Origin of the sequence: Chitinophaga polysaccharea, assembly GCF_007829335.1 — a bacterium.
Taxonomy (GTDB): domain Bacteria; phylum Bacteroidota; class Bacteroidia; order Chitinophagales; family Chitinophagaceae; genus Chitinophaga; species Chitinophaga polysaccharea_B.
This window is the reverse complement of the sequence record NZ_VIWO01000001.1, coordinates 1,845,488-1,903,158: the sequence shown is the minus strand read 5'-3', so window position 1 is coordinate 1,903,158 and position 57,671 is coordinate 1,845,488. Positions and strand designations below refer to the sequence as shown.

40 protein-coding genes (1 of these 40 cut by a window edge) are annotated in these 57,671 nt (G+C 47.1%); 8 read left to right on the top strand and 32 right to left on the bottom strand.

From position 1 onward, the window contains the following. The 8 genes from FHW36_RS07915 to FHW36_RS07880 all read right to left on the bottom strand — a co-directional run. Positions 1-515, bottom strand: the 5' end (the start) of a protein-coding gene (locus FHW36_RS07915) for a PQQ-dependent sugar dehydrogenase (RefSeq protein ID WP_145665063.1). Its footprint begins 769 nt before the window's first position; only the first 515 of its 1,284 coding nucleotides appear in the window; it begins with the start codon at positions 513-515; the stop codon falls past the left edge of the window. Positions 516-615: 100 nt separating this feature from the next. Beyond that, a complete protein-coding gene (locus tag FHW36_RS07910; protein ID WP_145665061.1) occupies positions 616-3,723 on the bottom strand; it encodes a lantibiotic dehydratase in 3,108 nt (1,035 codons plus the stop codon). A 62-nt stretch (positions 3,724-3,785) separates the two neighbouring features. Next, positions 3,786-4,160 carry a response regulator gene (locus FHW36_RS07905; RefSeq protein ID WP_145665059.1) on the bottom strand — a complete coding sequence of 125 codons (375 nt, stop codon included), beginning with the start codon at positions 4,158-4,160 and terminating at the stop codon, positions 3,786-3,788. 41 nt (positions 4,161-4,201) lie between these two features. Beyond that, on the bottom strand, positions 4,202-4,384 hold the full coding sequence (locus FHW36_RS07900; protein WP_145665057.1) for a hypothetical protein: 183 nt from the start codon (positions 4,382-4,384) through the stop codon (positions 4,202-4,204). A gap of 116 nt (positions 4,385-4,500) precedes the next feature. Next, positions 4,501-5,253 (bottom strand): LytR/AlgR family response regulator transcription factor, encoded by a 753-nt coding sequence (locus tag FHW36_RS07895; RefSeq protein ID WP_145665055.1) that lies wholly within the window; start codon positions 5,251-5,253, stop codon positions 4,501-4,503. Between the two features lie 5 nt (positions 5,254-5,258). Then, positions 5,259-6,422, bottom strand: a complete 1,164-nt coding sequence (locus FHW36_RS07890; protein WP_145665053.1) for a sensor histidine kinase — start codon at positions 6,420-6,422, stop codon at positions 5,259-5,261. A gap of 561 nt (positions 6,423-6,983) precedes the next feature. Then, the gene (locus tag FHW36_RS07885; RefSeq protein ID WP_145665051.1) at positions 6,984-7,361 is read right to left on the bottom strand and encodes a hypothetical protein; all 378 of its coding nucleotides are present in this window, start codon (positions 7,359-7,361) and stop codon (positions 6,984-6,986) included. Positions 7,362-7,378: 17 nt separating this feature from the next. Further along, on the bottom strand, positions 7,379-8,119 hold the full coding sequence (locus FHW36_RS07880) for a glycine-rich domain-containing protein (protein WP_145665048.1): 741 nt from the start codon (positions 8,117-8,119) through the stop codon (positions 7,379-7,381). A 103-nt stretch (positions 8,120-8,222) separates the two neighbouring features. Here FHW36_RS07880 and FHW36_RS07875 point away from each other — a divergent pair, with 103 nt between their 5' ends. Then, positions 8,223-9,119: a hypothetical protein gene (locus FHW36_RS07875; RefSeq protein WP_145665045.1), complete on the top strand. Its 897-nt coding sequence runs from the start codon at positions 8,223-8,225 to the stop codon at positions 9,117-9,119. 3 nt (positions 9,120-9,122) lie between these two features. Here the strand turns inward: FHW36_RS07875 and FHW36_RS07870 are convergent, their stop codons facing one another. Beyond that, on the bottom strand, positions 9,123-10,025 hold the full coding sequence (locus FHW36_RS07870) for a DUF1266 domain-containing protein (protein ID WP_145665042.1): 903 nt from the start codon (positions 10,023-10,025) through the stop codon (positions 9,123-9,125). 288 nt (positions 10,026-10,313) lie between these two features. On the opposite strand from FHW36_RS07870, the gene FHW36_RS07865 reads away from it, so the two are divergent. Continuing rightward, on the top strand, positions 10,314-11,660 hold the full coding sequence (locus FHW36_RS07865; protein WP_145665039.1) for a DUF2252 domain-containing protein: 1,347 nt from the start codon (positions 10,314-10,316) through the stop codon (positions 11,658-11,660). An 86-nt stretch (positions 11,661-11,746) separates the two neighbouring features. Here the strand turns inward: FHW36_RS07865 and FHW36_RS07860 are convergent, their stop codons facing one another. The 6 genes from FHW36_RS07860 to FHW36_RS07835 all read right to left on the bottom strand — a co-directional run bounded on the left by FHW36_RS07860 (position 11,747) and on the right by FHW36_RS07835 (position 21,292). Continuing rightward, on the bottom strand, positions 11,747-12,991 hold the full coding sequence (locus tag FHW36_RS07860; RefSeq protein WP_145665036.1) for a DEAD/DEAH box helicase: 1,245 nt from the start codon (positions 12,989-12,991) through the stop codon (positions 11,747-11,749). Positions 12,992-13,264: 273 nt separating this feature from the next. Continuing rightward, positions 13,265-13,672 carry a c-type cytochrome gene (locus FHW36_RS07855; RefSeq protein WP_145665034.1) on the bottom strand — a complete coding sequence of 136 codons (408 nt, stop codon included), beginning with the start codon at positions 13,670-13,672 and terminating at the stop codon, positions 13,265-13,267. 163 nt (positions 13,673-13,835) lie between these two features. Then, positions 13,836-15,596, bottom strand: a complete 1,761-nt coding sequence (locus FHW36_RS07850; RefSeq protein WP_186452334.1) for a RagB/SusD family nutrient uptake outer membrane protein — start codon at positions 15,594-15,596, stop codon at positions 13,836-13,838. Positions 15,597-15,615: 19 nt separating this feature from the next. Beyond that, positions 15,616-19,017: a TonB-dependent receptor gene (locus FHW36_RS07845; RefSeq protein ID WP_186452333.1), complete on the bottom strand. Its 3,402-nt coding sequence runs from the start codon at positions 19,015-19,017 to the stop codon at positions 15,616-15,618. A 490-nt stretch (positions 19,018-19,507) separates the two neighbouring features. Beyond that, a complete protein-coding gene (locus FHW36_RS07840; protein ID WP_145665025.1) occupies positions 19,508-20,632 on the bottom strand; it encodes a FecR family protein in 1,125 nt (374 codons plus the stop codon). An 84-nt stretch (positions 20,633-20,716) separates the two neighbouring features. After that, positions 20,717-21,292, bottom strand: coding sequence for an RNA polymerase sigma-70 factor (locus tag FHW36_RS07835; RefSeq protein ID WP_145665022.1), 576 nt, complete (start codon positions 21,290-21,292; stop codon positions 20,717-20,719). Positions 21,293-21,515: 223 nt separating this feature from the next. Here FHW36_RS07835 and FHW36_RS07830 point away from each other — a divergent pair, with 223 nt between their 5' ends. From FHW36_RS07830 to FHW36_RS07815, 4 genes are all read left to right on the top strand, one after another. Continuing rightward, positions 21,516-22,352 carry a methylated-DNA--[protein]-cysteine S-methyltransferase gene (locus tag FHW36_RS07830; RefSeq protein WP_246121101.1) on the top strand — a complete coding sequence of 279 codons (837 nt, stop codon included), beginning with the start codon at positions 21,516-21,518 and terminating at the stop codon, positions 22,350-22,352. Positions 22,353-22,781: 429 nt separating this feature from the next. Further along, a complete protein-coding gene (locus FHW36_RS07825) occupies positions 22,782-23,201 on the top strand; it encodes an SRPBCC family protein (RefSeq protein WP_145665016.1) in 420 nt (139 codons plus the stop codon). 237 nt (positions 23,202-23,438) lie between these two features. After that, on the top strand, positions 23,439-27,395 hold the full coding sequence (locus FHW36_RS07820) for a Pls/PosA family non-ribosomal peptide synthetase (protein ID WP_222429003.1): 3,957 nt from the start codon (positions 23,439-23,441) through the stop codon (positions 27,393-27,395). Between the two features lie 30 nt (positions 27,396-27,425). Further along, positions 27,426-27,950, top strand: a complete 525-nt coding sequence (locus FHW36_RS07815; RefSeq protein WP_145665013.1) for a GNAT family N-acetyltransferase — start codon at positions 27,426-27,428, stop codon at positions 27,948-27,950. Positions 27,951-28,034: 84 nt separating this feature from the next. Here FHW36_RS07815 and FHW36_RS07810 read toward each other — a convergent pair whose 3' ends face one another. The 9 genes from FHW36_RS07810 to FHW36_RS07770 all read right to left on the bottom strand — a co-directional run bounded on the left by FHW36_RS07810 (position 28,035) and on the right by FHW36_RS07770 (position 42,293). Beyond that, a complete protein-coding gene (locus FHW36_RS07810; protein WP_145665010.1) occupies positions 28,035-29,231 on the bottom strand; it encodes a glycoside hydrolase family 88 protein in 1,197 nt (398 codons plus the stop codon). Between the two features lie 21 nt (positions 29,232-29,252). Then, positions 29,253-30,308, bottom strand: a complete 1,056-nt coding sequence (locus FHW36_RS07805) for a LacI family DNA-binding transcriptional regulator (RefSeq protein ID WP_145665007.1) — start codon at positions 30,306-30,308, stop codon at positions 29,253-29,255. 17 nt (positions 30,309-30,325) lie between these two features. After that, a complete protein-coding gene (locus FHW36_RS07800) occupies positions 30,326-31,087 on the bottom strand; it encodes an SDR family oxidoreductase (RefSeq protein WP_145665004.1) in 762 nt (253 codons plus the stop codon). Positions 31,088-31,136: 49 nt separating this feature from the next. After that, complete coding sequence (locus FHW36_RS07795) at positions 31,137-33,353, bottom strand: glycoside hydrolase family 88 protein (protein WP_222429002.1); 2,217 nt, start codon at positions 33,351-33,353, stop codon at positions 31,137-31,139. An 18-nt stretch (positions 33,354-33,371) separates the two neighbouring features. Continuing rightward, on the bottom strand, positions 33,372-34,214 hold the full coding sequence (gene kduI / locus FHW36_RS07790; protein WP_145665001.1) for a 5-dehydro-4-deoxy-D-glucuronate isomerase: 843 nt from the start codon (positions 34,212-34,214) through the stop codon (positions 33,372-33,374). 30 nt (positions 34,215-34,244) lie between these two features. Continuing rightward, positions 34,245-35,510 carry a DUF2264 domain-containing protein gene (locus FHW36_RS07785; RefSeq protein ID WP_145664998.1) on the bottom strand — a complete coding sequence of 422 codons (1,266 nt, stop codon included), beginning with the start codon at positions 35,508-35,510 and terminating at the stop codon, positions 34,245-34,247. A gap of 118 nt (positions 35,511-35,628) precedes the next feature. Continuing rightward, positions 35,629-37,584, bottom strand: coding sequence for a heparinase II/III domain-containing protein (locus FHW36_RS07780; protein WP_145664996.1), 1,956 nt, complete (start codon positions 37,582-37,584; stop codon positions 35,629-35,631). Positions 37,585-37,670: 86 nt separating this feature from the next. Then, positions 37,671-39,215 carry a RagB/SusD family nutrient uptake outer membrane protein gene (locus tag FHW36_RS07775; protein ID WP_145664993.1) on the bottom strand — a complete coding sequence of 515 codons (1,545 nt, stop codon included), beginning with the start codon at positions 39,213-39,215 and terminating at the stop codon, positions 37,671-37,673. 18 nt (positions 39,216-39,233) lie between these two features. Then, positions 39,234-42,293 (bottom strand): SusC/RagA family TonB-linked outer membrane protein, encoded by a 3,060-nt coding sequence (locus FHW36_RS07770; protein WP_145664990.1) that lies wholly within the window; start codon positions 42,291-42,293, stop codon positions 39,234-39,236. Between the two features lie 448 nt (positions 42,294-42,741). On the opposite strand from FHW36_RS07770, the gene FHW36_RS07765 reads away from it, so the two are divergent. Further along, positions 42,742-44,388 (top strand): UxaA family hydrolase, encoded by a 1,647-nt coding sequence (locus FHW36_RS07765; RefSeq protein ID WP_145664987.1) that lies wholly within the window; start codon positions 42,742-42,744, stop codon positions 44,386-44,388. 86 nt (positions 44,389-44,474) lie between these two features. Here FHW36_RS07765 and FHW36_RS07760 read toward each other — a convergent pair whose 3' ends face one another. Genes FHW36_RS07760 through FHW36_RS07740 form a run of 5 tightly spaced genes read right to left on the bottom strand, consistent with a single transcriptional unit; the run spans position 44,475 to position 50,348 of the window. Then, the gene (locus tag FHW36_RS07760) at positions 44,475-45,764 is read right to left on the bottom strand and encodes an MFS transporter (RefSeq protein WP_145664985.1); all 1,290 of its coding nucleotides are present in this window, start codon (positions 45,762-45,764) and stop codon (positions 44,475-44,477) included. A 28-nt stretch (positions 45,765-45,792) separates the two neighbouring features. Further along, the gene (locus FHW36_RS07755; protein WP_145664982.1) at positions 45,793-46,455 is read right to left on the bottom strand and encodes a beta/alpha barrel domain-containing protein; all 663 of its coding nucleotides are present in this window, start codon (positions 46,453-46,455) and stop codon (positions 45,793-45,795) included. A 3-nt stretch (positions 46,456-46,458) separates the two neighbouring features. Next, positions 46,459-47,457: a sugar kinase gene (locus tag FHW36_RS07750; protein WP_145664978.1), complete on the bottom strand. Its 999-nt coding sequence runs from the start codon at positions 47,455-47,457 to the stop codon at positions 46,459-46,461. Further along, on the bottom strand, positions 47,457-48,851 hold the full coding sequence (uxaC, locus tag FHW36_RS07745; RefSeq protein WP_145664975.1) for a glucuronate isomerase: 1,395 nt from the start codon (positions 48,849-48,851) through the stop codon (positions 47,457-47,459). The genes FHW36_RS07750 and uxaC overlap by 1 nt, the downstream gene beginning before the upstream one ends. 21 nt (positions 48,852-48,872) lie before the next feature. Continuing rightward, positions 48,873-50,348 (bottom strand): tagaturonate reductase, encoded by a 1,476-nt coding sequence (locus FHW36_RS07740; RefSeq protein ID WP_145664973.1) that lies wholly within the window; start codon positions 50,346-50,348, stop codon positions 48,873-48,875. 199 nt (positions 50,349-50,547) lie between these two features. On the opposite strand from FHW36_RS07740, the gene mnmA reads away from it, so the two are divergent. Continuing rightward, positions 50,548-51,657 carry a tRNA 2-thiouridine(34) synthase MnmA gene (mnmA, locus tag FHW36_RS07735; RefSeq protein WP_145664962.1) on the top strand — a complete coding sequence of 370 codons (1,110 nt, stop codon included), beginning with the start codon at positions 50,548-50,550 and terminating at the stop codon, positions 51,655-51,657. A gap of 160 nt (positions 51,658-51,817) precedes the next feature. On the opposite strand, the gene FHW36_RS07730 is transcribed toward mnmA, so the two are convergent. The 3 genes from FHW36_RS07730 to FHW36_RS07720 form a co-directional block, all read right to left on the bottom strand. Beyond that, entirely contained in the window at positions 51,818-52,975 is a 1,158-nt protein-coding gene (locus FHW36_RS07730; protein ID WP_145664959.1) for an RsmB/NOP family class I SAM-dependent RNA methyltransferase, read from the bottom strand. Between the two features lie 143 nt (positions 52,976-53,118). Further along, positions 53,119-54,684 carry a 2-oxoglutarate dehydrogenase complex dihydrolipoyllysine-residue succinyltransferase gene (odhB, locus tag FHW36_RS07725; protein ID WP_145664956.1) on the bottom strand — a complete coding sequence of 522 codons (1,566 nt, stop codon included), beginning with the start codon at positions 54,682-54,684 and terminating at the stop codon, positions 53,119-53,121. A gap of 93 nt (positions 54,685-54,777) precedes the next feature. Further along, entirely contained in the window at positions 54,778-57,537 is a 2,760-nt protein-coding gene (locus FHW36_RS07720; protein ID WP_145664955.1) for a 2-oxoglutarate dehydrogenase E1 component, read from the bottom strand. Positions 57,538-57,671 lie beyond the last annotated feature (134 nt).

Genomic DNA, 57,671 nt, shown 5'->3' with positions numbered 1-57,671 from the left:
GCGCCAATATTCACATAGATGTTACCCGCATTATCCAGGGCAATAGACTTCGACTCATGCTGGTGGCGGTTAATTAAACCAGTCACTATCTTTTCCGGCTGATCCGGATGCATCACCTCAAATTTATCATTCAGTTGATAACGATAAACGTCTTCATCGGAAGAAGTGTACAGGTAATGATCTTTGATCACCATACCCGTACCCCGGTAAGTACCAAAAGTTTTTACGGCGTCAGGCTTCCCGCTGCCAGTGGGATGTAAAACGGCAATGGCTTTGCCGGGCTTGGAACTTTGTATTTTTACATAGATGTCGCCCAGCGGAGTCACCGCTATATGACGGGCAGCACCCAGGTTTTCCGCTACTACCTGTGCTTTAAAACCAGCGGGCAGCTTCAGCCCTGCATTTGCCTGATCTGCTCCCGCAGAACGATGAATAGCACTGCTGTCGCCATTATCTGCCAAACAGGATGCAGACAACAGTGATAAGCATCCCAGCAAAACTACATTTGTTTTCATGCTACTAAGTTTTTCAATGATTTTATACGGATTTTTCACGCTCAATGTTGTAAAAATAATAAGGTTTTAATGGAATCTGTAATTAATAAGATGAACGGTATCATCCCCCCCTGGCCACCTCTGAAGTATAATATTTCATGAGATAATGGTAAATCACCAGCTCATGCAACCGGGCGTTGGCAGCAAACATCCGGTTCAGGAACATATGCAGGTAGTGCGGAGGCAACGCCATCACCGCATCGGCCTGCTGCGCCTTTAACTCCTCCACCAGCTTGCGGGTGGCAACAGAACGACGGCTAAAAACATCCCGGCTCTTTTCCACCAGCGTAGGTACATGTCCGTTATCCCGTAATATGGCTGTTATTAAAGGGGTATCCTGCCGGTATTTATTATTCAGCTGTTGTAGCAGATCAGCATCCCCCTTATGCTCTGCGAAAAACTGTTGCTGCAAATGGCGTAGCAGCTGTAATTTCATCGCAGGCGTATAGCCGAAATCATCGAGCAGCGCATCGGCCCCCTTCAGTGCCAGTAACCACCGCTCGGTAGCGGCAGGACCGGTATCGATAGCCAGCAAACGGGTAACCGCCTGGCTGTCGTGGAAAAATATCTTTTCGGTGATCATTATTTGCTGGGGCCCATATCGCTCGAGCTCCCGTATATAAGTGTCAAACTGCACTTTCTGTACTACATCGTTGTCCAGGTAAGGCGTCAGGACTTTACCCAATAACCCGATTACCTCGCTGGTATGCTGCGCGGGCTGTGGCAGGTGAAACCGGATCCGGATATGATGATCGGGGTCCTGGAAACGGATAAAAAACCAGCGATCCACCATTCCCACCTCTTCTAATTGTGTGGTGAGGGGCATCAGCTCTCTTAGCAACAGCCGGTCCATCCATTTGGGACCGCAATAGATCTTTGCATACAACCACTCGCTGCCAGGCGAAAAGCTACGTTGCACAAACGTGGCTGCGGGCGCTCCAGGCCGGGCGGCAACGGGCTGGTAAGCGGTGTTATGCAACGGAATAATCACCTCGTTACAAAATGCGCCGCTATCGCTGGCCAGCAGGCGGGTATCCGCATTAAACAAATGCTCGTATAACACAATGTCCCCCCTCTTCAGTTTTTCGGCGAGTATGCCTATTGCAAAAACGCTGGAAAAATCTATCAGCAGCTCATTATCTCCCTCCGATAATAATACAGTATCCGGGATCTCATACTGGTCTTTCAACAACTGCAGTGCCACCACTGCCGTATGCAACGGCTGCAGCGCCTGGAAAGCAGCCTGGGTAATCTTCCACCGGGCCCGCTCTATAATAATCTGCTTGTATACCACCCGGGGCAAAAAAGGCTGATCCAACAGCAAACCCCAATTCCATTGTATCGATACCGCCTCCTGTTGCTGCAGATCACATAAAAATTTATAGACCGATAACCCACGGGTATAGTTATGTGCACTGGTAAGCCGGGGCACCACTTCTTTCCCCAGCCGCGCAGAACATAATATTACCCGGTTATCACGTACGGTAACATACAGGTCATTGACCGGCAGCTGGTAAACTTCCGGCTTGCCGCTTTTTCCCAGGAAGGGTATCTCATATTCGTACAGGTCAGGGCGTAGTAGGACATTACCCGTACGTCCTTCCGGCAAATGCACGATTTCAGCAAACACCTTATCGGGTTCCAATAGCTGTTCCCGCTGTACCATCGCTTTCAACTTCACTTTCAGGGTATCATCTCCTGCCGCAAAACGCCCCAGCAGCGCAATAGCATTGGGGCCATAACAGGATTTAAACAAAAAGCGAAAGTCGCCCTTATCGAAGGCATCAGCATCTGCCGCCAACAACGCCCCCATCAGGCAAAGGTTAGCCGGCAGCGAGGGTACCTCTGTGGCGGCCGACAACTCATCCAGGTCAGCATCGGTAAGCGTTATTTCCTTATGACGGCCACTTTGGGTGAGCAGGAAATGCTTCAATACAAATTTCGTATGCTCGTTCCAGTTAGCGGTACCTTTTTTCTCTCCTGCCGGCATCACCAGGTCGTCAATCAACGGGGTATAGCTGGCATTATCGCCGGATACAATACCATAACCAATACCCGATTCACTGTCCAGTGCCGTCATTAGCGGGATTTCCCTTTGTTCATACATTTGCAGGAACCGCTCTTTAAATGTTTGCAGGTCGGCCGGCGTACTGCGGCTACCCAGCACCTGTAAACGCTCCAGTTGCGGGAGCAGCAGCTCCACGGCCTTAGCCGACAGGTGATGCTGCAACGACGGAAAAAAGAGATCCACCTGCACCGGGTCTTTGACGGCAACGTTGGGAAACTGCACTTGCAACAAGGACTGTATCTCAAGATATCGTTGCGCCCCATCTGTTTGCGTCTGCAAAAGCTGCCGAACCCGCTGCAAGGTGGCCACCGCGGCATGGCCTTCCGGCAACTGCCCGATCAGGTGAGCCAGGTTATCTTCCCCGCTCACTACCGGGGCCAGATGTGCCACCAGGATCTGGTTATGTATCAGGTTTTCAATGAAAGCGGCAGCTTCCTTCTCCGAAATGTCGTATCTATGCAACACTTCCACCAGGTAGGCTATACGCGCTCCCTGCCGGGCGGCGGCCAATATCTCCCGGATATAATCCCGCTGTAAAAATTCACTGAGAAAATAATGCCTTTTATCATTCCGCAGCTGGTATTCGTAGTAGCGGCTGGACGGCCCCGCGTTGTAGAGGCTGTTGTTAGGGAAAAAATCCAGCTGTGACCGGATATCCGGCCACGTTACCAGCTCGTCCATAAGTGCCGAGAGATATTCCATATCCAGGCGGGCCACCTTGTAACGGTGATGGGCATCGGGAGATGTTAAATGGGTATCTCCCGGGCCAATAGTACCGGTAGTGCAGCCGGCAAACAGCCCATAGGGCGTGCAGCGCGCGCTCATTCTCAACAAATAACGGTAAAGTGCCAACGGCAATTTCAGGGAGCTGTCGGGTTCCTTCAGCCATTTCAGCATTTCAGTATAGAGGGCAGGACTAGCCAGGAAAACAGCTTCCTGTAGCAACGGGAGCGTGAAGTGCTGCCGGATGGCCGCAACAAAAGACACCGGGTCATTAAAGGTACTGCGATGTAAGCGGAGTACTTCTTCACATGACAACAGTGGCATTCTGAGGAGGTAGAAATCGTGAGCTTTTAGCGGGCGTATGAGTGAAGAACCCATTATCACGTACGGTGTTAAGCCGCTAAGATACTATATAATTTGAAAGCAAACCCAACCTGCTTTCAGGTCATGGCCAATTTAACACCTGGAATCACTCTTTCCATTTCATCCACAAATTTTTTATAACTCGCAGGTTTACCGAGGTATCCTTGTTTCTCTTTCCAGTAGAGATGTTGTACCTCCCGGCTGGAGTAGGCGGTAACAAGAATAAAAACGCAGTCCTGCTGAAGGAACTGCGCTATAATGTCCCTGGTGTTACCTCTAAGGTTTACATCGAGGAAAACAAGGTCCACTTTTCTTTCAGCAATCAGTTTTTTTACTGTTGTCAGTTCTGATGCTTTCTTTACGAGTTTCAAATAGGAAGTTCGTTGGATATAGTTTTCCAGTATGTCTAATGCCAAGGGTTCGTCATCTACTATTGCACATCTGTATTGCATTGCTGACGGGGTTAATCATGAAGAATAGTAAACAAATTGGGTTAAACTTCGGCACCTAAGATGCCCCACGTAGTGGGAATAGTGGGTACGCTGGAGTGCAGTTTTCCTTTTCCGGACCTGTCAGATGTACGCATATTTTCAATCGCATAAACATCTGCTTTGGAAATAATCTCCTTTTCCAATAATAGTCTCGGACGGCTGTTCATAGATTTTTTGTCTACCATAAAACAGTAATTTAGATGAACAGATAAGTATATCTGCTATCTAAGCTCGCCCATTCATAGTATATGGCATATTTTATTAGACATAATCACCTTAATTTTCGACCAACGACAACATTTCACTCATCATCTTCTCCATAGTTGGCAATCCCAAGTAACCGCTTCAGCTCCTGGCGGGACGACTTTGAGATAATGACCGTCTGCCCGTTTACTACCTCCACCGTATTGCCCATAAGGGATTTGACAGCCTGAAGGCGGATAATATAGGATTTGTGAATCCGCATAAATTGATCGGCCGGCAACACATCTTCCATCACTTTCATACGCATGTAGGTGATCACAGTTTTATCCCCACATACGATTTTTATATAATCTTTCATCCCTTCCACGTAGTAAATATCATCGAAAAGGATCTTGGTTAACTTATTATTATCTTTTACAAAAAGGTGATTGGTATTACTGATTTTGGGCTTGGCTGCTTCCACAGGCACGACTGGCTGCTGCCGCTGCCCGATATGGTTCCTGGCCTTGTTCACCGCTTTCAGGAATCGCTCAAAGGAAATCGGCTTCACGAGGTAATCCACGGCATCCAGCTCAAAACCTGCTATGGCATGTTCCCTGGAGGCGGTCGTAAAAATCACGAATGGCGGGTTGCTCAGGGAACGAATCATTTCAATACCGTTGATATTGGGCATTTGTATATCTGAAAAAAGCAAGTCTACCGGTTGACGCTGTAACTCGTTAATGGCGTCAAATGCGCTTTCACAGAAGGCCACAGGTTGCAGGTAAGGCACCCGTCCAATGTAATTTTCCATCAGATCTCGTGCAAAAGGCTCATCATCCACTACCAGGCAGGTAATTACTTGATCCATAATTTTTAATTCAACGTTAGTGTCAAGACAACTTTGTAATATTCGGGATTATTTTCAATTTGTAAGGTATGCTGGTCGGGATATAGCAAAATAAGCCGTTTACGGGTATTGCTCAATCCTATTCCCCCGGCCACTTTTTTGCCTGCCGGCTGTTCTCCCTTGCTGTTGGCAATTTCAAACCGCAACTGTCGCTCCACCACTTCCATAGACGCATGTATCCAGCACCTATCGTTGGTGGTGCTATGGGAATACTTAAAGGCATTTTCCACAAAAGGGAACATCAGCAGTGGCGCTACCAGGTGATCGCCTATCTTGTCGGTATCGCAGTTAAACTGGATACTGGCGTTTTTTCCATACCGCACGCTCTCCAGCTCCACATAATTCTTCAGAAACTCTGCCTCCATATCCAATGGCACCTTGTCGGTATTGGAATCATAAAGGGTATACCGCATCATTTCTGATAGGTGCATAATCAAATCCGAGGCCAATGCGTCATTTCTGATCGATAAAGAGTAAATATTATTCAGGGTATTAAATAAAAAATGTGGATTCAGCTGAGATCGCAGAAAGCTTACTTCAAGGTTAAGGTTATCTCTTTCCAGCCGCAGCGTCCGGGTGGAAGAGCGGATAATATCCAATACCAGCTTCAGGGATACCGGCGGTGCAATGACCATTAACACCGGCAGGAAGATTTTTATCATATGATGCAGCCCAAAAGTGTCCGACCAGCCGGCATCTACCACCCGCTTCATGAATTCCCGCAGCGAAGTGTCATTGATTTCCAGGAAAGCCACTGCATAGAGGGAACATAAATAATTAATCACCGACCAAAAGAAAAAGGGAACACAAAAACATAACAGGGCCAGGAAAAAATACCCCTTCTGCAATACTTTGGGGATAATAAAATAAAACGCGGTATAAAAGAAAAACATAGCCCCGAGTATGTTCCGCAGCATAAATAACACGCTCACCCCAATGGATATAGTGAAGTTAGACGCCATCATCAGCCCGTACAGAACCGACAGAATCGACCACATGAGTACGTGCGCCCATACCCTGATATTGGTCTTATAATATTTATCAGATAAAAAGAAAGAAATCCACTCCATCAGCTTCCGGCTAACATCAAGTGGCTTTCCGTTGGTCTTGTCCCTGAAAAAAGCTAGCATCGTACCTTATATATAAAATGACAGTAAGCAAAAGGCAAGTAAGATAAAAATACTTTATCAATCCGAAATTTCTTTTATCTTATAATAAATTAAAATTATATAAATATACCTTTCTGACTGCAACTTACACATTATGAATGAATTCCAGCTTCATTAATGATATACAATGTTGGAAACAACCGCATTTTCATCGCGTTTATGGGTCAATTCATCTAATAAGTTTAAAAGGCTCCCGCTTTTTGTAGACTTTTGATATAGATCAGTGAATCAGACCACAGATACCAAGTTCTTTGTTACTAACATATTGAAAACAAGGATGAAGTCGCGCAAAGCTCCAGAAAGCAGCCTTTCATCCATTGTTGTTACCATTGTCATACTATTACAGTTGATAATTTCGTCATCGAATAATATTTATACCAATCTGGTCAGAAAACCTAGCACATTTTATCCAGCGGTTACTCCAAAAAAGAATATATAGCTGAGCGTAAGAACATCTACCTGCTAACACTATTCTATTCTATGTAAACACTATGAAACCCAAAGCTCCTCAAGAGATAGACATCAGTCTGTCTCTTTTTTTGTAAAGAAACCCTTCCCCAGCCTCCAACATAAAAATTGCCCCACCAATATCAGCATCAGGTACCCTACAGGCCTTGCATGATACATACCCTGCCCCAATCTTGCCAGCCCCAATATACATATGCCCGTTAGCCACCACTTTATAAAACCCGGAAAAACAACAGGGGGGTGCATACAACCGGCCACCAACAGGCTAAGATAACTTCCACCGGCACAGAGCAGGTAAAACCGGGTAAAATGCCGGCCGTTCATGGCAAAAGGATTCCATTGAGCGGTTACCTGGTTCACATATAATAAAGGAAGCAGCCCTCCGAGAAAAAATAAAATCAACAGCCAGTAATATGGAATTTTATTGTGCATAAAGTGCGTTTTTATTGTCAGGAACCACTGCAACCACCGCAACCGCTACCACAACCTCCCCCACAGCCACTGCTGCAGCCGCTGCTATCACCGCCGCAAGCACTGGAACAGCTGCTACCACTAGTGTCATTAGAGGACTTACCTGGTTTGCTGGTGGCTGTTTTCACCGCCCAAAATACCAGGAGGCCAAACAGCACGAGGTTCGTAGGGCTGGCGCCGTTACACGCGGGAAATAGTAAAAGGAGAAAAAAGAAGAGGAGGAAGGTTAATCCAGGCCGGAACAACCGGGTTAAAGTAGCTAATACAGAAGAGGGGAAACTAACTTTTTCATCCAGCCAGAAGGCCGCGGGAGGATCTTCACCAAAACATCGCCGGTATTGCTCCCAGGTACCGGCCTGCCATGCCTCATGCCGTTTTCTTTCTGCCAGCCCTCCCGACGAAGGGTGGTGGTGAATGTACCGGCCCAGTGTTTGCTCACAGAATGCAACCCAATAATTTTCGGTATAAAGCAAATGCTGATGCCATACCTTGTCTACAATGGCCGAGGGCGATGCACCGCCGGGAGAAATACAACAGAGGTAAATGAACCGCTTATATTCCTGTATGGCCCGCTGGGTAAAGGCCTGATCCCATCGTTGTTCCCTGGCCAGCTTCCGGGAAAAGGGTAACACTGCTTTCGGATCATCCAGCCGGAAAGCACTGATTTGCTGCCATAGCAGCGGAGCCGACAGGGCCGCGAATGATGTCTGCGTCTTCATATATCGATCTTTTATTCATATACGAAAGATGGAAAAAAAAGACAAGACTCGCGTATTCTTTGTATCTTATACCGACCTATAATCGTATTATAATCGTATTATTATGAGTAAAGAAGAGTTGCTTAACCTGGAACGATTAATGAACTACATTGCACATCAATATCTCAAAAAATCAAGCTGGGAAGATGTTTCAAAGGCAGAGTGGACCTATGTAGCACAGGAGTTTAACATACAGATAGAAAAACAGCACCACCGCAAAAAGATCACTACACCACCCGTATTATTTGGAGATAACTATTTATACGAACATCTCATCATAAAAAAATTAAAGGCGGCCTGCGTCAAATCGAAGCAAACAACTATCAGCAGTCCTAACTTCTCTAAATTAAACATCATCGCCACCACCCTGGGATTCAGCAGTTACATCGATTTTATTAACAATGCCACCACGCAGTTCCCTTTTCACGAACTTAAAATCAATATTCCTATTGCCGGCAGTAACCGCTTATTACTCGACAACCTGGTAGGATACTGGTATTGCTATAACCGGAACCTCCCCTTTAAGCCCGGTAAGAAAGCCCATGAACGTATCTGGCGCTCGGCCCTGGAAATATATAAGTCAGGAGATGAATACCTGGTAGAACGCTCCGGAAGAGACAATCATATGTACTATGGTAAAGTAACCGCGTTTGCCAACTATATCTTTATTATTATGAACAGTACTACGTTTATCCGTCAACGTCATTTTATCGGGCGACTCCCCGATATAGAAGATAATATCAATAAAGCGGGATACCAGATCAGAGAAATGAGCTTTGTAAGTACCTGTGTGGGTTTCAATGAAGAACCTATTGCACTCTACGAAATATTTCATCGCGTACCCAGGGCAAAAGACTTCCAGAAGAAATCGGTCGACCTGGCATTCGATAGTCCCCTCCTGCCCAAGCATATCCTGCTGCACCTGAAAGACAGTGAGCAAAACAGGATCCGGCAACATTAAGGCTTACCTGAAAGATAGTCGCTTCCAGGGACTTTCCGGCGCCAGCAGCAGGTATTCCATGTTGGCATGTAGTGTTTCAAAACTTCCCATTTCCACGCCATTCCATACACAGCGGGCAAACTGGTAGGAAAGAGAAAGATGCCGCCAGGAAGTATAACTCCGCTTAATCAGCGGCACGCACTGCATCATATAATCCAACGCCGCTTCATAGGTAAGATAACCCGCATCGTAGCCTGCCCGGCTAAGATTAATAATTCTGGCAAAATCCCAGATCAGCATATCCGGTTGCAATGATTTATCAATCAGCTTCCATTCTTTAAACAGTTCCAGGGCATCGCGGGTGTTGCGCAAACGCTCCATTACCACGGCCTCTTCCAGCTCATTGCTGGCAATATATTCTCTTAAAAAGGCCTTGCTTTCTTTCATGGATACCATGTTGATAGCCTGCCAGATAATATCATATTCAATCCTATGACCGCTTTCCCGGAGCCAGGTCAACATGTCTACCAATTCGGCGGTACTGTCAATATCCCACCATTCCGACAACTGCTCCCGGCAGTCAGCCTTGCTCACCCCGGTAGTAATATCATTCAGGTATTGTTGATTTACGAATGCAATATCAGCCCCGCAAGCAACGGCCCATTGCTGCTCCGGCATTAAACGACTGCCGGTATGCAGGCGAATAACCTGTGGCCGATCATCCATGTCGCATACATCTGCATCATCGCCGCCAAACATCTGGTTGAACTGCTTAATATTTTCCGTAAATACGCTCATTTGTGCATTCCAGCTGTCAGCCTGATTCATCGACTGCTCTACCTGCTGCTTGTAGAGGTTAATCATATCTTCGCTAAATCCCATGTTACGCAATTGCTCCCAGTACTTGTCCATGTATTGCTGGTCCATAGTATATGGTTAAGGTTAAGGATATATGGTTTATATTGGTGGTTATGGCCCGGTTAAAATGACTGGTACACTGTTACTTACGTATAAAATTAGCAAAAAGTTTTCTAAAAATAATTTTACATATCAAATATAATTAATGTTTATAGAAATTTATAATATTAATACTTAATGAGATGATCGCTACTACCTTACTAAAAATCAGCGTTCACCTACAAGCGAAAGACGTAACTTCCAGCATAAATAAAACAAGTCGTGTAGTCCTAACGTTTAGTTATTAACAAGATCCCAATGAGCACGAATACCACTACCACCCTATCTAATCCGGGTAAACAAATCAGGGACAGCATTCCCCGCACTTCCCAGGGAATATTTAAACTACCGAAACAACGCCCTACTATTTTACAGGCCATACAGGCATCCAATGCAGGCCGGGTGGAAGAACTGATTCCTATTCGTTGCGGCAGAATGAGCACTTCCCCATTTGCCTTTTACAGGGGCAACGCCGATATTATGGCACGCGACCTGGCCGGACTTCCGCATACACAACTACAGGTGCAGGCGATGGGCGATTGCCACTTGATGAACTTCGGCGGTTTTGCTACACCCGAACGAAACCTCATCTTCGATGCCAACGATTTCGATGAAACACTGCCGGCTCCCTGGGAATGGGATATCAAACGGCTGGCCACCAGCTTTGTGTTGGCTGCCCGGCATAACAGCATGCGGGAAGCCGATGCCCGGCAAATGGCCATAGATGTAGCCAGCGCTTATCGAAATGCCATCGCCGAATATGCCCAAATGAACACACTCGATCTATGGTATATGAAATTTGATATACCCGGCCTGTTAAACAACAGCAAAAGCGAAAAGGTGAAAACCATGCTGAAAACCGCCATAGATAAAGCAGAGAAAAGCACGCCTGAAAAGGTGTTATATAAAATAACAACAGGCGTCTTAGGCAACTTCGAAATAGCGGATCAACATCCGCTGGTATATCATACCATCGACCTGGTTAAACAAAAGGAAATGGTACACCACTTCCTGGAGTCGTATCTCAATACCCTCCAGGACGACCGGCGCTACCTGATGAGTCAATACCGGATAGTAGACCTGGCCCTGAAAGTAGTAGGAGTAGGTAGCGTAGGCACCCGCTGTTATGTAGCCCTGATGATGAACGATAAAAATGAGCCGCTCTTTATGCAGGTGAAAGAGGCCCGCAACAGTGTACTGGAAGCCTATACAGGCAAGTGCAAATACAAACACAATGGAGAGCGCGTAGTACAGGGGCAACGCCTCGTGCAGGCAGCCAGCGATATTTTCCTTGGATGGAGCACCGGACTGGAAAACCGCCACTACTACCTGCGGCAGCTGAGAGACCGCAAAATAGCCCCGGATGTAGAACATTTCGATAAAGAAGTTCTGGGCGCCTATGCAGGCCTCTGCGGAAAGGTGCTGGCCAGGGCCCACGCCAAAACAGGAAGAGGAGATATGATCAGCGGCTACATGGGAAAAGCCGATATCATGGATGAAGCCATTGGCAAATTTGCGGTAGCCTATGCCGATCAAACGGAAAAAGACTATGCCGACTTCCTGAAAGCCATCAAAGCTGGTAAACTACCAGCAAAGAAGGAATAAAGCATCACAAAGTATTATAAGTAGCAAAGGCGCAAAGAGATGATCAACACTCTTTGCGCCTTTGCTACTTATAATACTTTAAGTGACTAGAAGGTTCTGTCACGCTTATCTATCTTACCTCTTCTGTTCTTCGGCTTAGGCCTCCGGGGCTCTGCCTTGGGCAAATCCGGGTTGGTATTGTGGGCCTCTATGAGCGCCGCCTCTTCAAAAGGGTGCGAAACAGAAGGAATCGTTTGCCGGGTCAGTTTATTAATGCTGTGGAGATAGGGTCTTTCTTCGGTATCACAAAAAGAAAGCGCATAGCCTACGGCGCCTGCTCTACCAGTTCTGCCTATACGATGTACATAAGTTTCAGAAACATTCGGCAGGTCATAGTTGATCACATGTTCCAATGCATCCACATCTATTCCCCGGGCAGCAATATCCGTAGCCACCAATACACGCAAACGCCCATTCTTAAAGTTGCTGAGCGTATTTTGACGGGAGGTCTGCGATTTATCGCCATGTAAGGCATCAGCATTGATATTGCGCTTCTTCAGGTTCTTGGCAATCCTGTCGGCGCCATGCTTGGTTTGTGTAAATACAATGGTGCGTTCTATCCGTTTATCTTTCAGCAGGTGATCCAGCAACTGCTGTTTATCTTTCTTCTTCACAAAATATACGGATTGTTCAATTCTTTCCGCGGTAGTAGATACCGGCGTAATAGTTACCTTTTCCGGCTTATACAACAGGGAATTAGCCAACTGCGCAATGCTCGGCGGCATGGTAGCAGAAAAGAACAGCGTTTGACGCTGCTGCGGCAACTCCCGGATAACCTTCTTGATATCATTGATAAAGCCCATGTCCAGCATACGGTCTGCCTCATCCAGCACAAAAATCTCGAGATGGTTCAGGTAAACATAGCCCTGGTTCATCAGGTCGAGCAGGCGGCCGGGGGTAGCAATCAGTACATCGGTGCCATTACGCAGAGCAATGGTTTGCCGGTGCTGTGGTACACCTCCAAAAATGACATCATGTTTAAGCCCTGTATATTTACCGTAGGCGGCAAAACTTTCGTCGATCTGTACCGCCAGTTCCCTGGTAGGGGTCAATATCAGGGTACGTATATGCTTATATCCCTGTGTAGCCGGGGTGCTGTTGTACAATAGCTGTAAAATTGGAATAGCAAACGCAGCCGTTTTACCGGTACCGGTTTGTGCGCAGCCCAGCAGGTCTTTACCTTCCAGTACAATAGGGATAGATTGTTGTTGTATAGGGGTAGGTGTGGTATAACCTTCGTTTTTAACAGCTTTTAAAATGGGCGCAATAAGCCCTAATTGCTCAAATAACATATTGATATATCTGATGTAATAAATATTAAATAACGCCTCTTCGTCTTTAGCGTTATCACAATTGAGAGAGAGCAGTAAAGAAAAGATTTCCGGACTGGAGAGAGTGAATAACTATGCTTTATGCTTTTAACTCAACAGACGGATGCAAAGATACTGATTTTCCCACCAGGATAGCCATAAATTAATAAAATAACATATGAATCCCAAAAACGGGGCGGCAAAATGGGCTAAATGCTATAAAAAAAGCCGCTTACAGCGGCTCCTTTTAAAAATCTACTTGGCAGCTTCGGGAGCTGCGTCTGGCTTGGTTTTCGGTTCTTCATTACCATGGTGACAGGTATAGCAGCTTACTGCCATTACCTCCGAACCCTTGAAGAACTTCTTGTTAATCCTTTTGGTCATCTTCATCATATCCCGTGCAGTGCCCTTGTGAGGATTGGCATCACTGGCAAAATCCAGTTTTTTGGGATCATCTTTACTCGGCTCGTGACAGAAATTACATTTTACACCCAGGGCGGCATTGAAACCGCGCATGGTTGCAATCAGCTCTTCGTGGCTGATATCCTTAGGCAATACCTTCAGATTCTTTGCCTTCTCAGGCTGCTGAGGCAATGCGAGAGAACATAGGGTGCCGACTGCCACCAGTGCCGCCACCACTACAAAACTTTTCCTGATTTTCATGACCATGGGTTTAAATAGTATTAAAAGCTTCCTTCTGAACGGGAATCTACAAAAAAGAATTATATGTTGTAATGATCCCCGCCTGATTTTTCGCTACCACTAACGAAAAATGACAGGCATCGCGCCTGTCATTTTTCGTATAAACGTTGATGTTATTAACCACTTACCAGTTGGGATTCTGTTCCATCACGCTGTTCGGCACCTGTAACTCCGACAGCGGAAGCGGGGAAAGATAATCCCGGTTTACATTAAACTTATAACCGGAAGCCATCGCCGGAGAATTCTTATACAGCTGGATATAACCCGCTGCATTGGTAGGATAGCCAGACAGCTGAGAAGCCGGAACTACCGTAACCCATTGATTCAATTTGGCGCCTAATGGCTGCCATCCCACAAATAATCTGCCTGCAGCACCCCATCTCAACACATCATCATGCCGGAAACCTTCGCAGGCCAGTTCCACCCGTCGTTCCCGGCGCACCTCGTTAATAACCGGGCTGAGATTAGGAAATATCCAGTTAGGATCTGTAGGCAACGTCCCAATATTCATATCGGGCATACCTACCCGTTGCCGGAGTTTATTAATCGACATGTCTACATCGCCCTGTGTCAGGGTGCCCAATTCTGCTTTAGCCTCTGCATAGTTAAGCAGTACTTCTGCATAACGGAATAGGATTAAACCGGTAGTGCCAATTTCGGCAGCATACTGTTGATAGTAATCCGGGTTGTTGCCTTTGTATACCTGGTAACCAGTAGCCGGTTTATTTTCATTGGCCGAACCAAAAGTTGGCAAAGTGAAAATCAGGTTGGGTACACCTCCAGGCTGGTTGTTAGTAACAATGTGATTACCATCGTTTACATACATGGTTTGCGCCAGTCGGGGATCCCGGCCACGTACAACAGTAGTCAGTGAGTCGTCGCCCTGGTAAAGTGGACTGACAGCAATAGGATTGCCATCCATACACAGGTAATCATCCACCAGGCTCTTGGTCAATCCGCGCCCTGCCCCGGAATTCGTATATCTGTGCCAGTTATGAGCCGGGCCGGTGGTGGCATTATACTGGCGCCAGAACATCACCTCCTTGCTGCCAGAGTAGTCTGTTTGATTAAACAGCGACCAGTAACCATAATTTTTCCCCACATTATCCAATGAAAAGATACCAGTACTCATTACCTTATTGGCTGCATCTGCTGCTTTCTGCAAGTATTTACCGCCATTGCTACCGGTTACACCAAAGGGAGTGCCGGCCAGGTATTTTTCCCAGGTACCTTCAAACAAGGCTACCCGCGACTGAAATGCCATCACGTATTCTTTATATACCCTGCCTGCGGGAGAAGCCGTTTTGGAAGGCAGATAGCTGATAGCGCTATCCAGGTCTGCCAGGATGGAGTCGGCAATAATATTACGGGCCAGCCTTTTACTATATAACTCCGGCGATGTGGATGTTAATGGCTTAGTTACCCATGGCAGCGCGCCGAAACGCTTCATCATACCAAAATAAAAATAAGCCCTGAAAAACAATGCCTCTCCTACATAGGGCTTCATATTACTCCAGGAATCTTTCACTTTCCCGTAATTCGCCAGCAGGTAGTTGATATTACGCAGGGTGCCCCATGACGACCATCCACCACCGGTGGAGGGCACAATTGTTTCCCCGTTCATCCAGGTGTTGTAATTGATATAAATCATATTATCACTTCCCTGATCGGCATCATCACCATATATACCAATGGTACCAAAACCAGTATAGGAAGGAAACGCAGTATAGAAACCGTTGGCGTATAATTTCAGATCATTGGCACTTTGCCAGTATTGAGCATCACTGATCACACTTTCCGGCGATCTCTCCAGGAAATCTTTCTTACAGGAAAACAACGTACAGCCAATAATCACGCAGGCCAGCAATATTTTAAACGAACGCATATCTCTGATATTAATTGAATTAAAGAATAACATTGATGCCACAAGAGAAAGTCCTCTGCAAAGGATAAATTTTAGCATCGCTGATAGATAGTTCCGGATCTATAGTTTTAATCAGCTTCGTAAACGTAGCCAGGTTTTCCACATTGAAGTATACCCTTACCTTTTGTATACGCACATGAGACAGCATACTGGCTGGTAAGGTATATCCCAACTGTACGCTTTTAATACGGAGATAGGCCGCATTCTGCAGGTATCTTGACTGTACTTGTGTGTTCTTGTTATTTTCGCTGCTCATATAGTATTTAGGGAAGTAGCCATTAGGCGTACTGGCAGTATAACGGTTATTGGCCTGTACAGTAAATGGAGAGCTTTGCCATTCATCGCCGGTAATTCCCCAGAAGTAGTTAGACCCCACCCAGGCATCGCGTTTGGCAATTCCCTGCAGGAAAATACCCAGGTCAAATCCTTTATAATCGAAATTCAGATTCAGGCTGTATTGGTAGCGGGGCGTGTTGTTACCAATCACACGTAAGTCGCCGCTACTATCTGCTGTATTCTTTCCGTTGTTAATCTGTCCGTCTCCATTAAGGTCGGCGTAGCTTACATCCCCTGCACGCCATCCGTTTTTCCAAAAGCTGGCTACCGGCGCTTTGGCAGCATCGGCATCGGACTGGTACAATCCATTGGTCGTATATCCCCAGATTTCTCCCATCTGCTGACCTACATACCAGGTGCTGAGTGAGCGGGGAGGATTATTGTAAGCGACTACTTTTCCACGGTAATCAGACAATGAAGCGCGGGCACTGTAATGCAGCTTACCGATCATGTCAGACCATTGGGCCGTTACTTCAAAGCCTTTTGTCTGAATAGCGGCATTGTTTACACTGGGAAGGCCCGTTCCCAATAATACAGGTACAACCGCGGCCGGGCCGGCAAAATCACTGGCCTTACGGATATAGTAGTCGTAAGAAACGGTTAAACGGTTATTCAACAAAGCCATATCGGTACCAATTCCATAAGATGTAGTGGTAACCCAGGTAAGGTCGGGATTTACCAGCGGTGGCTGGCTTACAGATGCCTGCTTGTTACCCCCAAACAGCCAGGAAGTATTATTAGGACTGGTAGTTCCCAGCAACGGATAAAACGGATAGTAACTGTAAATACCTGGATCACCCAGGAACATCTGGTCAGGAGAAGATCCATAGGAAGCCCTCAGCTTAAAGGCATTGATGACAGGACTAATGGATTTCCAGAAATTTTCGCGGTCCAGGTTCCACCCGGCAGAAACACCAGGGGATAACTTCCAGCGACGACCTGCCAGGAACCGGGATGTACCATCATAACGGCCATTGATTTCTAGGAGGTATTTACCGGCAAAGTTGTAGTTGAACCGGCCAAAATAACCTTCTACTGCTAATCTGCGTACCTGATCGCCCACAGAAGGAGTAGGATTATATGTAAGGTTTAAAGCAGGAATATCGTTAGAATACAACTGGGTGTTGGAAGCTGAATACGAGGTATAATTGGTCAGCTCACTCGTAAAACCGCCCATAATCCTGAAGTGATGGCGATTGAAATCCTTTTCGTAAGAAGTAAAAGCATTTACAATATGATGTTCATTACGGTAATTATTCCGGGTAAAAGAGTTGGGCGAAGTACCGGAAGAAGGCGCAGTAGTACCATCCGGTAGAAACACATATACGGTTTTAAGTTGATTTTGCCGGTCGTACATATCACCATCAAAAGTATAGTTCATGGTAATATCCCACCCTTTCAGCGGCTTGATCTGGAATTCACCGGTCAACATAGGCTGATCTTCCGTACTCTTATCTCTTCCACCCTGCAGGTGCAACAGCACATTGCTTTCATCTGAATAATGACCATCCGGATTAATCAAAGCCACCGTGGGATATTTTCTGGCAATCTGGTGCATGTAGTTGCCACCGGTCTGTCCAGAATACACGTTGGGCGTATTATATAGCGAACGCGACATCGTGCTTCTGAAGTTGAACGTAAGCCAGTTGGTAACATTAGACGTCAGGTTGGCACGGATATTAAAACGTTTAAAGTCGTCTTTACCGAAGTTGTACATACCTGACCGGTCATTGTAACCTACGCTGATATAATAATTGCTTTTCTCGGAAGCGCCACTAACACTGATATTATGTTGCTGACTGAAAGCAAAATTCTTAAAGTATATTTTAAACCAGTCGTTATTCGCATTGCTGCTGGCCCAGCTGTTCCAGCCGTTGGGCGCATTGGGATTCTTGATCGTTTGCGTGGCCAGGGTGCCATCCTGGTAGGCTTTGATACGCGCAATGGTTTCATCGTTAAAGTCGGGAGCTTTACCTGCATTCACGAAGGCTTCATTATACAGGTTAGCAAAGTCGAGGGAATTGAGCATCTTAGGCAAATTAATAGCCTGTGCCCAGGAAAGATTGTTATTATAGGCAATCTTGGTGGGCTGGCCCAGCTTACCTTTTTTAGTGGTAATTAAGATAACGCCATAAGGGGCACTGGAACCATAGATGGCCGTAGAGGCAGCATCTTTCAGTACAGAAATACTTTCTACATCATTGGGATTAATGGCATTGATATCACCTCCCTGTATACCATCAATTACAACCAGCGGTCCGCCGGTTGTGCCTAAACCGGTATACCCGCGGATATTGATATTTTGTGTGGCATTGGGCGCACCGCCTCCGGTGTTGGTAACGATATTCAATCCTGCTACCATACCTTGTAATCCCTGGCTGATACGGGTTATCGGGCGGTTGTCCAGCACCTCACCGGACACCTGGGTTACAGCCCCGGTGAGATTTACTTTCTTCTGCGTACCATATCCCACTACTACCACGTTTTCCAGCATTGATACTTCAGGCACAATTTTAATATCCAGGTGACTTCTACCAGCGGTAGCTATTTCCTGGCGTTGAAAACCAATACTGGAAACAATAATGATAGCATCCCCGGAAATACCTGGCAGCCGGTAGTAACCATCTGTATTCGAGATAGCAGCTACTTTGGAACCCTTCAACTGGATAGTGGCGCCGGGTACAGGATTTCCGGTGTTATCCACTATACGTCCACGTAAGGTATCGGCCAGTGGCGCGGCAGGCGCCGGCGTAATAACACGATTCAATACAATCGTTTCCTTAATAATTTTCCAGGAAAGTCCCTGGCCTTTAAAACATATATCCAGTACCTGCGACAACGGCAGGTTACGGGCTTCAATGTTTATAGCATGTGTATCATCCAGATCGCCGGAATGATACCAAAACTTGTAGCCGCTTTGTTGCTCTATTTTGTGCAATACTTCGCCAATAGGCTTATCCCGCTCTACCAGGGTAATTTTTTGTGCTAATCCTTTTGCACTGATTTGAAGGAATGAAATCAGGAGAATAAAAGCCGTGAGTTTCATGATTTTCCAGATTTTGGTCAATAGGCGTACACGCCTGCCATTGTTGATTAAACAAGCAGTTAGATACATAGATAGATAATTAAGGATGCTTAACAGATAGTCATGAGAATAGCCTGGCGATATCGGGCATATTAGCGTATGCCGGAAGTGCTATGCTCACGTGTTGATCATAACATAAGTAGTAATTACATGTGTGCTTTTAGCCGTTAAATGTTCACTGTTGATGGTTCACTGTCGAATGCCGTCATTATTATGCCATAGCATATCTGCCGGTAATAAAATAATGATCTGGAGATGGATGAACGGAAAATACTCCCCCGTGGCAGGCTTGGAAACGAGAATTTAATAACATAAATTTGATTTAGGTAATGAAAAATGCTTAACAGATGTATGTTTTATTGCCTTTTACAACCGGGAAATGTTAGCGCATTCCCGGTTTTTTTTAGCGATTTTGGTGTCGATCATTTGTCCTGGATAATTTCAATAACGCTTAAGCCGGCAAAACAATAATTTTTCTGCCTTCTATTTTAAAATGAATTCCACTTTCTTCTAATATAGCCAGTACATCGGCCAGTTCATAACTTCTCTTAATACTGCCTTCAAATTTCAGATCTGGTATCTTACCTGCATATACTATTTCCGCATTATACCACCTGGCCAGCTGCCGCATCACTACTTCAGTACCTTCCCCATTTAATGAAAAGAATCCATTTTTCCACGCAATAATTTTTTCGGTATCAGCATGCAGTACCAGCTGTATGCGCCGGGTGTCCACCAGCTTCGCTTGTTGGCCCGGCTTCAGCAAAGCCGTATCTGTCCTGTGTATCACCTTTACTGCACCTTCCAGCAATGTTACATCTGTACTCGGTTCCTCCTGGTAGGCCATCAGGTTAAAATGAGTACCCAATACCTGCACTTGCTTGTCGCCCGACTGTACAACGAATGGCATCTTAGTATCCTGGGCCACTTCAAAATAGGCTTCGCCGCTGAGTTCCACCCTTCTTTCTTTTCCATCAAATCCTGCCGGAAAACGTAAAGAAGAAGCGGCATTGAGCCATACTTTAGTACCATCCGGTAATACCAGCTGGTATTGTCCTCCCGCCGGTGTGGTTAATACGTTAAATGCCTGCTGTTGTGCAGCCGTATTATTATACACCACCTCTCCATTACGCAGATGGATGGTAGCGCTTCCCTGCTGCATTACCCGGTTACCCGCGCTATCCAGTACTACGGTTTCCCCATTAGCCAACGTCAATACAGCTTTGTTACTTCCAGGTACCATTGCTTTTCCGGCCATCAACTTATCCCCGTCTTTTTGCTGGCTACCCGCTTTCCATAATTTCATACCGGTAAACACCATCAGCGCCGCTATTGCAGCAGCTACCGATGTTTTCACCACCATGCTCCACAGCATGTTCCTGCGGATACCGGCATGTTGATAAATACGCCGACGCAATAGTTTTTCTGTTGCCGTTCTGTCACCCAGTTCCGCTTCATCCCAGTCCTCCCCTGCGTCCACTTTGCTCAACAATTCATTGTACAGCGAAATATCCGCTGTTGTTGCTGTCCCATCCGCAATGCGTTGGGCTAATTGTACCAGTTGATCATGATTCACGTGAAATGGACGTTTATATACCAAGGCACCTGAAAAAAGGTTTCCCCCCAAAAGTCCCGGTATTTTTTTTTAAAATAAGAAAGCCTATAAATGAGAAAGCAGGCAGGAGATAATAATCATGGAATGCCCAATGAATAAGCGTATCCGCTTCAGGGCAATAGTGATCTGGTTTTCCACCGTTTTAACGGTAATATTCATTCGGGAGGCTATTTCGGCATGCGACAATTGCTCGTTCCTGCTCAAACTATATACTTTGCGGCACTTATCAGGCAAAGCATCTACCGCCTGTGCAATAACGGAAGTCAGTTCGCGCACTGCCAGCTCATCTGGCGTGGTACTGTTGTCGCTGGTATATTGCAGATCGTGAATAAATATTTGCCACGTCTTGCTGGCCCGTAGCTGATTAGCCATTTTAAAACGTGTGGCCGCTTTGAGGTAATGTTTTAAAGAGGTGATGGCCACCGTTTCCCGGTGCAGCCATAGCCACGTGAATACTTCCTGTACTATATCCATGGCCAGGTCGCGGCTCTTCAGCGTATAATAAGCATGTTTAAATAAATCAGACCAGTAGCGGTCATAAATAGTATCAAATGCACGTACTTCCCCCTTCCTAAGGTGGCTCAAAAGTTCACTGTCTTCCATAATGGCCCAACCAGACATTATATGCTATTTAATCAGCAGTTGCCGCTGCCAGGATAAAGGATGATAAAACGTGTTGTTTGCGCAAGCTAATGTTTATTCATTTAAATTCATCCTATTTTTTAATCAAAAAACAGTTGTATTTTAACCTGCCTTTCTCCCACCCGCGCTTTTACTGATTCCGCAATAACCGGGTTTTTTGCCGACATTCATGGAACTAACTTTGTCTTCAAATGATAAAGCCATGAACAATTACGATAAAATAGCCACTGCAATAGATTACATAAAAAGTAATTTCAAAACACAACCCGACTTACAGGAAGTAGCGGCCGCCGTACATATGAGCCCGTTTCATTTTCAACGGGTGTTTTCGGAATGGGCAGGTGTAACACCTAAGAAGTTCCTGCAATACCTCACGCTGGACTACGCCAAAGGCATTCTACGGGAAGAGAAAACCACCGTATTTGACGCTGCCTTTGAAGCAGGTCTTTCCGGTACCGGTCGTTTACACGATCTGTTTATTAACATTGAGAGTATGACACCCGGAGAATATAAAAATGGTGGCAAAGCCCTGCATATCAACTATAGCTTCGCGGAAAGTCCCTTCGGCAATATCCTGGTGGCTTCTACGGCCAAAGGTATCTGCCATATGGCTTTCGCCGATCAGCCGGAAGCAGCCCTGCAGGCGCTGAAAGAACAATTCCCCCACGCGGAGTTTATGCAAATGGTGGATGTTATACAACAAAATACCCTGTATATATTTACCCAGGACTGGAGCCGGCTGTCTGAGATAAAACTGCATCTCAGGGGCACCGACTTTCAGCTGAAAGTGTGGGAAGCCCTGCTGAAAATCCCGATGGGTAACCTCACTACCTATTCCCGGTTGGCAGAAGAAATAAACCATCCCCGTGCCTCCCGTGCGGTAGGTACGGCTGTAGCCCAAAACCCGGTAGCTTTCCTCATCCCTTGTCATCGCGTAATTAAAGCGTCGGGAGAAGCCGGTCAATACCATTGGGGAATCTCCCGCAAAAACGCCATGATAGGCTGGGAAGCGGCTCGTACACAATCCTCTGGATCATAAACAAAAGGGCTGCCCGCTTGTGAAGGACAGCCCCGTTTTTGCTTATGAAAAAAAAGACTGGCACTGAAAAATGCCTGCCGGTTAGACGAGGAAAAAAAGAAGTTATTATGGGCACAGGGAAATAAAAGATAATAACGACATGCCGCACGGCATGAGTAGTGATTTTCTCATGGAATCAGATTTTGGTCTTTCGTACTAATTAATCAACTCAATTAATGCGCTGGAAATATTGTTCAGAATTTTGGTCGTTTCGTTTTATCCCGCTGAAGTTGAACTTTAGCGTTACTTAAAAGTAAAAAAATATTTTACATTTTCAAGTATTAATATGCTTGTTTTATTTCTTTCTAGCTATCCTGGCAGCATACCACACATTATCAATAGTTTATACATCTCAATATCTCCTGCTTTTCGTAACTTCCTGTAAAAAAAATGACAACAACGAAAAACCCGGTAGGCCGCACGACCTCCCAGGGCTGGGAAATAGGGATCAGGCGTACTTTTCCCATTGGGCCCCACCAGGCGTGGGAGCTGCTGTTTACACACCCCCTGCTCAGCTCCTGGCTGGATGACAAAGCAGACCTTCCATTTGAAAAAGGAAATACCTATACTACCAAAACTGGTATCACCATCACCGTATCTTCCGTAACCACGGGGAAAGTAATCCGTATGAAATGGCAACAACCCGGGGACCCACAAACGTCTACCCTGCAAATACGTATTATCCCCGCCAAAGAAAAAACGACTATCAGTTTCCATCATGAATGGTTGAAAAACGGGCAGGAAAGGGAGGCGATGAAAAATTACTGGGGCCATGTGCTTGATGAGATAAGCCGGCGGCTTAAAATATAAACTTCAATTGCGTTTATAACGGGAACACCTATACGACACATAAACTGATAGCAGCTGGAAAATAAAAACCAGGTAGTTAGCTCTTCCGCCGGGGTAAAAATAGCTATCTAACCGGGAAAGAGCCGCATAACAGGGCACCTATTATAAGAAAATTTTAGCAAATAATTTATTATTTTTAAGGATATTATAAGACTATACACCGATTCTTACCAGTAACTTTGCGCATACGTAATACCAATGAACCTACGGGAACGCGAATTTATGAATGTTTATAGTATAGTTAAGGGGCCCCAGTTGCCAGATTTGCTCCACGATGAAACCCTGGCAGATATATTCTCTGGTACTGTGCAAGCTCACGCCCATCATACAGCGTTGATCTTCCAACAACAAACGCTCACCTACAAAGAACTCGATCACTGGAGTGATGCGATAGCCACCTTTCTGCAATCAAACGGGATAGGGCCGGGTAGCGTAGTAGGAGTGTGGTGGCCCCGGGGACTGGAATTACATGCCGCTATATTGGGTATTATCAAGGCCGGCGCCGCCTATGTGCCGCTGGACCGGGAGATGCCGGCAGAACGTGTAGAAGGTGTACTCACAGAAGTAAAGGCAGCTGCCTGCTTCAGTGAAGAACCCCTTCAGCTGGAAGCAGCCGTACTGAAAGTGCCCCCTGTTCCTGATAGTACAGAAATGTTTACCCTCAGCCAGGGCCCTTCTCCCGATAACTTCGCCTACGTATTATACACTTCCGGCAGTACCGGTAAACCCAAAGGCATCCCGATCAGCCACCGGCAGATATGCCACCTGATCCGGGCGGAACAAACGATATTGAACATCCGTAGCAACGATAAAGTATACCAGGGCTTCTCCGTATCATTCGACATGTGGTGCGAGGAAACCTGGCTCAGTTACTTTGTAGGCGCTACCCTCTGGGTAGCCGATGCCACTACCGCCAAAGCCATTGATGAGCTGGGCGATGTACTGCGCCGCGAGAAAATTACGGTACTCCATGCTGTGCCCAGTTTACTGGCCATCATGGATGATAACATCCCCTCCCTGCGCCTGATCAATGCCGGCGGAGAAGCCTGTACCCCACAGGTACTGGCCAGATGGGCCGCTCCCCCACGCCATTTCTTCAATAGCTATGGCCCCACGGAAACAACGGTAAGCGCCACTTTCGCCGCGCTTAAACCCGGCGATTATATCACCATCGGCCAGCCATTACCTAACTATAACATGGCCGTTGTCAATGAAAAACTGGATATCCTGCCCGTTGGAGAACGGGGAGAACTGGTAATTTCAGGACCAGGCGTAGGCGCCGGTTATATCGACAGGCCCGAACTTACCCGGGAGAAATTTGTGGATAAGCCAAGCTCCATGACCGAACTACCCGGCGATCGCCTGTACCGCACCGGCGATGCCGCTATCATACTGCCCGACGGCAGCATCGATTTCCAGGGCAGGCTCGACGACCAGATCAAACTACGCGGCTACCGCATAGAACTGGGAGAAATTGAAAACCAGCTGCATGCTGTAGATGGCATTGCCGCCGCGGCCGTTGCTGTTAAAAAAGACGGTAACGACCAGGATCAGCTGGTGGGATATATCGTACGAGAAGATAGTCAGCCGGTAGATGAATCCATGCTGAGAAGCCACCTGGCCAAAGTATTACCCACCTACATGGTACCCGGTATCATTATGGTGCTCGACGACATGCCCCGGCTCCCAAGCGGTAAAATAAACCGGAAGGCGCTACCGGTACCACCCGCCTTTACCCAGGTAACCAGTCATGAAGCCATCGACCCCAATGCTCCATTGCAGGACCGGGTTATGATGATCCTGGCTAAGGTATTTCCTGATCGCAATATTGATCTGCAACAGGACTTCTTTACCGACCTGGGAGGCCACTCACTGCTGGCCGCCGCCTTTGTATCCCGCCTACGCAAGGAAGCCAATATACCACAGGCATCGCTGAAAGATATTTATATTCACCGGCCTTTACAGGAGCTGGTAAATGTATGGTCTGCCCAACCACAAGCTAGTCAACGCAAAGAAAAAGTATTCAATAAAGTACCCTGGTGGCGCCACCTTACCTGCTGGTTCTTCCAAACGATTGCCATCCTGGTGATATTCGGTTTATTTGCCATGCAGATATTCCTGCCCTACCTGGGCTACTACTACGTAGAACAAGCCACCAGCCACCTGGGATATGCCATCCTTACTGCTCTGGCAATGTTCTGCCTGTTGCCGCCTGTATTCTCCGCGCTTATCATCACCACCAAATGGCTGGCCATTGGTAAAATGAAAGCAGGCGATTATCCCGTATGGGGCAGCTACTATTTCCGCTGGTGGCTGGTAAAAACAAGTCAACGCCTGATGCCTTCACAGTTCCTGAACGGAACACCCTTATATCCTGCTTACCTGCGTATGCTCGGGGTAAAAATAGCCCCCGATGCACAACTCGGCGCAGTTACCATCGGCGCAGAAGACCTGGTCACCATTGGCAGCGATGTAAGCATCAGCTCCCAGGCGGTGATCAACAATGCCTTTATTGAAGACGGACTCCTGAAACTCCGTACGGTATACCTGGGCGACCACGCCTATGTTGGCAGCAGTGCCATTATTGGAGGCGACACCGTTATGGAAGCCTGGAGCGAACTGCAGGACCTTAGCTACCTGTCTCCCGGTACTACCGCTAAAAGCGGGGAAGTATGGCAGGGAAGTCCCGCTACCCTGAAAACTACCAAAAGCATCAGCGAGTTACCGCAACCACTTCCGGTATCCGATGCTACCCGCTTCAAATACAGCATCATTTTCTCTTTGTTCCTGCTGGTGTTTCCCTTCACCGTGTTATTACCGTTATTACCCACCATCATTACCCTCAACCAGATGGATAATGCGGCGCCGGATTATAACTTCAACTACATGGTGATCACCCCCGCGCTTGCACTGAGCTATATCATACTGTTTACCGGTCAAACGGTATTGCTTACCCGCCTGTTGCAATGGGGTATCAAACCTGGCACCTATCCCGTGTACAGCATCTTTTATGTGCGCAAATGGTTTGCAGATCAGCTGATGTCCCTCACGCTGATTGTAATACATCCCATTTTTGCTACAGTATACATCTCCTCACTATTCCGCGCATTGGGTGCTAAAATTGGAAAAAATACTGAAGTATCCACTGCCAGCAGCGTTACCCATCCGCTCCTGGAAATAGGCGACGGCGCTTTTATTGCAGATGCCGTTACACTCGGCGAATCAGATGTACGTGGTCAGCAACTCATCCTGGAAAAAACAGTTATTCACAATACCAGCTTTGTGGGCAATAGCGCCCTCATTCCACAGGGATATGTGCTGCCGGAAAACATGCTGATTGGTGTGTTGTCGACTCCACCTTCTAAAGAACAAATGGCGGCCGACAAGGCCCGCGACTGGTTTGGTTCACCTGCCATCGCGCTGCCCCGCAGGCAGGAAAGCCATTTCTTTCCACCGGAACTCACTACCACGCCTTCACCACAACGCCGGCTGGCCAGGGCTTTCGTGGAGTTTGTACGTATACTCATTCCTGAAACAGTAGTGATCTGCTGCAGTATCCTGTTCATCGCCTATGCGCATGACCTGGTAACAGATAAGCCCTGGTGGATGATCTTACTGCAGTTCCCCTTCTATTACCTGTTCTTCCTCGGGCTCCCTGCCTTCCTCTTCACGGTGATACTGAAGTGGGTATTAACAGGGGTATATAAACCATTGCAAAGCCCGATGTGGACATCCAAAGTATGGCGCAGTGAAGCGATCACTTCTACCTACGAAGCGCTCTCTATTCCCTTCCTGCTGGAATACCTGAAAGGTACCCCCTGGCTGCCGGTTTTACTGCGGCTGCTGGGCGTAAAAACAGGCTACCGCGTTGTACTCAATACCGCCGATATCACCGAATTTGATATGGTGGAAATCGGATCAGACAGCGTATTGAATGAAGATAGCGGCCCGCAAACCCACCTGTTTGAAGACCGGGTCATGAAAATAGGCGCTATCAAAATAGGCCGCAGAAGCAGCATAGGCGCCAGGTCTATCATTTTATACGATAGCGAAATCGGGGACGATGTCAACATTACCCCACTGTCGCTCGTGATGAAAGGTGAAAAATTACAACCTGGTACCAACTGGACAGGCAGCCCTGTAAAGCCGGAATAAATTTGATATAACGATGACGGGTAAACGAAAATGATCACCATCCAACCCATACAAATCCGCGAACATTATGCGCTTATCAACAGCATGATGGAACAGCTGCATATCTCGGAAAAGGAATTTTTCCTGAAAACAGCCGCCTGGGAAAATATTGCGGCCGACTACATGCAACACGTAATAGACACCCAGGAAACCTGCGATGGTACCTGTCTGCTGGCATACGCAGATAATATACCGGCAGGCTTCATCTTTGCCTACTTAGAAGAAACAGACGAAAGTCGTATTGAGGATTATATCAATGATACCCTGTACGTATCTGACGGTTATGTAGACAAAGCATTTCGTCGCCAGGGTATCTACCGCCTGATGAATGAGGAGCTGGAGAAAATCTATATTGCGAAAGGCATACGCCGGGTCGTCAGGTATACCCTTACCAATAATCACCGCATGCAGCAATTCCTGGCCACTCAACAGTATACCCCGGTAAGACTGGTATACGAGAAATGGTTAACCGATGATGGGAAAAACACGCTACCACTGTTTCCGGAGCAACTTTAAATCTTTAGGCCTCATCCCAAAAAATACAGCGGGAGAAGATATATTTACTATATCTTCTCCCGCTATAGACTATTACGACAATAGTTACTTAGCCCATTGCTTATACCGCAGCAACGCCTCTACAAAGTAGTAATCCGCATACGTAAGTGGCACATCCACCTCCGATTTATGCGGCAGGGAACCTACGCTATGCATTAATATAAAATCGTTGTTCTCTCCTTCCTTAGCCAGGTAAGCCGGGCTGCAAAGACTGTTCAGCATTTTTTCTGCTGCATTCCAGTAACGTTTACCATCGGCTTTATTGGTGTAGCCACTCAGCTCCAGTAAGGCAGACGCGGCAACCGCTGCTGCAGATACGTCGCGGGGCGCATTCGGAATACCGGGCGCATCGTAATCCCAATAAGGCACCCCGTCTGCCGGCATCTCCGGATTATTAAGGATATAATTTGCTATATGGCGGGCTTGTTCCAGGTAAGTCTTGTCTTTAGTGTCCCGGTACATCATGGTATAACCATAAAGTCCCCAGGCTTGTCCACGTGACCAGGCGGAGCTATCGGCCGCTCCCTGGTGGGTTTTACGCTCATGTACAGCACCGGTAGCCGGATCGTAATCCACTACGTGATACGAGCTGTAATCCGGGCGAAAATGATTTTTGATGGTGGTGTTGGCATGTGTGCGGGCAATCTTCGCAAACTGCGGATCGCCGCTTTCACGCGTAGCCCAGTTCAGCAACTCCAGGTTCATCATATTATCGATGATTACCGGGAACTTCCAGGTACCATGGTCCCATGATTTGATACAGCCCACGGTTGGGTTAAAGCGGGACGACAAAGACCTGGCGCTGGTGAGCAATATGCTTTTATAGGCGGTATCTTTCGTGATTCTTAAGGCGTTGCCAAAAGGACAATACATCATAAATCCCAGGTCATGTGTATGGGTATTGAACTGTTCTTTTTTTACCAGCTCCATGCGCTTCAAGGCTTCGGCTTTGAATGCCGGGTCTTTCGTGTATTCATACAGGTACCAGGTAGTACCGGGATAAAAGCCGGAGGTCCACCAACCAGAATTGGAAGTCATTAAGCTGCCATCTTTGGTGTCGGTAGTGCGGGGCAACACGCCATCCGGTACATGGGTCATCATCAGTTTATATTGCCGTGCGGCAAATTGCAAGGTGGCATCGGCTTTTGCCAACAGAGCCTTGTCTGCTTTACCGGATTGTGCATACGTTTGCACCATCAGTACTGGCAATAGCAATACCGTAAAGAACAGGTTCTTTTTCATAAACGTTTGATTGTAAAATGATCATTTCTTTTTTCCGCCAGTCTTTACCGTTCCGGCAGTAGACTCGCGGGCTATCAGTTGAATAGGTATTATTTCCTGTGAATAACGGGGCGCTGTAGCAGAGGCCTGGTTGGTGATCAGCTCCATTAAAGCAGCTACCACCCGCTCGCCCATCATCGCCGGATACTGGTCTACGCTGGTAACGGGAGGCGTTACTATTTCTGTACGCGGATCGTTGGAATACCCTACAATTTTCAGGTCTTCCGGCACCCGCACATTTATTTTACGGCAATACTCCATAATAGTAATCGCAGTGGTATCATTGGAGGCAAAAATACCATCGGGATAAGGCGTTTGCGCGAATATCTTTTCACAGGCCTGCCAGGCATTATCACGGGTCAGTTCCTGGTAAAAAACACGTGTCTTTTTAAACGGCAGTTTATTCTCCTGCAAAGCGTGCTTATAACCTGATACCCGCTCTACATACAGGTTGCAGGTAAGCGGCCCGGAAATATGCACAATATCTTTACAGCCCCTTTCAATCAGGTGGGTAGTAGCGGTATATCCTCCTACATAATCATCTCCCTTAATTACTTTCACATTGTAATCTTTGGGTACCCGGTCGAAAAATATCAGGGGAATATTGTTATCCTTAAAAACATCAAAATGTGAGAAGTCGGTGGTATATAAAGTAGTAGACACCACCAAACCATCCACCCTGGCGGAGTACAGGGTATTTACCAGTGCCACTTCCTGGTCGTACGAATCGTTCGACTGGCAAATGATCAGGTTATACCCATACTCCTGCAGTTTATTCTGAATAATGGTACTGATCGTCGCCGGGAAGAACATGGAAATACGGGGTACAATAAGACCGATGGTCTTACTTTTGTTATTGCGCAACCCTGCTGCCAGCGCATTGGGACGATACCCCAGTTTGCGGGCCATTTTCTTCACCTTATCCTTCGTACGTGCGCTGATGTTAGGATTATCATTCAGGGCACGTGACACCGTAGATACAGAAAGCTTTAACTCTTCTGCGATATCTACTATCGTTTTTTCAGTACGTTTGCTCATGTGTGGAATATAAATTTTTATCTTCCCATCCAGCCGCCATCAACGGTGAGAATGGTACCATGTACATAGTCTGCCGCCCTGGAAGCCAGGAAAATAACTGGTCCTGCAAAATCTTCCGGCTCTCCCCAGCGCCCTGCCGGAATACGCTCCAGGATGGAGGTGCTCCGCTGTTGGTCAGCCCGCAATGCCGCAGTGTTATCCGTAGCAATATATCCCGGGGCAATGGCGTTCACGTTCACTCCCTTTGAAGCCCACTCATTGGCAAATGCCTTTACCAGCGATCCTACAGCACCCTTACTGGCTGCATAACCCGGTACGTTAATACCTCCCTGGAAAGTGAGCAAAGAGGCTGTAAAGATAACTTTTCCGCTTCCACGTGCAATCATTCCTTTTCCAATTTCACGGGTCAGGATAAATTGGGCGTTCAGGTTAATGTTAATCACCTCGTCCCAGTATTCATCCGGGTGCTCTGCTGCCGGCCTCCGGAGAATAGTACCCGCATTATTCACCAGGATATCAATTACAGGCGCTTCCTGCCCCAGCTGCCCGATAAAGGCATAAAGCGCTTCCCGGCTGGAGAAATCGCATTGGTACGCCTTAAAATTACGCCCCAGGGCCTTTACTTCGTTTTCCACCTCACTACCGCTCAGCTCCAGGGAAGCGGAAACCCCAATAATATCAGCACCTGCCGATGCCAGCGCCACCGCCATCGCTTTACCGATGCCTCGTTTACATCCCGTTACCAGCGCCGTTTTTCCTTTTAACTGAAATAAATCCATAAAAATAGGTTAAGCTCTTCCTCCCACCTGTAACGGATGGAAGAGAATATTATTGAATATTCACCTGCAAAGGTTGTCTGATCTTCTGTGAAAATGCCTCCAGGTAGCTGAACCAGGCAGCAGCAGAGGTAATCCGGCCGCCCTTACTCCAGGCTGCTCCGAAGTAATATACATATGGCTGCTCACTGCCGGCAGTACCTGGACTCAACAGATGTACATTATCTGCCTTCATACCAGGTACTTCGCGGGCAAATACACAACCCGTACCAATGGTACCATCTTCACCATGTACAGGCTCCCAATAACCCATCACCCCATTTTTTTCGTCCAGTAGCATAGCACCCGGATCTTTACGCTTCACTAATCCAGTTACCACCGGGAGCTCATTACCCTTGAAATGATACTGCACTGACATTTTATTGAGTTGCGAACCTGCATCCAGCGAAATTGTTTTGGTAACGGTAACGGGTATACTACCCGCCTGCCAACTATCGTAAGTCAGTGCAAACGTAGTACGCAACGGACCATTGTCAAGCGATTTCCACTGACGGTAATTCTTTGGGTAATAGATGGTATCCTTGCCGGCAGGGGCGGTGTCACCAGCACCCAACGTCAGGCCCACGCTGAAGTAATCCAATCCCTGGCCATTGTCGTGATGATAATTATCCAGTTTATACCAGGTATCTATCACCATATCGGTAGTCCGCTTTGCCCATACATCAATACCATAGGCCATTTCCTTTGGGACCTGCTCCAATGCTTTTCCATACATACGATAAGCCATCCGGTCATTTTCCCACGCATAGTCATCTTTACGCTCCGGTACATAACGGCCATAGGTGGCTGTTTTCACGGGCACGGGGCTACCTTTTTCCAAACGTGCATATACATGTGATGCCGCCGGTACAGTTACCTGCAACAGCAGCTGCCTAGCCGTTTTGCCACCTTCATAAATCAGCTGGTAAGGAATTTCCTGTCCGCTCAACGCATCCACTACCTTAAAAGGCGATGGTAAAGACTTTCCCATCTTAGCTGTCAACGAGGCATAAGGAATCTCCACAAGATCCCCTTCCCGGTTAATACCGGTATTATTGGAGATGGTAACCGCCGCAGGATTTTTCTTTAAATCATACTTAATCAACTCTGATCCTGCTAACAGGAACGCACCTACGCCATATACCTCTGTATCATCTGCGGTGGCCTTTCCCGGGGCAGCGCCTATTTCCTGTACAAAACCCAGTTTACCATTGGGATGTACGCAACCTACTAATCCCTGCCATCCTTTCTGTATCACCGGCATAAATTCTTTCTCCGGCAGCAATCCATTATTCACACCCCACATCAACGCATATACGTAAAAGCCGGTGCCGCTTGTTTCCTTGGCAGGGTAGTTAGCCGGATCCAGGAGACTCGCATGCCAGGTGCCATCTGCGGTTTGTAACGCTGCAATACGGTAGGCCATCTGCCTGTACAGTTCCTGGAAACGTGCTTTGCCAGCATATCCGGCGGGCATATTATCCAGCATACGTACCAGTCCGCCCATTACCCATCCGTTGCCGCGGCTCCAATACACATTGGTGCCATTCTTTTCTTTCTTACCAATATAACTGCCATCGCGGTAATACAAACTATCCTGCTTGTTGTATAAAAAATCGGTCGTCTTCCACCATAGTTTATCGGCGGTTTCCAGGTAACGGGGATCGCCGGTGGCGGTTGACAAATAAGCCAGTGCGGGCGGGCCCATAAACAAGGCATCGCACCAGGCCCATTCGCGGTGATGAATTCCATTCTTCCATTCGAGCGATTCTGTATGCGGCTGTGCCACAATGCTGTCGGCCAGCTTACGGAAGCGGTCTATCATCACCGGGTCTTTATATGCGCTATACAGCTGCGCATACAACTGCCCAACGCAATATTCGTCTGCAAAAAAGCGATCAGGCCCGGTATTCCATTCATTATCCCTTCCTACCTGTAACAGCCGGTCTACAAAAAATGAGCGGCCGGTTACCTGTGCCAGCGACATCATACCGGCATACATAGCGCCATTGGTCCAGTCGGTGGGCGCATGATTCCAGCCCTGTTCCGTAAGGTGACGCCATTGCCAGGAAGCTACTTTCTCCATCTGTGCCCTTACAGCAGGTGCTGTAAACACTTCTTCGAATACCGTGGCATGCTTTGCTGTAGCCGGACCCGCAGCATATACCGGTAGGCCGGCCTGCAGGAAAGACAAGCCCAGCAAGCCCCCTGCGATAATTGTTTTTATCATGATAACAACTATTATCAGTTAACGTAAATCCGTGATCTTGCAATGGTCCATATCGCCGTAATCCAGGTTTTCACCCGCCATTCCCCAGATAAAGGTATAGTTGCTGGTGCCTGCACCGGAATGTACCGACCAGGGAGGTGAAATCACGGCCTGCTCATTCTGCATCCAGATATGGCGGGTTTCCTGTGGTTGTCCCATAAAGTGACATACCGATTGCCCTTCCGGTATTTCAAAATAAAAATACACTTCCATCCTCCGGTCGTGCGTATGTGCTGGCATCGTATTCCATACGCTGCCGGGTTGCAGTTCTGTCATACCCATCTGCAGCTGGCAGGTTTCCAGTACACTGTTTACCAGCAGCTTGTTGATAGTACGGTGATTGGATGTTTCCAATGTACCCAGTGTTACCACTTCTCCTTCCTTTTTAGATACTTTACGGGTAGGATATGTATGATGAGCCGGGGTAGAGTTCAGGTAAAATTTAGCCGGGTTTTGTGCGTCCTTACTCCGGAAAACGATGTCTTTACTTCCTTTTCCGATATACAGCGCTTCTTTAAACGCCAATTCATATTTTACGCCATCTGCTTCTACAATGCCGTCGCCACCTACATTGATCATACCCAACTCCCTTCTTTCCAGGAAATAGCTGGCTTTCTGCAGGTCGATAGTTTCCAGCGTTACCGGTCCTTTTACCGGCATAGCGCCGCCAAACAGGTAGCGGTCATAATGTGTATGTGTCCAGTAAATATGATCTGCTTCAAAAAGTTTCTCCATTAGAAAAGCCTGTCTCAGCTGTGCGGTATCCATGTGCTTCACTTCTGTGGGGCTGCTGGCGTACCTGGATGCTAACGTGGTGCTCATATAGTGTTCAATATTTTATAATGCCTGATACTAATAGTTGACGTGATAATCTTTCTTTATTTTCTTTCCTGACCATACCTTTTGCGCGGTCCATTCTGCCGCAGGATCGGTCCAGAAAGGATCTGTAGCAGGCAGTCCCAATGCCAGGAAGCCATTGGTACAGATATATAAACTACCGGTAGAAGTATATACATCCGCTACTTCCGGCTGATGCCCGCAAATGCCCAGCTGTAGCCATCCCTGCTTATCGAAAGTCCCTTCCATTTCGAAAATGTTTTTCATAATGGCGGTCATGGCGCAACGCACCTGTGCTGGCACAATAGCTTCGGGCAACTGGTGCTGAAGCGCCAGCTGTACCAACGGCTGAAATGCAGCCGTACGGTAGGTCATGGATCTTCCCAATGCAGGGTAAGTACCATCCGGCGCAATCATGCGCTCCTGCAGTTCAGCGTACCGCTGCATACGCTTGATACCTTGTTCTAAATCGGCCTTGGCCCATTGTCCTTTATCTACCAATACTTTCAGCATATCGGTAAACATAGGATGCATCACATACCCGTTATAGTAGTCTAATGAAAACTGCGCACCATCGCTGTAAAAGCCGTCCCCCGCATACCATTCCTGTATTTTTTTGGTGGCTACCATGGTACGCATGGGCTCCCATTCTTCGTTGATCGACAACAGGAAAGCCTCTACTATACCGGCAAACAACAACCAGTTATTATAAGCAGGACGGATGCGTCTCAACTCTTTCAGCTCTTTCACCACATTGGCTTTGGTGGTATTATCGAGCGGTTGCCACAACGCTTCCGGCGCCCGCATAAATGTTTGACACAGGTAAGCGGCATCCACCAGTGGCTGGCTTTCTGAGCGGAAGTTAAGATAGTCGGGAGAAGAAGGATTCACGGCGTTCGCAATGCCCTGTAATACCTGTCCACGCACTTCCTGCCGCAGCTTGCCTTCCGCCGTAGTATCGTCGGGTAATGCCAGCCAGGGCGCCAGACCGGATATACAACGGGCAAATGCTTCAAGGTAAGTTACCTTCTCCACTGCCAGCCCATATCCCGGGCCTTTCTCTAAAGGCATATTTTTCTTTAACGTGCCTTTACTCATATTTTCTACCACCGGCCGGGCAATGCGATGTAATAAATTCACCTGGTACTGCCGGTCAGGTATAGCTGCTCCTATCGGGGAAGCGCTACGCTCATTCATGGCGGAGGCCAGTACGCCGGCCGGCGCGATGGCCCCGGCTAAACCAGCCAGTGGCGCTATTTTGATAAAGTTTCTGCGTTCCAATGTAGAATTACTTTGACGTGGTTAATGTGACTCTTTCGAGGATATACGGCTGTAATAGCACTAATGTAATGCAAACGTTTGCAAAAATCAAGCTTTTTTACAAAAAAACGGAAATCCATTAAATCCGGCGCATCACAAAATTAACGCTGTGCTGCCCGGATAAAGCCTGTTTACGCGCTTTTAAACTGATGCGGGTAACATGATCACCCCATACCGGCGACAACCGACCATCAGTAACTTCCTGACGTTCTGTGATCACTTCAAATAATACCGGATCATAAGTCATCTCCAGGTTAGCCGTACTACCCTGCAGGACCACCTTGCCGGGAGTATGGGTATCCGCCGGTAAGCAAGTCATAAAATGCAGCAAGAATGGTTCTTTCCAGGCGGTCAGCTGGTAAGCCTCTTCCAGCAACAACGATTGCTTCGCGGGGGTAAAAGTGAAAGTGCGCTTCCACGACTGTATCATAGCCGTTTCGGGATACGCCGCACCAATGTCCATGCTCAGTTTATTATTGCTGTAATGTACATCCCTGGCCTGGAACCGGCGCCCATCGTGCTGCTGCACGCCGTTTATGGTAGGACAGTTATGCCACTGCGACTGCATAAACCATAACTGATAACGGTCAGCACTAAACGTTTGCTTGGTATAAGTACCCACACCCACATCTATCAACGCCGGTGCGCCATCCATATACAACACAAAATTGCCTACATCATTATGGTTATGACTTTCTGCATTATGGCCACCCTGCGCTGCAAAGAACAGGCCTTTGGCTGTACCCTGTTTTGAACGGAGCGATAATACCTGTAAATCTGGCAACCAGTTTTCGGTGGTATAAGGCGCTGCTGGTTGTACTCCCCTCAGCTGATCCCGTAATGCCATGTTATAAAGAAAGAAAGCCAGTGACGGCGCTTTTATCTTTGTTGTATCCGGATTATCCAACGCTGCCAGGTAAGCGGCAAAACTTTTCAGGGAAAGATCACCAAAAGCTTTTCCATACAGATACACGGTATGTGGCGGAGGAATAGTGCTGGCAGAAGCATCTGCAAAATTTACAAACCGGCTGCTGTCAACATGCATCTTATAAATATAGGCGCCTATCCGGTGAATCAGTTCATTGCTTTTCCAGTTTAACATGCCGCCGGAAGCATCTGTGAGCCAGGTAGTAAACTCTGCCAGCTTACCGCCTGCATGTCCCCAGTAGGTAGGCCCTTCATCGCATCCCCCATCTTCCGGATAACCATTGAGAAAATTATCGGCGCTATGAATCGCTTTTTCAATTACTTTATTACGTATATCCGTTTCATTTATACTCAGCAAAGCGGTTTGCAAAACGTTCGTATTAATCCAGATATTCCAGTTATTCACCGTCTGTCCTTTGAAGCCCATCCACCAGAAATCGTTGCGTTGCAGGTAAGGCTCTACAATACGATGTTGCAGCTCATACGTGATCCGCTTGTTCACAATGGGGGAGAATTTGTCCAGCTGGTCATGCAGTAAGAACTGCGCCCAACTAAGGGTGGCGGATGTTTCACCGGCAAACAAATCTACCACTGGCTCCGTGGGGTCTGGCAAATCGGTACCCGCCTTTTGGGCGCCCACATGCGCCGGCAATACCCAGGTACTCTCTTCCAGGATAACCCATAAGCCATTTACAATCTGTGGAATATACTTGCCATTACCACCTGCCAGCTCCCCCGCTACCAGGGCCGCTAATACTTTACGTCGCTCAAATTGCGCATTCTCAAAGTTGACCCGGTTGCCATTATCCCGGTACTGCAGGTATAACGTAGCCGGCAAGGCAGGCCAGTTAAAAGACATAGCTTTGTCGGCCTCCTTTAACAGGTTTGCCTTTACAGACGCCGGTAAATTGTTCATTTTCCCGACTATGCCCTGCAAACATTGCGCTCTCCATGCGGCGATATTCTTGAAAGCAGCTACCCCGCCTTCCTGCTGATATTCGTTGTAGAGATAGTTTCGTTCTTTCGCGTGTTCCTGTGCTATAGCAGCAGTAAACATCCCGGAACTCACCGTAAGCAATAATGCACCAACAATATTTTTAATGTACATAGGACATTTATTTTCAGAAAGATAAAAAATACATGCCACCGCCAATAGCGGTGGCACGATATATTTATTGTTCCCTGCTATTTTCTTTACTTAACATAGTTCGGGTTTTGCACCAGGTTGTTGTTCAGATCTATTTCCACCTGCGGAATAGGCCATAAATTAAAGGCGTCTACAAAATTAATCTTGTCAATCTGCTGACCGGCAATATTAGTCACCACCAGGCCATTCATCAGCTGTGTGGCAATACCCCAGCGGCGAATGTCTGAATAGTAGGTTCCTTCCATGGCAAATTCTATCATCCTCTCATGACGGATAATGTCCCGCATCTCTTCTTTCGATTTACCGGCAGGAATAGGTGGCATCTCCACCCCTTTACGGGCTCTTACCCGGTTAATAGCAGTATATACAGTAGCGTCCGGGCCTGCCACTTCGTTTTCTGCTTCTGCCAGCATCAGTAATACATCCGCATAACGGTAAATGATAAAATTCAATGGTGAATCGCCCGCACCAAAACCATCTACTTCCAATACATATTTCCTGGTAAGATAACCGGTAAAAGTAGCCGAATTATCCAGTCTCAGGTTGGCATAAGGAATATTCTTCCAGGTAGACCCAGGTCTTACCACGGTATAGTCTAAACGTGGATCACGGTTGTTGTACGGGTTGGCAGGATCATAACCAGAACTGGGATCTGTAATCATCTTACCATTCTTCATCTCGTAGTTACTCACCAGGTTCACAGAAGGATACACGTTGCTCCAGCCACTGGAAAAGGAACTGCGGGTAGACAAACGCTTATCCAGCAAACTACCCTGTCCTAATCCCGGCGCCAGGTATTGTATATCAAAAATCACCTCTACATTATTTTCCGCGCTGGTAGAAATAAACATATTCCTGTAGTCGGAATATAAATCGTATCCCAGCCCACCAATGGTTTTACAGGTAGTGGCGGCATCTGCATACTGCTTGGCGAGCAACTGTGCCTTGGCTTTCAATGTCAGCGCGGCGCCTTGCGTAGCGTGGCCCACCAGCGATGCCGGGTAGCTTACCGGCAACGAATCGGCCGCTGCACCTGCTTCCCTGATAATAAATGCCAGCAGGTTGGCTCTCGTTTCTTTGGCAGGCAATGGCGCCCCCAATGCCAGCGTTTTGGTGATCAATGGTACGTCGCCATAAAAATCGGTTAGCTGATAGTAATACAATGCCCTTAAAAAAGTGGCTTCTGCTATCAGGCGGTGATTAACAGAAATGCTCATATTACTGATGCCCGGCAGTTTTTCCAGTGCCAGGTTAGCCCGGAAAACACCATTGTACAAAGCTTTGAATTTATTCACCACTGCGCTGGTAAATGGATTCATATTACCCTTTGTAATAGGCCCCATACCAGTGCCCCCATCATCCCAGATATAAGCAGAAGGCGTTAACCCATCATTGTATACATACAATCCAAAAATATCGTTGTTCTGGAGGTCGTTGTAAATGGCACTCACACCCGCATTCGCGTCTTTTTCTGTTTTCCAGAAATTTGCATCAGATACTTTATCAGAAGGAGTAGTATTCAGGAAATCTTTTTTGCAGGCACCCAGTGCTAATAAACTGCATGCACATATTGCGGTTAATATCTTGTTCATTACTTACCCTTTAAATAGTTAGAAGATCACGTTTACACCACCTGTTATCACCCGCACGTTAGGATACTGTATTCCCGGTTGCGTATAGTCGCTTACTTCCGGATCCAGCCCCTTAAATTTGGTCCAGGTAAATGCGTTCTGTGCATTCACATATACACGGATGCTGGAAATAGTGCTGGTAAACATTTTCTTTGGCAGGGTATAGGATAACTGGATATTCTTCAGTCGCACGAAAGAAGCATTCTGTACCCAGAAAGTATTAGCCTGCGTGTTGTCTGTATTGGCAGCAGCGGTCAACCGCGGTATATTGGTATTAGCATTGTCTGGTGTCCAGGCATTCAGGAAGTCGGCATTAATTTCACGGCCGGCACGGATACCCGTAGTATACCAGTTATCCTGGTAGTAACGGTTTACGCCACCCACACCCTGGAATAACAATGCCAGGTCAAATCCTTTGTAACCCGCATTCAGGTTCAGGCCATAGTACCATTTAGGAATGGTATTGCCCATGTTGATACGATCATTACCATCCACCACGTGATCTCCGGTCATGTCTACAAATTTCAGGTCGCCCGGTTTGTTTGTTCCCGCAGTACGTTGTTTAGCCCACGCTTTCACTTCATCATCGTTTTGGAAAATGCCCGCTGTCTGCAAACCGTACAGGGTGCCGATAGACCAGCCTTCTTTCAATACAGAAGCTCCGTTGAGCGTACCAATGGCATTACCCTGGTATTTCACCACTTTGTTATTGATGTTGCTAACATTACCGGATATGCCATATCTAAAGTCGCCGGCTTTATTGTTGTAGCCTAAGGTCAGCTCCCATCCTTTGTTCTCCACAATACCTACGTTCTGGAAAGGAGGCGTAAGGCCGCCATACGCCGACGACAGGTTCAAACGTACCAGGATATCAGAAGTACGGCGGTTAAATACATCGAAAGTAAGGTTGAAATGATCGTTAAACAGGTTGGCGTCTAACCCCAGGTTGGAGGTCGTTGTTTTCTCCCATGTGATGTTGGGATTGGCCATTACCAAAGGCGCCAGACCAGCGGAGATGGTACCGCCGTAGTTATAGTTTACACCGGCAGAATACAGGCTCATGAAGGCATTCAGCGGGATACGGTCGTTACCCAGTTTTCCCCAGGAAGCACGCAGCTTTAAATTATTCACCCATCCCGGTATCGCATTCTTAATAAAGGGCTCTTCTATTAAGCGCCATGCAGCAGAGAAGGAAGGGTAAACGCCGTATTGCAGGCCGGAGCGGAATTTAGAGGATCCATCTCTGCGGAGATTGGCTTCCAGCAGGTATTTACCTTTATAGTCGTAATTGATACGTCCGAAGTAGGAAACAATCTTATAGATATCGGAGGTTCCACCTACTTTCGGTTGTTCCAATCCGGCGCCCAGTTCCCAGGTATTATTGGTTGGGAAATTCTGTATGCTACCGGTAAAGAGCGTACCCCTGATAGATTCTGTACTCATCCCGGCCAGCACATTGATATGATGATCGGCGCCAAAATTCTTGTTGTAGTTCAGGGTAGCGAAGTAGGTCAGGTGCAGGTTGGTACTGTCCAGTTGTGCCAGGGTAGCGGGTTGCTGATCCAGCTGTTGTGCCACTACATTCTTCTGGAAGTTCCACCTGTTCTGAATAGCACCGGCTAAGGCATAACTTTTCTGCCCCATATTGAAATAGTCGCCAGCTCCGTTTACCTGTAATTTCAGGCCATCGATGATATTCCATTCGCCCCATACTTTGGCAAACGCGCGTTGCTGGCGGTTAGGACGGGACCAGGTTTCCACGTATTGCAGGGGATTATCCAGCTGTCCGTTTTCATCGTCGGTATTGCGGCCGCCATAGCGGGTTCCGCTGGCATCCACCACTTTGGGCGTCATACCGGGCGTAGTGCTGCCTGCAAGCGACAGTATGCTGCCCACATCCTGTGGTTCGCGACGTTCTTTCCAGGTTAATGCGATGTTGGCGCCTACCTTAATTTTTTTGCTGATCTCCTGGTCTGCATTCAGACGCATCATATACCTGTCCTGACTGGTATTTTTAACGATACCATCATTATGCAGGTAGTCGAGCGACATATAATAGCTATTCTTTTCAGAACCACCGGATACTGATACTGTATGACCTGTCAGTTTTCCCTGTCCAAAAAGCACGTCCATCCAGTCGGTGTTGGGATACAGGGTTCTGTCGGTGGCATTTTTCCAGGCATCAATAGTAGCCTGTTTAAAAGGCGGGGTATTGCTTGGATTATCTGCCGTGGCTACACGGTTCATGAGTTGCATGTAGGTGGCATAGTCGCTGACTACGTTAAACAGCCTGGTGGCTTTTTGTACGCCATAGTAGCCGTTGTAGGATACCGTTGCTTTACCTTTTCTTCCTTTTTTGGTAGTAATGAGTACAACGCCGTTTGCTGCCCGGGAACCGTAGATGGCCGCGGCGGAGGCATCTTTCAGTACCGAAATGCTTTCCACATCGGCCATGTTAACGTCGCTCATGCTGCTTTCAATACCGTCTACCAGGATAAAGGGATCTGCATTATTCAGCGTACCTACGCCCCTGATGCGGATAGTAGCATTTTCGCGGCCCGGCTGTCCGGATGCCTGCGATACGCTTACGCCGGGCGCCATACCACTGAGCGCAGTACTCAGGTCAGTTACCGGGCGGCTTTGCATGGTTTTATCAAAATTTACGCTGGTAACAGCGCCGGATAGGTTTATTTTCTTTTGCACACCATAACCAACTACTACGGTTTCATTTAGACTGGTGGCGCTGGATGCCAGCTTTACTTTCAGATCTGTTTGATTATTAACGGCTATTTCCTTTTTATTATACCCTACAAAGCTGAATACCAGGGTATCTTTTTCTGCGGCGTTGAGGTGGAAGGAGCCATCGGGCCCTGTTACGGTGCCGGTACCGCTATGCTTAATTCCCACAGTTACGCCGGGAATGATAGCGCCTTGTTCATCTTTGACAATTCCTTTGATTGATTTTTTTTCCTGGGCAATGGCTGTCTGAACTACACATATTCCCCATATGCATAGCGATGCCCCTAGCAGTTTTTTCATAAACGTGTTTTTATGTAAACGTTTGCATTAAAATGAATGAGACTACAAAATTCTGTTCACCTGATTGTTCACTGATCTTGCATGTTTCTCTAAAATGGAATTAAATTCAGACTTGGCTTTAAAAAGTTATAAATATCTGTTTGTAAATTACTTACGAAGCTATAAACACCGTTTTTCTCTCGTTATCTGCCCTAATAGACGGCCTGTTGAAATCAAAAATATCGAATTATTTGAGAATTACAAACGTTTGCATAAATATTTTCTGCCACCAGGAGATAACGTTACCCGGAACAAGCCTATACAAATGATAGCGATTTAACATTTTATAATCCTTTCCTAACATGCCACCAACTGCTCTTTCAGCAGTTTCAGCAAATAGTCAAAATCTCATCAAGGATTAATATTTTAGTATCACCAGCCGGAGCGCATATTTACTACTTTAGCTGTTATGAACACTTATTTACAAATTCACCCGAGTGACAACGTGCTGGTAGCTCTTCAGGATATACCAGCTGGAACCAACATTTCATTCAACGGACACGACATTCAAACGCAGCAAAATATTTCCGCCAAACATAAATTTCTCATAGAAGACATACAGGCAGGTGATCCTATCACCATGTATGGTGTGCTGGTAGGCAAGGCCAATAAAACCATTTTGCAGGGCGAAAGCATCACTACCGAAAACGTAATACACGATGCCAATGCTTTTCATGAAAAAGACAGCTCCCTGGAATGGCAGGCACCCGATGTAAGCAAATGGAAAGACCGCAGCTTTATGGGCTACCACCGTAACGACGGACAGGTAGGCACCCGTAACTACTGGCTGGTTATTCCACTGGTATTCTGTGAAAACAGGAATGTAAGCGTTATTAAAACCGCCTTCGAAAAAGGACTGGGCTTTGCCCCCGCAGAAGTCTACAACGAACAGGTAACCGACCTCGTAAACCTGTACAAAAGTGGGAACCTGGATGCGGTAAAAAACTATGAAGCAGGAGCACTAACGGAAACGGATAAACGTAACCCGGTATTTCCTAATATAGACGGTATTAAATTCCTCACCCACGAAGGTGGTTGCGGCGGTACCCGCCAGGACTCAGACGCGCTCTGCGCCCTGCTGGCAGGCTATATCCACCACTCCAACGTGGCGGGCGCTACTATTCTCAGCCTGGGTTGTCAGCACGCACAAGTGTCGATATTACAGGAATCCCTGAAAAAGCTGAATCCAAATTTCAATAAACCGGTACTGGTATACGAGCAACAAAAAAGCCCTTCTGAATTTGCGATGTTATCGGCCGCTATCAAAGATACTTTCCTCGCCCTGGTAGAAGCCAACAAACAAAGCCGTCAGCCTGCGCCCCTTTCCAAACTGGTAATAGGCCTGGAATGCGGCGGATCTGATGGTTTTTCCGGCATTTCTGCCAACCCAGCGGTAGGACATACCTCCGATCTGATCGTGGCCCTGGGTGGTACCTCTATTCTCTCTGAATTCCCCGAACTTTGCGGCGTGGAACAGGAGTTGATTAACCGCTGCCAGAACGATACCACTTCCGATAAATTTATCCGCATCATGCGGGCATATGAAAACCAGGCCCAATCTGTAGGTTCCGGCTTTTATATGAACCCTTCCCCAGGAAATATCAAAGATGGTCTTATTACTGATGCCATCAAATCTGCCGGCGCAGCTAAAAAAGGTGGTACCTCCCCGGTAACAGATGTACTCGATTATACCGAATACGTTACCAAACCAGGACTCAACCTCCTCTGTACTCCCGGCAACGATGTGGAATCTACCTCTGCAGAAGTAGGATCCGGCGCCAACGTAGTACTGTTTACTACCGGCCTGGGCACCCCTACCGGCAACCCGATTTCCCCGGTGGTGAAACTCGCTACCAATACCAAACTGGCTACCCGTATGAAAGATATCATCGATATCAATACCGGTACCATCATCAGTGGCGAACAAAGCATCGCTGAAATGGGTGAAGATATCCTGGAATTTGTCATTCGCACCGCCAGCGGCGAGGTGCGTACAAAAGCAGAACAACTGCACCAGGATGACTTTATTCCATGGAAAAGAGGCGTCTCTCTCTAAACAAAACAAAAACTACTAAAACAAAAAAACGTCCGCGCAGCTGCACGGACGTTTTTTTGTTTTAGTAGTTGTGTTATAAAAAGTTATTAATCCAGTTTTACCTGCTCCATTTTTGGCGCAAACAGGTGCATTACGCCCCAGGCCAACAGGTAAGCCACACCACACATGGTAAACAAAATATTATAGCCCACACCAATGTTCCCCATCACTTTATAATGATCCAGCATAGTGCCTATCACTATTGGGAATAAAGTGCCACCAATAGATCCCGCCATACCTCCAATGCCTACCACAGAGCTTACCGCCCGCTTAGGAAACATATCAGAGGCGGTAGTGAAAATAGTGGCAGACCAAGCCTGATGCGCAGCTGTAGCCAGACTAATTAAGCCGATAGCCAGCCATAGGCTGTTGGTATATTGTATCAGCATAATAGGCACCACGCAAAGCGCAAAAATCAGCATAGATACTTTACGCGCCCTAAACACCGGCCAGCCGGATTTAATCAGGTGGGAAGACAACCAGCCCCCGCCAATGCTACCGAAACTGGTAATTGAATAAATGATAATAATTGGTAACCCAAGATTGGTTTTCATATTTACATGGAAGATAGATTCCAGGTATCCAGGCAACCAGAAAAGGAAAAACCACCACACAGGGTCGGTAAGCAACTTACCGAATACAAATGCCCAGGTTTGCCGGATACCCAGCAAATGGCCCCATTTCACCGGCTTGGGCTTTTCTACTTCTACTTCCTGATCAGAGTGAATATGGTCGAATTCTGCCTTGGATAATTTTTTATGACGACCCGGCACTTCATAGTAAAACCACCACAGTATCAGCCAGATAAAACCAATAGCACCGGTCCATACAAAAGCACTTCTCCAGCCATGATTCCTGGCCAGCCAGTATACCATCACCGGGCCTACCACTGCCGCAATATTAGATCCCGAATTGAAAATACCTGTCGCTAACGCCCGCTCTTTCTTGGGAAACCATTCCGCTGTAGCTTTGATGGCAGCAGGGAAATTACCCGCCTCACTTACTCCCAGTATCGATCTTACGAAACCAAAACCCAATGTGGTGCGCACCAGCCCATGTGCCATGGCAGATAAACTCCATACCACGATAGAAACACTGTACCCCAACTTGGAACCAATCTTGTCTACCAACGCACCGAAAAAGAGCAGCCCGATAGAATAGGCTGCTGAAAACACCATGACCAGGTTACTGAAATCTTTCTCCGTCCAGTTAAACTCTGACGATAAATCAGTTTTTAATAACCCCAGTACCTGCCTGTCTATATAATTGATGGTAGTGGCCACAAATAACAGCGCACACACCCGCCAGCGATACTTACCTAAAGTTGTGGAATTCATTGTAGATGGAATTTATAAAATGCTTAAGTTACTTCATGGCACGGAGAATTGCAAACGTTTGCATTATTTTCTCTTTCAGCCCTTGCCAATCCTTACTTTCAATGAGGGATTTAGACAGCAGGTTAGATCCCATACCTACGCATACCACGCCCGCATCAAACCAGGCGTCCATGCTTACCTGTGTGGGTTCTACTCCCCCGGTAGGCATAAATTTCAGGTTAGGGAATAATGGCATAATAGATCTTACATAGCCCGGTCCCAGCACATTACCCGGGAATAATTTCACCAGTTGCGCCCCATTTTTTTCTGCAACACTGATTTCGGTAGGCGTCATACACCCCGGTATCCACACAATATTTGCACTTTTGCACCAGGCGGCCGTTTCCGGATCTGTTACCGGGCATACTATAAAGTCGGCGCCCAGCGCTGCATAAGCCGCTGCATCTGTGGCCTGCTTGATTGTACCGATCCCCAGGTATAAATCAGGCATGGTGGCTTGCTTACGATCGCGCAGAATCTCAAAATTTTTACGGGCATTCGCTCCCCGGCTGGTAAACTCAAATACACGCAAACCGCCATCATAACAGGCTTGCAATACTTCCAGGCAAATGTCTGCATCATCGTGGTAGAAAACAGGAATAATCCCGCTTTGCTCAAACGCAGCAATAATTACGTCAGGACTCGGTGCCATATGTTATATCAGTTTTATAATGTCTTCAGCGGAAGTGGTATTGAAATCCCCCTTCACAAAAAATTTAGAATAAGCAGCGGCGGCAGCATAGGAAATGATCTGCTGATCATCCAAACCCGCCAGCTGTGCATGTATCAATCCCGCCATAAAGCAATCACCGCTTCCTACCCGGTCCACCACATCATGTGTATCGTATTCACGGGAAATGCTTACCTGCCCGGCATGATAATAAAACGCGTAATAGCGGTTATGCGTAGGCGCATCGCTGAAGCGGAAGGTAAAGGCAATCCGCTTACAACGTGGAAAGCGTTGGGTGATTTCTGCGGCTACCTTTTCGGCCTGTTCCAGGTAAACCGCTTTGGTGTTGGTGTCCAGGGCAACGGTATCCAGGGTAGTATCCAGCATATTGTTGGCCGCCCAGATATTACCCATTACTACATCGCAATATTGCACCAGCTCCGGCATTACATCAACCGGTTTCTTGCCATATTGCCATAGCTTACTGCGATAATTAAGATCGGTGGAAATGATCAGTCCTTTCCTGCTGGCTGCCTGTAATATCTCCCGGCAAATGTCTACCGCATCAGGATTCAATGCAGGCGTAATCGCACTCCAGTGAAACCATTCCGCATCGCCCAGCAAGGCCTCCCAGTTGACAGTGCCCGGAGTAATCCGGCTAAATGCCGACCAGGCCCGGTCGTATACTACCTCTGCATGCTTCAGGTCACTCCCCTGCGCCAGGTAATAAATACCTATGCGCTCGCCCCCCCACAACATCCGGTCGGTATGAATACCTAAATGACTCAGCTGCTGCAATACATCTCTTGATAACCCATTCTCAGGCACTTTGCTGATATAGGCTACGTCGGTACCCCAGTTGGCCAGCGCCGCCGCTACATTTGCTTCTGCACCGCCTACATAGATAGCAGCGGTATGCTGTGACAGCTCAGGCGACAAACGCAATAATATTTCCCCGAATGTGATGACTTTTACCGGTTTCATTAAAATCCAAAATATGCTTTTGCGTTATTGTAACAAATATCCTGTACCATCTTCCCCAACCAGGCAATATCATTCGGTAGCTCTCCGTGTTCCACATCATTGCCCACCAGGTTGCACAAAATACGGCGAAAATATTCATGCCGGGAATAAGATAGAAAACTTCTGGAATCCGTCAGCATTCCAACAAAACGGCTCAGTAATCCCATATTGCTCAATGTGTTCATTTGCTTTTCCATGCCATCTTTCTGATCCAGGAACCACCAGCCCGACCCGTATTGGATCTTACCGGGTATGGTGCCGTCCTGGAAATTACCGGCCATGGTAGCAAATACTTCGTTATAAGCCGGGTTCAGGTTATATATAATGGTTTTAGCCAATTGATCAGATTTGTCCAGCACATCAAAAAAACTGCTCATCGCTTCGGCCACGTTCCAGTCGCCAATAGAGTCTACGCCGGCATCTGCACCAATACGTTGCAGTAAACGGGAATTGTTGTTGCGGATAGCGCCCACATGAAACTGCTGGGCCCAGCCCCTGGCATGGTTCCAGCGGCAAACCGCCAATAGTACAGCCGTTTTAAATTGTGCATTTTCATGCGGCGTGGCAGCCTGTTGCTGGCGTGCCCGTTGGAAAATGGTATCTAATTCGGTAACGCTGGCTGGCGTGAAATAGAAGGTGCTCAACCCATGATCACTCAATCTGCCGCCGGCTTCATGAAAATAAGTATGCCGGCTTTCCAACGCTTCCAGCAGCTCATCGAACTTGCGGATGTCTTTATTGATTACGGCCGACAGCTGATCTATAAACTGGTTGAAGGCTGCCGGATTATCTACTGCCATGGCCCGGTCGGGGCGGAAAGTAGGCAGCACGCGGGTCCCAAAGGGCTGGCTGGCAATAGCCCGGTGATGCTCCAATGAATCTACCGGATCATCGGTGGTACACAAGGCTTCTACTTTATAATGCTGCAACAACGCCTGGGTGCTTAATTGCGGTAACTGTGCATTACAATCCCGGTAGATTTTCTCCGCGGTTTGCTCGCTTAGCAGATCAGTCACCCCAAACGGATTTTTCAACTCCATATGCGACCAGTGGTACAACGGATTCCGCATGGTATATGGCGCTGTAGCAGCCCAGTGGCGGAACTTGGTATAGTCATCGGCACTTCCCGTAATAAATTCTTCCGAAACACCATTGGCACGCATAGCCCTCCATTTATAGTGATCTCCCTTTAGCCAGATAGTATACAGGTTATCAAATGTTTTATTGCTGGCTATTTCATCTGGCGGTAGGTGGTTATGGTAATCGATAATGGGCATGGAGACTGCGTAATCGAAATACAACTGTTTAGCCGTTTCTGTTTGTAGTAAAAAATCCTCTGATAAAAACGCTCTCATAACGATGAATATTTATCTATGCTACAATTGAATAAATGCTTTTACGCCTTTGCTTTTTAAGGCTATCAGCAAATCCGTTACTTGCTCTGCAAAACCCGGGATCGTGGTCAGATCGGCTTCCCACAGGCGTTTATCGCTGCAGATACCGTTTACCATAGTAGCGGTGTCCTGTTCCTGCCACCACGCCGCAAAGATAGCGGCATTGTCGTCTGTAATGATATAGCTTTCTCCATCCCTGGCGCCGATATACTTCCCATCTTCCTGCTTTTCCGGCCGCAGAAACAGCAGCATGGCGGCAAATCCCAGGCAGAGGTAAGGCGGCAGGGCCTGGAATTGCTGATGATAGCGCAACAATGTACGCACGTTGCGTGCATTCATCTTCGAGCTCTCCTGGAAGGTGATGCTGATCAGTTTATGTGCAATAAAGGGATTTGCAAAACGATCCAGCACTTCCGGCGCAAAGGCAGTAGCAGTAGGGCAATCGGCGGCAATGGTAGGCAGGATTTCCCGCAATACTACTTCCTGGAAGAAATGATGCATATAATTATCCTGCATGGCTTCATACACCGTATTTAAGCCCGACAGGAAAGCCAGCGGCACGGCGGCCGTATGGCTGCCATTCAGGAGCCGGAGCTTTTGTTCGCGGTAAGGTGTAATACTATCTGCAATCAACATCCGGTTGTCGGCCTGATGGAAAGATAATGCAGTACGGATATCATTACCGCCTTCTATAGCCCATAACAGGTAAGGCTCTACTTCTATCCACAACTGGTCGGTATAACCGGCTTTCTCGTTGATTTCGGCCAGGTTACGGGGCTTACCCGGTACAATGCGGTCTACCAGCGAATTACAGAACTGGTTTTCCCGTTGTATCCAGTCGGTAAACGCTTTTGGCAGCTCGTTATAAGCAGCCAGCTGTAATACAATGTCTTTTAATAACCGGCCATTGTCTACTACCAGTTCTGTAGGTACAATCACAAAGCCCGTGTGGGCTTTTCCCTGGAAGTGGTTGTATCGTTCCCATAGTACAGCCAGCAGTTTGCCGGGGTAAGATTCAGGTATCCCGGTAGCTATCTTTTCAGGGACATATTGAATGCCCACTTCCGTGGTATTGGAGACAATTATTTGCATGGCAGGCTCATGCACTGTCTGCAAAATCTCCTGCCATTGTGCATTCGATTGCAAAACCCGACTAACGGAGGCATTAATCAGTACCTTATCTACTAATTCCCCCTGGGAAACACCTTTGATATGTGTGGTATACAGGCTATCCTGGCTGGAAAAATCATGGGTATTGCCATCGGTAGATTTTACCACTACGACCCTTCCCTTGAAAATGCCCTGCTTATTGGCCTGGTCTACCAGGTAATCGACCAGTCCGCGCAATAGTACGCCAGTACCAAATTGCAGGATCTTTTCCGGGTAGGTGAATATCTCTGCTGTAACGCCGTACTCCGGTCGTTTTAATATAAACTCTTTGTTTAATATAGGAAGCATCATAACGGATTTATGCCTAAAAGGTCGCTAAAACTAATAAATATATTATTCACAATTAAGAAATTATAGCTCCCGGTGAAATAATCACCCATCCAGGTCATTATATAGTCAGAATCAATCATCACATTGTCAGGATCAATACCCGGTAGCTGGTCGATGACCGGAATTTAAGTAATTTTGCATCCTTAAACTATTTCAAATGAGCAAGCATGGTAAAGTACTGGTAGCCATGAGCGGTGGTATAGACAGTACTGTTACAGCGCTGATGTTGCATGAGCAAGGGTACGAAGTGGTGGGTATCACCATGAAAACTTGGGACTATGCATCTGCAGGTTCCAGTAAAAAGGAAACCGGCTGCTGTAACCTGGATTCTTTTAACGATGCCCGCGCGGCGGCGGTACATCACGGATTTCCACACTTTGTGCTGGACATCCGCGATGAATTCGGTGATTTTGTGATCAATAACTTTGTCGATGAATATATTGCAGGACGTACACCTAATCCCTGTGTGCTTTGCAATACCCATATAAAATGGCGCGCCCTCATGAAACGCGCCGACGCCATGGACTGCGAATTTATTGCAACAGGTCACTATGCCCAGATCCGTCAGCACGACAACGGCCGTTATGTGATCAGCAAAGGTATCGATGAAACCAAAGACCAGAGCTATGTACTCTGGGGCATCCAGCAAGACGTACTATCACGTACCCTCCTGCCACTCGGCACCTACCGCAAAACCGCCATCCGGCAAATGGCCTTCGACTTCGGCTACCCCGAACTCGCCAAAAAAGCAGAAAGCTATGAAATCTGCTTCGTACCGGACAACGACTACCGCGGATTCCTGAAACGTAAAGTAGACGGATTGGAAGAAAAGGTAAATGGTGGTAACTTTGTATTAGCAGATGGCACTATTGTTGGTCATCATAAAGGGTATCCTTTTTACACAGTAGGACAACGGAAAGGACTCGATATTGCACTCGGTCGCCCGGTATTCGTTACCGAAATTATCCCCGAAACCAATACCGTAGTACTAGGCAACGAAGATGAACTGCAGAAAAGCGAAATGTTTGTAAGCGGCATCAACATGGGTAAGTACGAAACCATCCCCGACGGCATGGAATCTATTACCAAAATCCGTTACAAAGACAAAGGCGCGCTCAGCAACCTTTACAACGAAAACGGACAGGTGAAAGTGAACTTTTATGAAAATGTAAAAGGTATCGCCCCCGGGCAATCAGCCGTTTTCTACGAAGGCGATGATGTAATAGCCGGAGGGATTATCCAACGCGGTGCGTCGATTTTAAAGTGATTAATTTCATAAGATAGATAAAGAAAAAGGTGGGAAGAGTAGTCTTCTCACCTTTTTTGTTGGACATTTACAAGTTATCATCACCTTCAATACTTTTTGACAAAAATTTTATTGTCAAAAATTTTGACAATAAAATTTTTGTCAAATAACAACACACAAATCAAGAAAGCCTTACCGCATACATCGTATCCGCTCCCTGATCATATCCCCTGATTACCCCACCCGTCTGCCGGCGTAAATCGCTAATACGCTCTATATAGCTCACTACTTCTTCATTCTCCTGCTTAAATACAGAACAGGTAATGTAAATCAACGCACCTCCTTTCTTCAGGAAAGGCACTACGTTATGGGCAATCTTTTGCTGCAGTTGCTGATACTTCCCGATCTCTTCAGGTTTAAAAAAGCTGATACTTTCGGGGGTGCGTCCCCAGGTACCGGAGCCACTGCAGGGTGCATCCAGTATGATGCCATCAAACTGCTGATGCCCCATAGACGCAACAAAGCCAGGTGCGGTAAGGTCGGCTACCCTGGCATCATAATGCTTGATACCCGCGGCGGCGAAGCGCTGCTGCAGGTTTTCGAGGATAGAGCGTCTTACATCAGATACCAGTAATTGTACGCCGGGTTGCTGATCTTTCAGGAGAATAGACTTTCCCCCGCTGGCAGCACAGCAATCCCACCAACGCTGCCCGGCAGCTGGTAAAAAAAGCGCCCCGGTTTGCTGACTCGAAGCATCCTGTACCTCGTACCAGCTCTTCTCTGTTACAATCGTTTCTATCTTGGTACCATTGGGCAAAGCAATGGTAGTATTATTGGCAAACACCTCATATGCAATACCCGCCTTATCCAGCAGCGCTTTTACCTTATCCAGCTTCTGCTGACGTACCCGTATAAATAAGCGGGGCTGTGTCAACATCGTATAAGCGTAAGCGTTAGCATCAAGGGAATCAGACAAGGAAGTGATCAGCGGAAAGATAGCATCGGGCGTTAGTGGCGCCGGTAATAAGGCTGCCTTTTCAGATAATGGCAACGACACCCGCTCATTCCAATCGGGTTGCAATACCGCGAGGAAATCATTGGGCGCGGTTTCACACAAAAACGTCCCTGCAATAATACGTTCCTTTAAGGGAAGCGTTTTCCCCCAGTGTCCTAACCGGAAATAATGATACACCAACTGTGATATCCAGCGCCGGTCGCGCCCACCCATATAAGGATGCTCCTTGAAAAAAGATTTCAGGAAGTGGTGTAGTGGCAGGCTACCGGTATAGGCGCCAATAATTTTTTCTGCAGACGATAAATAATTTTCCCAACGGGTCATACGCGAAGATACAGCTTCTGTCAACGCCAGCCCATAGCAAAGGAGAAAGCATAAAGCTATTGAGGAGAATGATCAAAGCGAATATTAAATACTCGCTTTGATCATTCTCCTCAATAGCTTTATGCTTTACGCTTTCTGCTCGGTTACAGTTTCAGTAACGCTTTCAGTGGATCTTTACCAAACAGCAGCTGCTCAGGATTTTCGAGCATTTCTTTCACTCTTACCAGGAAGCTTACAGACTCACGACCATCAATGATACGGTGATCATAGCTCAGCGCTACATACATCATCGGACGAATCACTACCTGTCCGTTAATGGCCATCGGGCGTTCCTGTATTTTGTGCATACCCAGGATAGCAGATTGCGGGATATTAATGATAGGTGTGCTCATCAGGGAACCAAATACGCCACCATTAGTGATGGTAAAGGTACCACCGGTCATTTCCGGTACAGTTAATTTGTTGTCGCGGGCTTTGGTAGCCAATTCCAATACTGCTTTTTCGATGCCGGCCATATCCAGGCTTTCCGCGTTGCGGATAACCGGTACTACCAGACCTTTAGGCGCAGAAACAGCAATGGAAATATCACAGAAGTCGTGGTATACCAGCTCATCACCATCAATGTACGCATTTACAGAAGGGAACTCCTGTAAAGCGAAGCAACAGGCTTTGGTAAAGAAGCTCATAAAGCCCAGGTTTACCTCATGTTGTTTTTTGAAGACATCTTTGTATTTAGCACGCAAAGCCATAATCTCTGTCATGTCTACCTCATTGAAGGTAGTGAGCATGGCAGTAGTATTTTTAGCTTCCACCAGGCGGCGGGAAACAGTTTTACGCAGGTTGCTCATCTTCTCGCGACGTTCCTGGCGGGTAAACATTTCCTGTCCGATGGCTACACCCGGATTTTTCAGGGCAGCATATACATCGTCTTTCATGATTTTACCGTGTGCACCGGACCCCTTGATGCTGGATGGATCTACCTGTTTGTCCGCAATAACGGCTGCAGCTACTGGTGTAGTTTTAATATCATTTGGGATGCTGGTAACAGGCGCCTGCTGTGGCTGTGGAGCAGCTGTTGACTGGGCTGCCGGAGCGGCTGCCACCGGGGCTGATTTACCTGCTGGTCTTGCCACGCTGGTATCAATCTTACAGGCCACATCACCAATTTTTAAGGTATCTCCTTCTTTAGCTACAGTGATCAGGGCGCCAGCTTCTTCTGCGTTCAGTTCGAAGGTAGCTTTCTCTGATTCCAGTTCACATACTACTTCATCGCGCTCTACATAATCACCATCTTTCCGTATCCATTTTACCAGGGTTACTTCACTGATAGACTCTCCTACTGTAGGCACTTTCATATCAATTGTCCCTTTATTCACTGCCGGAGCTGCCGGAGCGGCTTCCACTACAGGCGCAACAGTAGCTGCCGGTGCTGCAGCTGCCGGTGCTGTTGTAGAAGCTGGCGCAGCAGCGTCTGTATCGATCGTACAGGCTACCTCACCAATCTTCAAAGTAGCGCCTTCCTGGGCTGCGGCTGCAATCTTCAGGATACCCGCTTTTTCTGCATTCAGTTCAAAGGTTGCCTTCTCAGATTCCATTTCACATAATACCTCATCCTGCTGCACATAATCTCCATCTTTCTTCAACCACTTTGCAATTGTTACCTCGCTAATAGATTCTCCTACCGTAGGGACTTTGATTTCGATAACCATATTTAATCAGTTGATGGTGATACCGGGCTTCCTGCTTTCGGCGCTAGCTTGTCAACACAAACCCCGGTTATTCTGTTTATTCGTTTAATTTTTTTAGATATTAAAAGCCGTATCAATAATCTGTTGCTGCTCACGTGCATGCACTTTCGCATAACCGGTAGCAGTAGAAGCGCTCGGATTACGGCTGATAACGCCATAATTGATCTGTTTCAGATTCATTTGCAGGTACGCTGCTGCTCCCATATTCAACGGCTCTTCCTGTACCCAGAAGAAAGTGGCGCCCTTATATTTCTGCGCAATTACTTCCAGCTGTTTTACCGGCAATGGATACAGTTGTTCCAGGCGAACGATGGCCACATCTTTACGGTCATCCTTGGCTTGTTTATCACTCAGGTCGAAATACATTTTACCAGTACATAACAACACTTTCTTCACCACCGCTGCATCATCGATAAACGGATCGTCCAGCACTTCCTTAAATCCACCCTGCGTAAATTCGGCCATGGTAGAATAAGCACCTACATGACGCAGGTTGGCTTTAGGCGAGAAGTTAATCAGCGGTTTGCGGAACTGCCAGGTCAGCTGACGACGCAATGCATGGAAGAAGTTGGCAGCCGTAGTGATATTGGTAATCACCATGTTTTCCTCAGCACATTGCTGTAAGAAACGCTCCGGACGGGCATTGGAGTGATCTGGTCCACCGCCTTCATATCCATGAGGCAACAACATCACCAAACCATTCTGGGTGGTCCATTTCTGCTCTGCACTGCTGATATATTGGTCAATCACCGTTTGCGCACCGTTTACAAAGTCGCCATACTGTGCTTCCCATAATACCAGGTTGTTAGGATTGGCCATGGCATAACCATATTCAAAGCCCAGCACACCATATTCGCTCAACAATGAGTTATAAATTCTGAATTTACCCTGGTTTTCCTGGAAGTGACTAAGACGACTATACGTTTCGTTGGTATTCTCATCAAACAATACGGCATGACGGTGAGAGAACGTACCACGCTTCACATCTTCCCCGCTCATTCTTACGTCTTTTCCTTCGATCAGGAGACTGGCATAGGCCAACAGCTCACCGGTAGCCCAATCTACCTTACCTTCTTCTTCGTACAGTTTTATTTTATCCTGCAGCAGTTTGCTCACTTTACGCAGTGGTACAAAGTTTTCCGGCCACTTCATCAATCCGTCGAACAAGCGTTTGAAATCTTCTTCCTTGATGGCTGTTACCGGGGAAGCTTCAAAGTCCTGTGGTGTGGCCTTACGGAGGGCCTGCCACCATTGTTCCGGTTTCTGGTTGGCGTAAGGCAGCGGGTGCTGCTTCACTTCATCCAAACGAGCCTGCAAATCGGCCCAGAACACGGTTTCCATTTCCTTCGCCAATGCCTGTGCATCAGACTCACCATTTTTCAGCAGGAACTGGGTATATACTTCACGCGGATTGGCATGTTTTTCAATCAATGCGTAGAGGCTTGGTTGGGTAAACTTAGGTTCATCGCCCTCATTGTGTCCGTGCTTACGGTAGCACACCATGTCGATGAATACATCTTCATTGAATTCCTGGCGGTAACGGGCAGCCAGCTGTGATACTTTTACCACGGCTTCTGCATCATCGCCATTTACGTGGAATACCGGCGCCTGTACGATAGAAGCCACGCTGGTGCAATAATCTGATGAGCGGGCATCATCGAAATCGGTTGTAAAACCGATCTGGTTATTAATAACAAAATGAATGGAACCACCTACGTAGTAACCTTTCAGTTTGCTCATCTGCTCTACTTCATACACAATGCCCTGACCAGCTACGGCAGCATCACCGTGAATCAGGATAGGCAGTATTTTATCGTAATCACTGTTATAGATCACATCAGCTTTACTGCGGGCAAAGCCTACTACAATTGGATCTACCACTTCCAGGTGGGAAGGGTTAGGCATCAATTGCAGGTTTACCTGGTTACCGGCAGGAGTAGTTACCTGTGAACGGAAACCCAGGTGATACTTCACGTCGCCGCTACCCATGGTCATATCCGGGGTAGCCAGTCCTTCAAACTCGTTGAAGATCTGCTCATATGTTTTTCCGAGGATGTTGGCCAACACGTTCAAACGGCCGCGGTGAGCCATACCGATCACAGATTCCTGTACGCCATATTCTGCGGCCACGTTGATGATCGCATCCAGCGCAGGAATGGTGGATTCGCCCCCTTCCAGGCCAAAACGTTTTTGCCCGATATATTTTGTATGGAGGAATTTCTCGAAGATAACACCCTGGTTCAGCTTCTGCAGGATGCGGCGGCGCTGTTCGAGCGACAGCGGCTGGGTCATAACATGCTCAAACTCCTTTTCCAGCCATTTCGCTTTCGTGCGGTCGTTAATGTAAGTATATTGTAAGCCTACGGAAGCAGCATAGATCTGGTTCAGGTAAGCAACGATTTTTTCCAGCGTAGCCTTGCCTACACCAATAGTAGTGCCTGCAAAGAACTCGGTTTTCAGATCAGCGTCCCCTAATCCAAAACTGGCGAGGTCCAGGTTGGCCTTCCGGTCTTTTCTCTCACGGATGGGGTTGGTTTTAGCAATCAAATGGCCCTTTTTGCGATACGCCTGTATCAGGCGGTATACACCCAGTTCTTTCGCCAACTGGTCGTCACTCACCGGCAATGAAGTGCTGCCCCCTGCTACAGGTGCTGGTGCCCCTGCGTGACCGTTTACATTGGATACTGCAAAATCAAATCCTTCGAAAAATTTAACCCAATCCGGGTCTACAGAGTTGGGATCTTTGCGGAAATCCTGGTATAACGATTCTATGTAAGCAGGATGTGAGTTAGTGACGAATGAGAAGTCCTTCATTTACAACGAGTTTTGCTGATCTTCAGTTCAAATACTTTTCTGTCGGTCCCAATACATTAATATATGGGATTGCAAATATCGCTCGTTTTTCGATACGCTGGTTGGAAAAAATGAGAAAAAATCAAGTGATTATC

Excerpts from the sequence above, each read along its gene's own strand:
- FHW36_RS07805 (WP_145665007.1), bottom strand. The coding sequence starts at position 30,308 with ATGAGCAAACGTACTGAAAAAACGATAGTAGATATCGCAGAAGAGTTA.
- FHW36_RS07720 (WP_145664955.1), bottom strand. The coding sequence starts at position 57,537 with ATGAAGGACTTCTCATTCGTCACTAACTCACATCCTGCTTACATAGAA.
- FHW36_RS07795 (WP_222429002.1), bottom strand. The coding sequence starts at position 33,353 with ATGATAAAAACAATTATCGCAGGGGGCTTGCTGGGCTTGTCTTTCCTG.
- kduI (WP_145665001.1), bottom strand. The coding sequence starts at position 34,214 with ATGAGCACCACGTTAGCATCCAGGTACGCCAGCAGCCCCACAGAAGTG.
- FHW36_RS07860 (WP_145665036.1), bottom strand. The coding sequence starts at position 12,991 with ATGTTATTTGAGCAATTAGGGCTTATTGCGCCCATTTTAAAAGCTGTT.
- FHW36_RS07760 (WP_145664985.1), bottom strand. The coding sequence starts at position 45,764 with ATGAATTCCACAACTTTAGGTAAGTATCGCTGGCGGGTGTGTGCGCTG.
- FHW36_RS07870 (WP_145665042.1), bottom strand. The coding sequence starts at position 10,025 with ATGGACCAGCAATACATGGACAAGTACTGGGAGCAATTGCGTAACATG.
- FHW36_RS07850 (WP_186452334.1), bottom strand. The coding sequence starts at position 15,596 with ATGCGTTCGTTTAAAATATTGCTGGCCTGCGTGATTATTGGCTGTACG.
- FHW36_RS07765 (WP_145664987.1), top strand. The coding sequence starts at position 42,742 with ATGAACACTTATTTACAAATTCACCCGAGTGACAACGTGCTGGTAGCT.
- FHW36_RS07730 (WP_145664959.1), bottom strand. The coding sequence starts at position 52,975 with ATGACCCGTTGGGAAAATTATTTATCGTCTGCAGAAAAAATTATTGGC.
- FHW36_RS07825 (WP_145665016.1), top strand. The coding sequence starts at position 22,782 with ATGACAACAACGAAAAACCCGGTAGGCCGCACGACCTCCCAGGGCTGG.
- FHW36_RS07845 (WP_186452333.1), bottom strand. The coding sequence starts at position 19,017 with ATGAAACTCACGGCTTTTATTCTCCTGATTTCATTCCTTCAAATCAGT.
- FHW36_RS07890 (WP_145665053.1), bottom strand. The coding sequence starts at position 6,422 with ATGCTAGCTTTTTTCAGGGACAAGACCAACGGAAAGCCACTTGATGTT.
- FHW36_RS07910 (WP_145665061.1), bottom strand. The coding sequence starts at position 3,723 with ATGGGTTCTTCACTCATACGCCCGCTAAAAGCTCACGATTTCTACCTC.
- FHW36_RS07855 (WP_145665034.1), bottom strand. The coding sequence starts at position 13,672 with ATGAAAATCAGGAAAAGTTTTGTAGTGGTGGCGGCACTGGTGGCAGTC.
- FHW36_RS07905 (WP_145665059.1), bottom strand. The coding sequence starts at position 4,160 with ATGCAATACAGATGTGCAATAGTAGATGACGAACCCTTGGCATTAGAC.
- FHW36_RS07740 (WP_145664973.1), bottom strand. The coding sequence starts at position 50,348 with ATGCTTCCTATATTAAACAAAGAGTTTATATTAAAACGACCGGAGTAC.
- FHW36_RS07880 (WP_145665048.1), bottom strand. The coding sequence starts at position 8,119 with ATGAAGACGCAGACATCATTCGCGGCCCTGTCGGCTCCGCTGCTATGG.
- FHW36_RS07865 (WP_145665039.1), top strand. The coding sequence starts at position 10,314 with ATGAGCACGAATACCACTACCACCCTATCTAATCCGGGTAAACAAATC.
- FHW36_RS07770 (WP_145664990.1), bottom strand. The coding sequence starts at position 42,293 with ATGAAAAAACTGCTAGGGGCATCGCTATGCATATGGGGAATATGTGTA.
- FHW36_RS07835 (WP_145665022.1), bottom strand. The coding sequence starts at position 21,292 with ATGTCTGGTTGGGCCATTATGGAAGACAGTGAACTTTTGAGCCACCTT.
- FHW36_RS07885 (WP_145665051.1), bottom strand. The coding sequence starts at position 7,361 with ATGCACAATAAAATTCCATATTACTGGCTGTTGATTTTATTTTTTCTC.
- FHW36_RS07810 (WP_145665010.1), bottom strand. The coding sequence starts at position 29,231 with ATGAAAAAGAACCTGTTCTTTACGGTATTGCTATTGCCAGTACTGATG.
- FHW36_RS07830 (WP_246121101.1), top strand. The coding sequence starts at position 21,516 with ATGAACAATTACGATAAAATAGCCACTGCAATAGATTACATAAAAAGT.
- FHW36_RS07755 (WP_145664982.1), bottom strand. The coding sequence starts at position 46,455 with ATGGCACCGAGTCCTGACGTAATTATTGCTGCGTTTGAGCAAAGCGGG.
- FHW36_RS07900 (WP_145665057.1), bottom strand. The coding sequence starts at position 4,384 with ATGGTAGACAAAAAATCTATGAACAGCCGTCCGAGACTATTATTGGAA.
- FHW36_RS07875 (WP_145665045.1), top strand. The coding sequence starts at position 8,223 with ATGAGTAAAGAAGAGTTGCTTAACCTGGAACGATTAATGAACTACATT.
- FHW36_RS07780 (WP_145664996.1), bottom strand. The coding sequence starts at position 37,584 with ATGTACATTAAAAATATTGTTGGTGCATTATTGCTTACGGTGAGTTCC.
- odhB (WP_145664956.1), bottom strand. The coding sequence starts at position 54,684 with ATGGTTATCGAAATCAAAGTCCCTACGGTAGGAGAATCTATTAGCGAG.
- mnmA (WP_145664962.1), top strand. The coding sequence starts at position 50,548 with ATGAGCAAGCATGGTAAAGTACTGGTAGCCATGAGCGGTGGTATAGAC.
- uxaC (WP_145664975.1), bottom strand. The coding sequence starts at position 48,851 with ATGAGAGCGTTTTTATCAGAGGATTTTTTACTACAAACAGAAACGGCT.
- FHW36_RS07800 (WP_145665004.1), bottom strand. The coding sequence starts at position 31,087 with ATGGATTTATTTCAGTTAAAAGGAAAAACGGCGCTGGTAACGGGATGT.
- FHW36_RS07895 (WP_145665055.1), bottom strand. The coding sequence starts at position 5,253 with ATGGATCAAGTAATTACCTGCCTGGTAGTGGATGATGAGCCTTTTGCA.
- FHW36_RS07750 (WP_145664978.1), bottom strand. The coding sequence starts at position 47,457 with ATGAAACCGGTAAAAGTCATCACATTCGGGGAAATATTATTGCGTTTG.
- FHW36_RS07820 (WP_222429003.1), top strand. The coding sequence starts at position 23,439 with ATGAACCTACGGGAACGCGAATTTATGAATGTTTATAGTATAGTTAAG.
- FHW36_RS07815 (WP_145665013.1), top strand. The coding sequence starts at position 27,426 with ATGATCACCATCCAACCCATACAAATCCGCGAACATTATGCGCTTATC.
- FHW36_RS07775 (WP_145664993.1), bottom strand. The coding sequence starts at position 39,215 with ATGAACAAGATATTAACCGCAATATGTGCATGCAGTTTATTAGCACTG.